The organism is Mesorhizobium sp. Root554 (assembly GCF_001427025.1).
In the GTDB taxonomy this organism is placed as follows: Bacteria; Pseudomonadota; Alphaproteobacteria; order Rhizobiales; family Rhizobiaceae; genus Mesorhizobium.
The window spans coordinates 661,715-706,660 of the sequence record NZ_LMGA01000001.1; the positions used below are offsets into that span (position 1 = coordinate 661,715).

At 63.0% G+C, this 44,946-nt stretch carries 48 protein-coding genes and 1 tRNA gene (1 of these 49 running past the window's edge); 31 read left to right on the plus strand and 18 right to left on the minus strand.

Annotation, left to right across the window (positions count from 1 at the left end):
- Both ASD44_RS03175 and ASD44_RS03180 read left to right on the plus strand, forming a co-directional pair.
- A protein-coding gene (locus ASD44_RS03175; protein ID WP_056108678.1) for a DUF192 domain-containing protein crosses the window boundary here: on the plus strand, nt 1-266 show its 3' portion. 319 nt of this gene lie to the left of the window's left edge; the window shows 266 of its 585 coding nt (coding positions 320-585); its start codon lies beyond the left edge, outside the window; the stop codon is at nt 264-266.
- Between the two features lie 31 nt (nt 267-297).
- Nucleotides 298-1,065, plus strand: a complete 768-nt coding sequence (locus tag ASD44_RS03180) for an alpha/beta hydrolase (protein ID WP_056108681.1) — start codon at nt 298-300, stop codon at nt 1,063-1,065.
- Here the strand turns inward: ASD44_RS03180 and ASD44_RS03185 are convergent, their stop codons facing one another.
- Complete coding sequence (locus ASD44_RS03185) at nt 1,066-1,689, minus strand: hypothetical protein (protein WP_156459756.1); 624 nt, start codon at nt 1,687-1,689, stop codon at nt 1,066-1,068. It lies immediately after the preceding gene.
- 227 nt (nt 1,690-1,916) lie between these two features.
- On the opposite strand from ASD44_RS03185, the gene cysE reads away from it, so the two are divergent.
- Together cysE and ASD44_RS03195 are read left to right on the plus strand one after the other, a co-directional pair.
- A complete protein-coding gene (gene cysE, locus ASD44_RS03190; protein ID WP_056108687.1) occupies nt 1,917-2,765 on the plus strand; it encodes a serine O-acetyltransferase in 849 nt (282 codons plus the stop codon).
- A 225-nt stretch (nt 2,766-2,990) separates the two neighbouring features.
- A complete protein-coding gene (locus tag ASD44_RS03195) occupies nt 2,991-3,194 on the plus strand; it encodes a DUF3126 family protein (protein ID WP_056108691.1) in 204 nt (67 codons plus the stop codon).
- 36 nt (nt 3,195-3,230) lie between these two features.
- On the opposite strand, the gene ASD44_RS03200 is transcribed toward ASD44_RS03195, so the two are convergent.
- The gene (locus ASD44_RS03200) at nt 3,231-3,974 is read right to left on the minus strand and encodes a hypothetical protein (RefSeq protein ID WP_056108706.1); all 744 of its coding nucleotides are present in this window, start codon (nt 3,972-3,974) and stop codon (nt 3,231-3,233) included.
- Here ASD44_RS03200 and ASD44_RS03205 point away from each other — a divergent pair.
- Both ASD44_RS03205 and ASD44_RS03210 read left to right on the plus strand, forming a co-directional pair.
- Nucleotides 3,958-4,425, plus strand: coding sequence for a hypothetical protein (locus ASD44_RS03205; RefSeq protein WP_310180934.1), 468 nt, complete (start codon nt 3,958-3,960; stop codon nt 4,423-4,425). The genes ASD44_RS03200 and ASD44_RS03205 overlap by 17 nt on opposite strands.
- 18 nt (nt 4,426-4,443) lie before the next feature.
- A complete protein-coding gene (locus tag ASD44_RS03210; protein ID WP_056108713.1) occupies nt 4,444-4,971 on the plus strand; it encodes a gamma carbonic anhydrase family protein in 528 nt (175 codons plus the stop codon).
- Between the two features lie 125 nt (nt 4,972-5,096).
- Here ASD44_RS03210 and ASD44_RS03215 read toward each other — a convergent pair whose 3' ends face one another.
- From ASD44_RS03215 to ASD44_RS03225, 3 genes are all read right to left on the minus strand, one after another.
- Nucleotides 5,097-5,702, minus strand: a complete 606-nt coding sequence (locus ASD44_RS03215; protein WP_056108716.1) for a transglutaminase-like cysteine peptidase — start codon at nt 5,700-5,702, stop codon at nt 5,097-5,099.
- 559 nt (nt 5,703-6,261) lie between these two features.
- Nucleotides 6,262-6,879, minus strand: coding sequence for a PilZ domain-containing protein (locus tag ASD44_RS03220; RefSeq protein ID WP_056108718.1), 618 nt, complete (start codon nt 6,877-6,879; stop codon nt 6,262-6,264).
- 105 nt (nt 6,880-6,984) lie between these two features.
- Entirely contained in the window at nt 6,985-7,626 is a 642-nt protein-coding gene (locus ASD44_RS03225; protein WP_056108720.1) for a PAS domain-containing protein, read from the minus strand.
- A gap of 400 nt (nt 7,627-8,026) precedes the next feature.
- Between ASD44_RS03225 and ASD44_RS03230 the strand changes: the two genes are divergently transcribed.
- Both ASD44_RS03230 and ASD44_RS03235 read left to right on the plus strand, forming a co-directional pair.
- Complete coding sequence (locus tag ASD44_RS03230; protein WP_056115349.1) at nt 8,027-8,776, plus strand: rhomboid family intramembrane serine protease; 750 nt, start codon at nt 8,027-8,029, stop codon at nt 8,774-8,776.
- 103 nt (nt 8,777-8,879) lie between these two features.
- On the plus strand, nt 8,880-9,311 hold the full coding sequence (locus ASD44_RS03235) for a CBS domain-containing protein (RefSeq protein ID WP_056108723.1): 432 nt from the start codon (nt 8,880-8,882) through the stop codon (nt 9,309-9,311).
- Between the two features lie 41 nt (nt 9,312-9,352).
- Here the strand turns inward: ASD44_RS03235 and ASD44_RS03240 are convergent, their stop codons facing one another.
- A complete protein-coding gene (locus tag ASD44_RS03240; RefSeq protein ID WP_056108725.1) occupies nt 9,353-9,607 on the minus strand; it encodes a YjhX family toxin in 255 nt (84 codons plus the stop codon).
- Between the two features lie 296 nt (nt 9,608-9,903).
- On the opposite strand from ASD44_RS03240, the gene gatB reads away from it, so the two are divergent.
- Nucleotides 9,904-11,403, plus strand: coding sequence for an Asp-tRNA(Asn)/Glu-tRNA(Gln) amidotransferase subunit GatB (gatB, locus tag ASD44_RS03245; RefSeq protein ID WP_056115351.1), 1,500 nt, complete (start codon nt 9,904-9,906; stop codon nt 11,401-11,403).
- Nucleotides 11,404-11,430: 27 nt separating this feature from the next.
- Nucleotides 11,431-11,919 (plus strand): GNAT family N-acetyltransferase, encoded by a 489-nt coding sequence (locus tag ASD44_RS03250; protein ID WP_056115354.1) that lies wholly within the window; start codon nt 11,431-11,433, stop codon nt 11,917-11,919.
- 20 nt (nt 11,920-11,939) lie between these two features.
- Here the strand turns inward: ASD44_RS03250 and panC are convergent, their stop codons facing one another.
- A complete protein-coding gene (gene panC / locus ASD44_RS03255; RefSeq protein ID WP_056108727.1) occupies nt 11,940-12,791 on the minus strand; it encodes a pantoate--beta-alanine ligase in 852 nt (283 codons plus the stop codon).
- The gene (panB, locus tag ASD44_RS03260; RefSeq protein ID WP_056108730.1) at nt 12,788-13,624 is read right to left on the minus strand and encodes a 3-methyl-2-oxobutanoate hydroxymethyltransferase; all 837 of its coding nucleotides are present in this window, start codon (nt 13,622-13,624) and stop codon (nt 12,788-12,790) included. Before panB ends, panC begins: the two co-directional genes overlap by 4 nt.
- Before the next feature lie 187 nt (nt 13,625-13,811).
- Here panB and ASD44_RS03265 point away from each other — a divergent pair, with 187 nt between their 5' ends.
- The 3 genes from ASD44_RS03265 to ASD44_RS03275 all read left to right on the plus strand — a co-directional run bounded on the left by ASD44_RS03265 (nt 13,812) and on the right by ASD44_RS03275 (nt 15,350).
- Nucleotides 13,812-14,210, plus strand: a complete 399-nt coding sequence (locus tag ASD44_RS03265) for an NADH:ubiquinone oxidoreductase subunit NDUFA12 (protein ID WP_056108733.1) — start codon at nt 13,812-13,814, stop codon at nt 14,208-14,210.
- 199 nt (nt 14,211-14,409) lie between these two features.
- Complete coding sequence (locus ASD44_RS03270; protein ID WP_244478810.1) at nt 14,410-14,868, plus strand: DUF2155 domain-containing protein; 459 nt, start codon at nt 14,410-14,412, stop codon at nt 14,866-14,868.
- Nucleotides 14,869-14,942: 74 nt separating this feature from the next.
- Nucleotides 14,943-15,350, plus strand: a complete 408-nt coding sequence (locus tag ASD44_RS03275) for a hypothetical protein (RefSeq protein WP_056115357.1) — start codon at nt 14,943-14,945, stop codon at nt 15,348-15,350.
- A 27-nt stretch (nt 15,351-15,377) separates the two neighbouring features.
- Here the strand turns inward: ASD44_RS03275 and aat are convergent, their stop codons facing one another.
- The 6 genes from aat to ASD44_RS03305 all read right to left on the minus strand — a co-directional run bounded on the left by aat (nt 15,378) and on the right by ASD44_RS03305 (nt 20,716).
- Nucleotides 15,378-15,989, minus strand: coding sequence for a leucyl/phenylalanyl-tRNA--protein transferase (aat, locus tag ASD44_RS03280; RefSeq protein ID WP_056108738.1), 612 nt, complete (start codon nt 15,987-15,989; stop codon nt 15,378-15,380).
- A 12-nt stretch (nt 15,990-16,001) separates the two neighbouring features.
- Nucleotides 16,002-17,354 carry an acetyl-CoA carboxylase biotin carboxylase subunit gene (gene accC, locus ASD44_RS03285; protein WP_056108741.1) on the minus strand — a complete coding sequence of 451 codons (1,353 nt, stop codon included), beginning with the start codon at nt 17,352-17,354 and terminating at the stop codon, nt 16,002-16,004.
- Nucleotides 17,355-17,370: 16 nt separating this feature from the next.
- Nucleotides 17,371-17,838 carry an acetyl-CoA carboxylase biotin carboxyl carrier protein gene (gene accB, locus ASD44_RS03290; RefSeq protein ID WP_056108744.1) on the minus strand — a complete coding sequence of 156 codons (468 nt, stop codon included), beginning with the start codon at nt 17,836-17,838 and terminating at the stop codon, nt 17,371-17,373.
- Between the two features lie 25 nt (nt 17,839-17,863).
- Nucleotides 17,864-18,298 (minus strand): type II 3-dehydroquinate dehydratase, encoded by a 435-nt coding sequence (aroQ, locus tag ASD44_RS03295; protein ID WP_056115359.1) that lies wholly within the window; start codon nt 18,296-18,298, stop codon nt 17,864-17,866.
- A gap of 140 nt (nt 18,299-18,438) precedes the next feature.
- Complete coding sequence (locus ASD44_RS03300) at nt 18,439-19,266, minus strand: DsbA family protein (protein WP_056108747.1); 828 nt, start codon at nt 19,264-19,266, stop codon at nt 18,439-18,441.
- A 52-nt stretch (nt 19,267-19,318) separates the two neighbouring features.
- On the minus strand, nt 19,319-20,716 hold the full coding sequence (locus ASD44_RS03305; protein WP_156459760.1) for a M48 family metalloprotease: 1,398 nt from the start codon (nt 20,714-20,716) through the stop codon (nt 19,319-19,321).
- Between the two features lie 142 nt (nt 20,717-20,858).
- On the opposite strand from ASD44_RS03305, the gene ASD44_RS03310 reads away from it, so the two are divergent.
- Both ASD44_RS03310 and ASD44_RS03315 read left to right on the plus strand, forming a co-directional pair.
- Nucleotides 20,859-22,007 (plus strand): aminotransferase class I/II-fold pyridoxal phosphate-dependent enzyme, encoded by a 1,149-nt coding sequence (locus ASD44_RS03310; protein WP_056108750.1) that lies wholly within the window; start codon nt 20,859-20,861, stop codon nt 22,005-22,007.
- A 5-nt stretch (nt 22,008-22,012) separates the two neighbouring features.
- On the plus strand, nt 22,013-22,942 hold the full coding sequence (locus ASD44_RS03315) for a glutaminase (protein WP_056108752.1): 930 nt from the start codon (nt 22,013-22,015) through the stop codon (nt 22,940-22,942).
- A 147-nt stretch (nt 22,943-23,089) separates the two neighbouring features.
- Here ASD44_RS03315 and ASD44_RS03320 read toward each other — a convergent pair whose 3' ends face one another.
- A complete protein-coding gene (locus tag ASD44_RS03320) occupies nt 23,090-25,873 on the minus strand; it encodes a ribonuclease E/G (protein ID WP_056108755.1) in 2,784 nt (927 codons plus the stop codon).
- Nucleotides 25,874-25,965: 92 nt separating this feature from the next.
- On the opposite strand from ASD44_RS03320, the gene ASD44_RS18300 reads away from it, so the two are divergent.
- From ASD44_RS18300 to ASD44_RS03345, 6 genes are all read left to right on the plus strand, one after another.
- On the plus strand, nt 25,966-26,106 hold the full coding sequence (locus tag ASD44_RS18300; protein WP_156459761.1) for a hypothetical protein: 141 nt from the start codon (nt 25,966-25,968) through the stop codon (nt 26,104-26,106).
- 450 nt (nt 26,107-26,556) lie between these two features.
- Nucleotides 26,557-27,813 (plus strand): N-acetylmuramoyl-L-alanine amidase, encoded by a 1,257-nt coding sequence (locus tag ASD44_RS03325; RefSeq protein WP_082542371.1) that lies wholly within the window; start codon nt 26,557-26,559, stop codon nt 27,811-27,813.
- Between the two features lie 214 nt (nt 27,814-28,027).
- A complete protein-coding gene (locus ASD44_RS03330; RefSeq protein WP_056108758.1) occupies nt 28,028-30,481 on the plus strand; it encodes a penicillin-binding protein 1A in 2,454 nt (817 codons plus the stop codon).
- Nucleotides 30,482-30,603: 122 nt separating this feature from the next.
- Nucleotides 30,604-31,735, plus strand: a protein-coding gene (prfB, locus tag ASD44_RS03335) for a peptide chain release factor 2 (protein ID WP_156459762.1) whose coding sequence is annotated in 2 segments (ribosomal slippage) — nt 30,604-30,669 and nt 30,671-31,735 — 1,131 coding nt in all. Because the reading frame shifts where the segments join, the coding sequence is not laid out codon by codon here.
- Nucleotides 31,736-31,815: 80 nt separating this feature from the next.
- Nucleotides 31,816-32,181 (plus strand): GFA family protein, encoded by a 366-nt coding sequence (locus ASD44_RS03340; protein WP_056108761.1) that lies wholly within the window; start codon nt 31,816-31,818, stop codon nt 32,179-32,181.
- Nucleotides 32,182-32,335: 154 nt separating this feature from the next.
- Nucleotides 32,336-32,983: an OmpA family protein gene (locus ASD44_RS03345; RefSeq protein WP_056108764.1), complete on the plus strand. Its 648-nt coding sequence runs from the start codon at nt 32,336-32,338 to the stop codon at nt 32,981-32,983.
- 89 nt (nt 32,984-33,072) lie between these two features.
- Here ASD44_RS03345 and ASD44_RS03350 read toward each other — a convergent pair whose 3' ends face one another.
- The 3 genes from ASD44_RS03350 to ASD44_RS03360 all read right to left on the minus strand — a co-directional run bounded on the left by ASD44_RS03350 (nt 33,073) and on the right by ASD44_RS03360 (nt 36,145).
- Nucleotides 33,073-34,623, minus strand: a complete 1,551-nt coding sequence (locus tag ASD44_RS03350; RefSeq protein ID WP_056108767.1) for a DEAD/DEAH box helicase — start codon at nt 34,621-34,623, stop codon at nt 33,073-33,075.
- Between the two features lie 179 nt (nt 34,624-34,802).
- The gene (locus ASD44_RS03355; protein WP_056108772.1) at nt 34,803-35,576 is read right to left on the minus strand and encodes an NAD kinase; all 774 of its coding nucleotides are present in this window, start codon (nt 35,574-35,576) and stop codon (nt 34,803-34,805) included.
- 493 nt (nt 35,577-36,069) lie between these two features.
- Nucleotides 36,070-36,145: transfer RNA gene (locus tag ASD44_RS03360), tRNA-Thr, on the minus strand.
- A gap of 146 nt (nt 36,146-36,291) precedes the next feature.
- On the opposite strand from ASD44_RS03360, the gene ASD44_RS18560 reads away from it, so the two are divergent.
- The 10 genes from ASD44_RS18560 to ASD44_RS18670 all read left to right on the plus strand — a co-directional run.
- A complete protein-coding gene (locus ASD44_RS18560; protein WP_200946398.1) occupies nt 36,292-36,459 on the plus strand; it encodes a hypothetical protein in 168 nt (55 codons plus the stop codon).
- Nucleotides 36,460-36,648: 189 nt separating this feature from the next.
- Nucleotides 36,649-36,963, plus strand: coding sequence for a BA14K family protein (locus tag ASD44_RS03365; RefSeq protein ID WP_056108776.1), 315 nt, complete (start codon nt 36,649-36,651; stop codon nt 36,961-36,963).
- Nucleotides 36,964-37,178: 215 nt separating this feature from the next.
- The gene (locus tag ASD44_RS03370) at nt 37,179-37,421 is read left to right on the plus strand and encodes a hypothetical protein (RefSeq protein WP_056108778.1); all 243 of its coding nucleotides are present in this window, start codon (nt 37,179-37,181) and stop codon (nt 37,419-37,421) included.
- Between the two features lie 224 nt (nt 37,422-37,645).
- Nucleotides 37,646-38,374: an SDR family oxidoreductase gene (locus ASD44_RS03375; RefSeq protein WP_056108781.1), complete on the plus strand. Its 729-nt coding sequence runs from the start codon at nt 37,646-37,648 to the stop codon at nt 38,372-38,374.
- Nucleotides 38,375-38,454: 80 nt separating this feature from the next.
- Entirely contained in the window at nt 38,455-39,552 is a 1,098-nt protein-coding gene (locus ASD44_RS03380; RefSeq protein WP_056108783.1) for a LacI family DNA-binding transcriptional regulator, read from the plus strand.
- A gap of 34 nt (nt 39,553-39,586) precedes the next feature.
- The gene (locus ASD44_RS03385) at nt 39,587-40,462 is read left to right on the plus strand and encodes a sugar ABC transporter permease (protein WP_082542373.1); all 876 of its coding nucleotides are present in this window, start codon (nt 39,587-39,589) and stop codon (nt 40,460-40,462) included.
- Entirely contained in the window at nt 40,452-41,285 is an 834-nt protein-coding gene (locus ASD44_RS03390; RefSeq protein ID WP_056108788.1) for a carbohydrate ABC transporter permease, read from the plus strand. Before ASD44_RS03385 ends, ASD44_RS03390 begins: the two co-directional genes overlap by 11 nt.
- Before the next feature lie 25 nt (nt 41,286-41,310).
- The gene (locus tag ASD44_RS03395; protein WP_056108791.1) at nt 41,311-42,597 is read left to right on the plus strand and encodes an extracellular solute-binding protein; all 1,287 of its coding nucleotides are present in this window, start codon (nt 41,311-41,313) and stop codon (nt 42,595-42,597) included.
- Between the two features lie 101 nt (nt 42,598-42,698).
- Nucleotides 42,699-44,147, plus strand: coding sequence for an FAD-dependent oxidoreductase (locus tag ASD44_RS03400; RefSeq protein ID WP_056108793.1), 1,449 nt, complete (start codon nt 42,699-42,701; stop codon nt 44,145-44,147).
- Between the two features lie 49 nt (nt 44,148-44,196).
- Nucleotides 44,197-44,946 (plus strand): FGGY family carbohydrate kinase (locus tag ASD44_RS18670; protein WP_244480479.1); only part of this gene is annotated, 750 nt, incomplete at its 3' end.

Here is a 44,946-nt window from a genome sequence, read left to right on the forward strand (position 1 = left end):
CGCTCGATCTGGTCTTCATTGCCGAGGACGGCAGGATACGCGCCATCAAAAAAGGCGAGCCGCAATCCGAAGCGGTCATCGCACCGGACGAGCCGGTGCGCTTCGTGCTTGAACTCAAGGCGGGCACCGCCGCCCGCCAGGGCATAGAGGATGGCGATCTCGTCCGGCATCCGGCCATTGGCGCCGCGGCGGGTTCCATGCCGAGGCCGTCGGAAAAGCCGGCCCTGGACGGCCTTTCCTCCGGGAAGTCTGGCAAGGGTGGTTGAACGCTGGAAAAAGCGGGTTTAGAGACCGGCCATGCAGTTCTTCTCCCATGACGGTTTCGACCTGGCGTTTCTCGACCGCGAACCGGCCTCGGGCAGCGGCGATCCGGTTCTGCTGATTCACGGTTTTGCCTCCAGCCACTACGTCAACTGGGTGTCGCCCGGCTGGTTCAAGACACTGAACGATGCAGGCTGCCGCGTCATTGCGATCGACAATCGCGGCCACGGTTCCTCGTCAAAGAGCTATGAGGCCAACGATTATACGCCGGCGAAAATGGCCTCCGACGCCGCCGCGCTGCTCGATCATCTGGGCATCGGCAGGGCGCATGTCATGGGTTATTCGATGGGCGCGCGCATCTCGGCCTTCCTGGCGCTGGCGAACCCCGACAAGGTGGCGACGCTGGTGTTTGGCGGCCTGGGCATCGGCATGGTCGACGGCGTCGGCGACTGGGACCCGATCGCCGACGCCCTGCTGGCGCCGGACGCTGCCCAGATCACGCATGAGCGGGGGCGCACCTTCCGCGCCTTCGCCGACCAGACCAGGAGCGACCGGCGCGCTCTCGCCGCCTGCATCATCGGCTCGCGCGACCTGCTCAGCGAAGACGAGATGTCCCGCATCGCGCAGCCGACGCTGATTGCCGTCGGCACAAAGGACGACATCGCCGGCTCGCCGGCTGAACTGGCGGCGCTGATGCCGAAGGGCGTCGCCTTCGACATTGAGGGCCGCGACCATATGCTGTCCGTCGGCGACAAGACGTTCAAGCAGCGCGTGCTGCAGTTTTACGCCGATAATCCCCTCTAGCTATGTTTGCCGCCCCTCAAAGGGAGGGTCAGGCATGAGCCGCGCGAGCGACCGGGCCATATTCTCCCGCGCCTGCGCTTCAAACCTGTCGCGGAATTCCTGCGTGTGGAAAATGGCTGGCCGCGCCAGGAAGTTTTGCAGCACGGCCCCGCGGCCTGCGATCCATGCCGGTTCCGGAACCCAGGCATATTCCTTCCGGACGCCTTGTTCGTAGGTTTCGAATGCTTCCGGTGAGGCCCCAAGGATCGACAGGTCCATGTCGAGAAAAAGCGCCGCGTCGCGCTGCGCCGTTTCATCTGTCAGGTCGGGCAGGGCGTGCGTGGCGGTCGCCTCGATCATCGCCACGATGCGCTCGAGCCGCCAGCCTTCGACCTTGCCGGCCAGCTTTTCCCTGGCAAGCGCAGCACTTTGGGCCTCGTTGTCCTTCGCCTTGCTGTCATAAACTGCGTCATGGAACCAGATAGCGGTTTCCACAGCTTCCGGGTCGGCGAGCAGCGCCCGGTATTCCTGCGCCAGATCGAGCAGCGCTTCGACATGTCGGAGACCGTGATAGTGCCTGTCCCCGCCGCTGTAGCGAGCGGCGAGCTCCCGACGCATTCCCTCGTCGACAAGCGGCATCTCAATTCCCCAATCGCGATTCCGGTTCAGCCATGAGGCGTCCCGGCAGGCCGAGCATCATGGTCGTCACAGCGTCGCCTTATGTCACGTTCAAGATTTCGTTTTCCATGCCGGATTGAAACATCGGGTGCTGGGTCCATTTGAGGGGACGCTAAGGAAAATTGAATTCCCCCATGCGACAATCTGGCTTATATGAACACTCACCCAAGGCAAGCCGTCCGGCGGAGCAGGCGATGAACAGCATAAGTATTGCTCGCAACAGTGTTTTGAAACCGGTAGACCCGATCTGGCGGTCGATCCGCGATGAGGCAATGGAGGCAGTCGATCGCGATCCGTTGCTGGCGGCGTTTCTTTATTCGACCATCCTCAATCAGGAAAATCTTGAAGAAGCCGTCATCCACCGGTTGGCCGAGCGGCTTGCGCATCAGGATGTTGGCGCCGACCTCATTCGCCAGACGTTCAAGGCCATGCTGGCCGACTGGCCAGAATGGTCGAGCGTGCTGCGCGTCGATATCCAGGCCTATTATGACCGTGATCCTGCTTGCGACCGTTTCATCATGCCGGTCCTCTATTTCAAGGGGTTCCATGCCATCCAGACGCATCGTCTGGCGCATTGGCTGTGGAACCATGGCCGGCAGGATTTCGCGCTTTATCTGCAGAGCCGTTCCTCCTCGATCTTCCAGACGGACATCAACCCGGCGGCGCGCGTTGGCAAGGGCATCTTCCTCGATCACGCCACCGGCCTTGTCGTTGGCCAGACGGCGGTCATCGAGGACAATGTCTCCATCCTGCACGGGGTGACCCTGGGCGGCACCGGCAAGGCCGGCGGCGACCGACATCCGAAGATTCGCTACGGTGTACTGATCGGCGCCGGCGCCAAGATCCTCGGCAATATCGAGATCGGGCATTGCTCGAAAATCGCCGCCGGTTCGGTGGTGCTGTCGGCAGTCCCCAGCAACAAGACCGTGGCGGGCGTGCCGGCAAGGGTTGTGGGGGAGAGCGGCTGCGAGCAGCCGGCGCGGCAGATGGACCAGCTTCTGCCGTCGCAGACGATGGATCACGTCGTCTCGTTCGATATCTGAGTGCTTGCCCGCGCGGGTTTCGGGCTTCGCTGGGACGGGGCGTCGCGCCGGGCAAGACGCGTAGCGTAAAGTGTTCTGTTTCGAGCACGTCACGTCACGGTGACGACTGGCATTCCGGCGGGAACCGCGTGGCTTGCCTTTACATGGCCATCCTTCGCGTGCCAGAAGCGCCTCCACGCAAGCAGGCGCCTCAGCGCTGGCAAGCCAAACGACCGGAGAGAACTGTTGAAGCCTGAAGAAATCCGCAAGCTCGACGCCTATTTCAAGCGCGCCTTCCAGAATCCCAGCCTGCAGGTCAAGGCGCGCCCGCGCAAGGACGATTCGGCCGAGGTTTACCTGGGCGACGAATTTCTAGGCCTCGTCTTCAAGGACGAGGACGACGGCGACTACAACTTCTCGATGGCGATTCTCGACATCGATCTGGATTGAGACGATCCGTGCGGCCGGTTCCGTACCGCTGCCGCGCTACTTTTTCGCGCCGTTTCCGGTTTTGAGTATGCGCGCCGCCTCGGCGCTCATCGCGGTTTCAAGTGCCTGCCAGTCGCCGAGGAATTCGGCCGGAAAGCGATAGCTGAGGCTGAGATTGTCGCCGACCTGAATGTCACGCTCGCATGGCGCCAGCGATTCTTCGGCGCTCGGCCCCGTGAAGCACCGCGCCACGAACGGATCCTTACCTGCGCGCTCCGCGACCGCCAGCATTTCATTCATATAGCCTGACTTGTCGTTGAAACTGTAGAGCGTCGTCCGGCCAGGGCCGGGCTTGCCCGGCTTCACAATCAGCGAACTGTAGATCGGCGCGAACCGGCCGCTCATGTCGCGTGACATGGCCCGTTCCTCGAACGACAGGAAGACGATACGCTTCTTTGCCCCTGCATTGTTGAAATCGTTGCGCGCGGCGGCGCTGTAACCGTCCATCTGCGGATAGCGCAGATAGAGGTCGAGGCGCTGGGCGACACCGTCGCGGCGCGCCTGTTCGAACCGGATGTAGTTGGACGGGACGGCGATAACATTGTTACCGATGACGATTTCGCGCACCGTGGTGTCGTCCGTATAACCCGCCATGGCGATGGCATGGCCGAACCATTTGCCCGCCATGCTGATCGCAATCGACAGTGCCGCCAACGCCGCGAAGCAGTAGAAGACCTTCATCATCAGCGACGAGTTGACGACCTTGAGGTCCGGGGTTTCTGCCGTGACCGTGCTGCCCATGGCCTTCGTTCCCAAATGTCCCGCTCTGGCACAAAATGCCGGCATGTTGCTTGCACGTTTGCTGAAACGGACAGTGCGGTTTCATGGTAAACAGTTGGTAAAAATGGATGGATTTGTGCCTGGGCTTTTCGCATTTCTGGTCGGTTTGACCGCGAGCGGCCTGCTCTGCTCAGCCTTGGAACTCGTATTCGGCCGGCGCCTGGCTTTCGCGGAGCCGTTCATGTCCGGTTCGCATGTCGTCCGCTCGCTTGCCCTGGCGGCGTTTGCCGGGCCGTTCATGCTCTTCAACGAGGCCCTGGCGGCCTACCGGCAGCGGCATATAACTGGTATGGCCTTGGCTTCCTGTGCCGGCTCGGCTTGCTTGTGGGCGCTTGCGCTCGGAGTGACGCTGATTGGCGCCGTGTCCGGTTTGGCCGAGCATACGGCCGCCATGCCGATCCTCGATTTCTAGACGTTTTTGGGAGAAAAAATGCCGATTTATGCGCTTGACGGGAAGACTCCCCGTTTTTCGGACCGCGACACCAACTGGATAGCGCCGGACGCCACCGTGATCGGCAGCGTTGAGATCGGCCGCAATGTCGGCCTCTGGTTTGGCGTGGTGCTTCGCGGCGACAACGAGCCGATCGTCATCGGCGATGACAGCAATGTCCAGGAGCACACCATCATGCACACCGACATGGGTTTCCCGCTGACGATCGGCAAAGGCTGCACCATTGGCCACCGGGCGATGCTGCACGGCTGCACGATAGGCGACAACACGCTGATCGGCATGGGCGCCATCGTGCTCAACGGCGCGAAGATCGGCAAAAACTGCCTGGTCGGCGCCGGCGCGCTCATCACCGAAGGCAAGGAATTCCCGGACAATTCGCTGATCGTCGGTTCGCCGGCCCGCGTCACCCGCGCGCTCGATGATGCCGCGGCGGAGCGGATGCGCAGATCCGCGGCGAACTATGTCGAGAACGGTCGGCGCTTCAAGGCCGGCATGACCGCAGCCTGAACGCTGCCGCGAGACGCTGGCTTCCGCCAGAAAAGGCGGAGCCGGCCCGGGGACAGGGGCCGGCTCCTTGACCCGGTCGTTGGGGACGGGGAGGGTGGGGACTCGACCGGGTTTTCCGTTGCGTCCTAGCGGACGCTGGCGACCGCGTCGGCGCGGCCGTCATTGATGCTGATCCAGGCGCCGGAATTCCGTTCCGACTGGCGCTTGAGATAGGTGTAATCGGTATCGGTCCAGGCGAGGACGCGGGGTTCCAGATTGTCGAGGATGAACTCGCCGAGGCTGGTGCGGACCGTCAGTACGGCATGGCCGTCGCCATTCGGCTGGCGCGCCACCGTCATCAGCAGGTCGCCGGCCGGAATGCCCGCCTGCATCAGCTCGCGCCGCTTTTCCAAGGCGTAGTCTTCACAGTCGCCGACGCCGCCGTCAGGATAGGACCAGACTTCTTCCTTGCCCCACATCTCCATGTCGGTGCGCGGCTGGACCTTGGCGTTCACGGCGTTGTTGACGTTGATGATGGTGGCCCAGAGCGTGCGGGTCAGCTCGATCGGCTGCCGCCGCGCCGTGATCTGCCGGCATTCCTGCGGCTGCATCTGGCAGAATTCGTAATGACCGACCGGCTGCGTGGTGCGGCCGGCGGTGTGCATGAAGTTTGCCCCGGCATTCGCGGATCCCCACCCGCAAAACTGTAGTGCCATTGCAAGCAGCAACAGCGCGCCCCTCGACTTCCGCATTTTCTTGTCTCCCCGTTTGAGAGAGACAATGACACGGCTGAATTTATTTGAAGCAAAAGCGCGCAGTAGATATTGAGTAAAAACACAAGAGATTTAATATAAATATCAAAACAAACAATAATAAAATAAGAATAGAATTTTCCTAAAATTTTATCGATCCGCCCATAACCGTTGCAATGCCTGCCTGCCTGGTCAAAAGTGACCTGGGGAAATGCATGGCATCGGGCCATGCCGGGGTTTGTTCGGTACGCTGTCGGCAGACGGCCGCACCGGGAACGGGGCGATATGGGGGAAATACGCAAGAGCGAATGTCCGCATTGCAACGGCGTCGGCATCGTCTTCAAGTGCCGCGAATGGGAGGCGACGGAGGGCAAATGCTGCCCTTCCGGAACGACCCAGCAGAAGTGTCCGGGTCAAAGCCTGCGCTGCGTTCCTTGCGCGGGCACCGGTTTCTATAGGGTTGAAACGGCCTGAGCGTGATCTCGCGCCCGCAACATCGACAGGTAAGGGTAGGGAGGCATCTGAGGTGGCGGGGCCGGTTGACGCCGGCCCGTCCGCGTCAGTCTGCCGAGCCGCTGAATTCGGTGTCGAGCGTTTCGGCGTGCTGGATGACGGCGAATTCGATGGCGATGCCGTCTTCGAAGTGGCGCACCACCTGGCCGCGCATCGTGCCGAGCACGACCTGCACGCCGATCGCCGGCTTGACGTCGATCTCTATGGCCGCGCCCGAAAGGGACAGGTCGATGATGCGGCACTGATACTGGCGACCATCGGTGAGGTGCAGGACGCTCATCGGGTTGCGCGGCGCGACGCGCTCGTGGCGGCGGTCTTCCGGCAGGTCGAGTTCGTGCTTGTTGGCAAGCCAGGTCAGCTGCGCGGCGAGCTTGTCCTTCTTGCGCTCGGAGGCGATGACCGTCATGGCGAAGCCGTCTTCGAGCGTGCGCGTGACGACGCCCTCGATGCGGCCGATGTGATCGATATAGGCGATGACCCGTTCGCCGGGCTGGCCGATGCGGTCGGTGCGGAAAGCGACGTTGCCGGGCGACATGTCGATCACCTGGCACGGGTGCTCGCTACGGTCCTCCAGCATGAAGCGTCCATAAATCTTGACGCGAACACGCTGAAAGCTACGCCTTTCAGCCCCGGACGGCGAATATTCGACCGCCGCTGACCTCATGATTGCTTCACACCCCGTTTGCCATCCTGCGCCGCTGCGAGGATTCCGATCAAACTATCGCCAAACAGGTTAACAAACAGAGAAAACGGAGCGTCGGATTGCGCGTCAATCCTGCGTGTCGCGGCCACCGTCGAAGACGACGAGATGGCGGATCCGGCGAGCTTGCCCGTACTCGGGCGCCATGTGATTTTCACCGAGTTCGTTCGGCGCCAGCGAGGGCACCGGAATGGCTGGCCGGTTCTTGAGGTAGAGAGGCTCCTTGTCCGGGTCGATGATGCGCACGGATTCGATCAGCGCGTCGGTGATTGGGTCCGAACCCAGCCAGAAAGGCTTGTCTTCCGGGGTTATCACGCCAAGGCCGCGTGGATGCTGGGCTCCACCGTCCAGCGGCAGAGCGAGCAGCTCGAACCTGTTGGAGCGGCCCGAACGGCTGAAGCCTTCATAAGTGATGAGCACAACCGAGGACTGGAAGACGCCGTCCATCAGCCGCGACACCAGCCGCTGGTCCTTTTCCCGCCACAGGGAAGGGAAGGAGAAGCCCTTCAACTCGCGCCCGTAGATCGCGCAAAGGCGCGTGCCGGCAAGCCGGAACACGGCTTCTCCGCGCGTGTCCTTTTCCAGGATGAAGGTGTCGGCCAGCAGATTCTTGATGTCTGCCGGCTCGATCTCGGTCCGTTTCGGGGCTCGCCGCCCGTCACGCAGCTGATTCCAATAATGGAACAGTGCGGTCGATCCGTTCAGGTTCATTCTGTGTCCGCTCCGCGCGATCCTGCTGTCTGATGTCCCATCGGTGAACAGAAGGACGCCCTCCGTGGAACTACATGCGATGCGGAGCAGGATGCATGCCAGCACCGTTAACTCTTGTTCACGGCTCGGGGCGGTTAAGGTTAACAGATGGTTTACGTTGCATTGGACCCACGCTTATGGGACGTTGAAATCACTCCAGTTTTTCGCCGTTCCGCCCGGTACGGTGACTTCAGTCAAGAGCTTGCAGGGGAGCAAGGGGCTCGACCAGCCGTTCAAGGGAAACCTTGGACGGCTTCTTTTTTGGCCGCGATTCGGCCATCCGATTCGCGGTTTGTGATTGGTTTGTGATTCCGGCCCGGCTGGCCTACATGCTCGCCATCGAATGCTGGCAAGGATCGACATGAGCGACACGGAAACTCCGGCGGAAAACGGGCCGATCGAGCCGGAAGCGGAGCCCCGCCGTGAACCGGTCTTCAACCTGCCGAGGATCGTGCTGGCTATCATTGCCCTGTGCGCGGGGGTGCATGTGCTGCGGACCTATGTCCTGACGGACGAGCAGGACTTCGAACTGCTGGTTCGCGCCGCCTTCATCCCGGTCCGCTACTCGGGCCAGTACGATACCGAGTTCTATGCATTTTCGAGCCCGTTTACCTATACCTTCCTGCATGGCGGCTTCATGCATCTGGCCATCAACATGGTGTGGCTGGCGGCGTTCGGTTCACCGCTGGCGAACCGGATCGGGGCCTTGCGCTTTGCCCTGTTCTTCGCCGCTACCGGCCTGGCGGCGGCTTTCTTTTTCTGGGCCATCCATCCGCTGACGCAGGCGCCGCTGGTCGGCGCTTCCGGGGCGATATCCGGCATGATGGGGGCCGCCGCCCGGTTTGCCTTCCGCATCGACCGGTCTTCAGGAAAGTCGGCCTTTGGCGGCCCGCCGCTGCCGTTTTCCGCGGTGTTCCGCTCACGTGGCGTGCTGACCTTCCTGGCCGTCTGGATGGTCATCAATCTGGTGACCGGACTGATCGGGGTGGTGCCGGGCGCCGACGACCAGATTGCCTGGGAGGCGCATATCGGCGGCTTTCTCGCGGGCTTTCTCGGGCTCCGGTTCTTCGACCGGATGCCACCTCGCCAAGATGGCGGTAATCTCAGTTAGGGTCGCCGGCCCGCTCCAACTCTTGAAATGCAACCAATCGGAGCGCACCATGTTCACCTGAATGTGAACGCGGCGAACCCACTGTAGGCTGAGGAGGACCCCGATGACTGTTAAGGCGATTCTGGAAGCAAAAGGCCATGACGTGTTTACGCTCGGGCCGAATGACGGCCTTGCCGAAGCGATCAACATCCTGGCTGAAAAGCGCATAGGCGCCCTGGTGGTCACCAATGGCGACCGCAAGATCGTGGGCATCCTGTCGGAACGCGACATCGTGCGTGTCCTGGCGCGGGAAGGGGCCGCCGCGCTGAACATGCCGGTGCGCTCGGCGATGACGCCGAAGGTCAAGATCTGCAACGAGAACCATACGGTCAACGAGGTCATGGAGATCATGACGGCAGCCCGTTTCCGCCATTTGCCGGTGGAAAAGAACGGACTGCTCGACGGCATCGTCTCCATTGGCGACGTGGTCAAGCGCCGCATCGAGGATGTCGAACGCGAAGCCGAGGAGATCAAGGCCTATATCGCCACCGCCTAGATAGGTGGGTTGGGGTCGCGGCCGAAACCGCGACCCATGTCCTATCTGTTGTCTAGTTCGGAACGGACGAGTTCCAGCCCGCGGCGGGTGATGCGATACGGCCCGCCTGCGGAAGAGGCCACGGCCTTCTTCCGCTTGAGCTTTCTGAACAGACCGAGGTCCAGGCCTGCATAGTGCCAGCCGTCGCGCGTCAGGCATCTGACCGCCTCGATCTTCTTGTCGTTCTTTTCGATTTCGATGCGGCCGCCCTGGGCCAGCATATGCAGGATGCGCTGTTCTGTGCGCGAGATGTCCATGTGAATTCCCGGAAAACCTGGCGAGACGCCAAAACGAAAAGCCGCAGCCGCGAGACGTCGCGGCACGGCGGTTCAGGTTTTCTGCCCTGCCTCCTGCGAGGTCAGGGCTTCACCGGGACTGAGCGTAAGTGGACATCCACTCTCCATTGGGATGGCGTCTTATAAATCGACATGAAGAAGAATTCCAGTCTCGGCTCACGGGGCGCCCGATAGCCGGATGCTTGCTTCGGCAGCCAGTTTGCACTAGCGAGATGGCACACGAATTGACCGCGACTTTCCGTTTTCCGCAGGCTTCCATGACCCTCATCGACACCCGCACACCCGACGCGAAACGCTTGATCCCCGGCGCCACCGGCGACTGGGAGATCGTCATCGGCATGGAAGTCCATGCCCAGGTGACCTCGGAGGCGAAGCTGTTCTCCGGCGCATCGACTGCGTTCGGCGCGGCGCCCAACGCCAATGTCAGCCTGGTCGACGCGGCGATGCCCGGCATGCTGCCCGTCATCAACGAGGAATGCGTGCGGCAGGCGATCCGCACCGGGCTCGGGCTGAAGGCGCAGATCAACCACAAATCAGTGTTCGACCGGAAAAACTACTTCTACCCCGATCTGCCCCAGGGCTACCAGATTTCGCAGTTCAAGCAGCCCATCGTCGGCGAGGGCACGGTCACGGTTTCGGTCGGTCCCGACAACAAGGGCCAGTTCGAGGACATCGAGGTCGGCGTCGAGCGCCTGCATCTGGAGCAGGACGCCGGCAAGTCGATGCACGACCAGCATCCGACCATGTCCTATGTCGACCTGAACCGTTCGGGCGTGGCGCTGATGGAGATCGTCTCCAAGCCCGATATCCGCTCGTCGGAAGAGGCGAAGGCGTACGTTACCAAGCTGCGCTCGATCCTGCGCTATCTCGGCACCTGCGACGGCAACATGGACGAGGGATCGCTTCGCGCCGACGTCAACGTTTCGGTCCGGCGTCCCGGCGAGCCGTTTGGCACGCGCTGCGAGATCAAGAACATGAACTCGATCCGCTTCATCGGCCAGGCGATCGAATACGAGGCGCGCCGCCAGATCGCCATTCTGGAGGACGGCGGATCGATCGACCAGGAAACCCGCCTCTACGATGCGGTGAAGGGCGAGACCCGTTCGATGCGTTCGAAGGAAGAGGCGCATGACTACCGCTATTTCCCCGACCCTGACCTTTTGCCGCTGGAATTCGACCAGGCCTATGTCGATGCGTTGGCTGTCGGCCTGCCGGAACTGCCGGACGAAAAGAAGGCGCGGCTGGTCGAGAAGCTCGGCCTTTCGCCTTACGATGCGTCGATCCTCGTGTCGGAAAAAGCCATTGCCGATTATTTCGAGAAAGTGGCGGTGGATCGCGACGGCAAGCTGGCCGCCAACTGGGTCATCAACGACCTGCTGGGGCAGCTGAACAAATCCGGCAAAACCATTGAAGAGACTCCGGTTTCCCCCGATCAGCTCGGCGGCGTCATCGACCTGATCAAGGAAGGCACGATTTCCGGCAAGATCGCCAAGGATCTGTTCGAGATCGTCTGGAACGAGGGCGGCGACCCGCGCGAACTGGTCGAAAGCCGCGGCATGAAGCAGGTCACCGACACCGGCGCCATCGAAAAGGCGGTGGACGAGGTGATCGCCGCCAACCCCGACAAGGTCGAGCAGGCGAAGGCCAAGCCGACCATGGCAGGCTGGTTCGTCGGCCAGGTGATGAAGGCGACGGGCGGCAAGGCCAACCCGCAGGCCGTCAACGACCTGGTCAAGGCCAAGCTCGGCATTGAATAGCGCGCGTCGAGGGCGGGGACCTTGACCGTGTTCATCCGCACCGCGGGCGAGAACGATCTTGCCGCCGTCAGCCGGCTTCTCGCCGCAACCTGGCACGCCACCTACGACCCGATTTATGGCGAGGCCGGCGTTTCCCAATTATCGGACCGATGGCATTCGGTGGATTGGCTGCGCCAGATGCTGAGGCGCCCGAAATCGGAGTTCATTGTTGCCGATACCGGCTCCGGCCTTGCCGGCATGGCTTACGCGGTCGTCAATGACAAGCGGCCCGAAATCGTCGAACTGCATGAGCTTGATGTGTTGCCTGCGATGCAGGGCAGGGGTGTCGGTGGACTGCTGCTGGAGGAAATACAGGGTTCGTTCTTCGATTGCCGGATGATGCGGCTTGAGGTCGAGGAGAAGAACAATGGCGCCATCGCTTTCTACGAAGCGGGCGGCTTCGTCCGCACAGGCAGCAGGAAAGCGACACAATGGGTCGACGCTACGATCCTGACGCTGGAAAAGCAGCTCGCCTGATCGTCGCCATCGCAGGGTGACTATCCTGCTGGAATTGCGAGATTGTCGATGAGCCGTGTCTTGCCCAGCCATGCGGCGGCCAACAGGCGGCCGTCTTTGCCGCGTTGCCATGGGTGCAAAGTCAGCGCCTCGCGCGCCGCCACATAGTCGACGCTGCGGAAACCCGCCTGCAGGATCGCGTTGTAGGCCGCTTCGACCGTCGCGCGCTCGTCCGCGCCTGCGGCCAGCGCTTCGGCGGTTTCGCGCAGGATGCGGTTAAGCTGCCGTGCGACGGCGCGTTCATCGTCGCTGAGATAGGCGTTGCGCGACGACAGGGCGAGGCCGTGCTTGTCCCTTACCGTTTCCGCGCCGACGATCTCGACCGGCAGGTCGAGGTCGCGGCACAGCTTTCGGACAACGCAAAGCTGCTGATAGTCCTTCTCGCCGAAGATGGCGAAATCCGGCTCCGCCTGGATGAACAGCTTGCCGACCACGGTGGCTACACCCTCGAAGAAGGCGGGTCGGAAATCGGTTTCCAGACCGGCGGAAGGCCCGCCCACGGAAATCTTCGTCGCGAAGCCGGAAGGATACATTTCGCTGACCGGCGGCGTGAAGGCGAGATGCGCCCGGATTTCGGCCAGGCGCTCGAGGTCGCGCGCGAGCTGGCGCGGATATTTATCGAGGTCTTCCGTCGGTGCGAACTGGGCCGGGTTGACGAAGATTGACACCACGCAGCGGTCGGCCTTCTCCAGAGCCATCCGCACCAGCGAGATATGGCCGTCATGCAGCGCGCCCATCGTCGGCACCATGGCGACTTTCAGCCCGTCGCGCCGCCAGCCGCGCACCCGCGCGCGCAATGCCGCGACGGTCTCGACGATTTCCGGCAGGCTCATGCACGACCCTTCCTGGCTTCCGGTGAGGCGGAAAAAATATGCTCGGCGGCTGGAAAAGCGCGGCTGCGTACATCCCGCGCAAAGGCTTCGGCCGCGCCGGCGACGACATGGCGCAGATGCGCGTATTCCTTGACGAATTTGGGCACCCGGCCCACCGTCAGGCCGACCATGTCGTCGATCACCAGAATCTGGCCGTCGCAGTCGGCGCTGGCGCCAATGCCGATGGTCGGGATGGAGACGGCGCGGGTCAGGTCCGCCGCCACGCGCTCCACAGTGCCTTCGATGACGACGGAAAACGCGCCGGCCTTTTCGACCGCCTCGGCGTCTTTGAACAGCGCCGCGACCGCATCATGGGTCTTGCCCTTGATCTTGTAGCCGCCGTCCTTCTCGACCGATTGCGGCTGCAGGCCGATATGACCCATCACCGGAATGCCATCGGCGACGAGGGCGGCGATCTGGGGAGCCATGTCCACCCCGCCTTCGAGCTTGACCGCATGGCAACCGGTCTCCCTGACGATGCGGCGGGCGGAGGCGACGGCCAGTTCAGTCGATTCCTCATAGCTCCCCGCCGGCATGTCGACGACGACGCAGGCCTTTTGCGCGCCGCGCATCACCGCCTGGCCATGGGCGATCATCATGTCCATCGTTGCGCCCAGCGTCGTTTCGTGGCCGTGCAGGACCATGGCGACGCTGTCGCCGACCAGCAGCAGGTCGACATGGGGATCGAGCAGTCTTGCGATGGGAAAGGTATAGGCGGTGAGGCAGACGATCGGGACGCCACCCTTGGCTCGGCGAATCGCCTCGGTGGTTTTGCGGATCTCGGCTTCGGCCAAGTCTGTCCCCCGGTAAGGTGCCCAGCTGCTGCGCCTTACTTGACGCGGCGGCAGTCATAGGAACATCAGCCATGCTTGGCAAGTTGGCAGGGGTTGCCGAACAGACCGCTTGGTGCAACGCAAAATCCTTGCCTTCGCGTCCGCCTGACGCCATAAGCAACGCAGGCAAGCGGCCCGGAAAGTGACGATGAAGAATTTCCTCCTGCAGTTTTTCACATGGTGGAACGGCCAGACGATCGGCACGCGGCTCCATACGTGGCGCTACGGCACAAAGGTCGGGCAGGACGAATTCGGCAACGTCTATTACGAGGGCGGCGTCAATTCCGATGGTCAGACGCGTCGCTGGGTCATCTACAACGGCCGGTCGGAAGCTTCGGCGATCCCGCCGGGCTGGCATGGCTGGATGCATCACCGCGTCGATGTCGCTCCGCCCAGCGAGGACTACAAGCCGCGCGACTGGCAAAAGCCCTACCAGCCGAATCTCACGGGCACCCCAAGCGCCTATCGTCCGAAAGGCTCCGTGCTCGGCACCGGCCATCGGCCGCAGGTGACGGGCGACTATGATGCCTGGACGCCGGGCAACTGAGCCGGACGCACGCCGTTTGTCGTCTGCTTCTGGTCTTTTCTCGCCACAATTGGCGTTTAGCAGCTTGATGATCCGAGAGCGGCTATTAGCCTGTCGGTCGAGAATCACCGGCCATAACCACTGGTAGTCCTGTATGCGCATATTGAGCCGAAATACGATGGGCGGCCGGGTCTGGACGGGCGCAGCGGTCGCCGCCACCATGTTGGCGGGTAGCCTCGCCTTCGCAGCTCCGCCTGCGGCCGGTGATGCAGGTCGTGTCGCCAATCCGGTTGCCGAATTCGCCGGCATCGACAAGATTACCGGACGTATCATCACCTTCGACGTCTATATCGACGAAACGGTGCAGTTCGGCGCCCTGCAGGTGACGCCGCGCGTCTGCTATTCGCGGCCCGAGGCCGAGGCTCCGAAGACCGATTCCTTCGTCGAAGTCGACGAGATCACCCTGGACCGCAAGATAAGGCGCATCTTCACCGGCTGGATGTTTGCCGAGAGTCCCGGCCTCAACGCCGTCGAGCACGCCGTCTATGATGTCTGGCTCAAGGCCTGCAAGCAGAAGTCGGATGTTCCCGCACCTGGCGCGGCCAAGGCGCCCGATGGTGGCAGCGGCAAGGGCGGCGCGGCTCCGGCCGACCCCGGCACCACCTCCGGAACCAACTGATCCAACGACACTCCTTCCGGGAACCGCGTGCCTGCTGAAACGTTGGCTCGCGGGGCGCGTGAAGGATGGTGACCATGCTCGCTAGCAAGGACGAATTGATCGCGCTCGAAAAGGGCTTCTGGACGGGCGACGAAGCCTTTTACAAGGCCAATGCGGACAAGGAATGTCTCGTGGCCTTTCCTGAAATGGCGCAGACCATGAGCAACGCGGATCTTGCCGCCACCGCGAAGAAACCGCACCGCTGGAAGAACCTCCAGATCGAGCCCAAGGGTTTCGTGGAGCCCGGCAGCGATATCGTCATGCTGACTTATGAGGCGCGGGCTACGCGGTCCACCGGCGAACCCTATGCCGCGCTCGTCAGCACCGGCTACGTGCGGCGCGCCGACGGCTGGAAGATGATGTTCCATTCGCAGGCGCCGCTGCCCACCGGCAAGGCTAGGAAAAGTGGGCAGGGCGAAGGCAGCTCCAAAAAAGCGGACTAGAAGGTCACTCTTGTGGGATTTTGATCGTTAGAACCTGGCTTCGCCCTTCAGCGCCGCGGCAAGCATCTTTTCGTATCTGCCGCGCGGCACATCGACCGCGCCGAAGCGCTTCAGATGCTCGGTGGTGAATTGGGTGTCGAGAAGCACGAAGCCGCGTTCGTTCAGCCTTTCGACAAGGCGGACGAGACAAACCTTCGAGGCGTCGGTTTCCTTGGAAAACATGCTTTCGCCGAAGAACACCCGCCCCAGCGAAACGCCGTAAAGCCCGCCCACCAGCCGCCCCTCGCGCCAGGCCTCGACGGAATGGCAGTTGCCGATCTCGTGAAGCCGCACATAGGCTTCGCGGATCGGTGCATTGATCCAGGTGGACTGGCGCTCCTCGCGCTGCTCGGCGCAGGCATCGATGGTCGATTCGAAGTCATGGTCGAAGCGGACCTCGAACAGGCCCTTGCGGACCGTCTTGGCCAGGCTTTTGGGGATGTGGAATCCGTCCAGCGGAATGATGCCGCGTGATTCCGGCCGCACCCAGAACACTTCGGCGTCGGCAGCGCTTTCGGCCATCGGAAACACGCCCGACGCATAGGCCTTCAGCAACAGGTCCGTCGGGATGCGGTAGCCGGGCGCGTAGGGCCTGGTCATGACGCCTTATCTTCAGGCTTCGGGGGCTTCCTTGGCCAGATATTTCTCCAGCCAGTGGATATCGTAGTCGCCATTGGCGATGTCGGAATTGCCGACGAGGTCGCGGAACAGCGGCAGCGTCGTCTTGATGCCATCGACCACGAACTCGTCCAGCGCGCGGCGCAACCGCATCATGCATTCGACCCGGTTGCGGCCGTGGACGATCAGCTTGCCGATCAAACTGTCGTAATAGGGCGGAATGCGGTAGCCCGAATAAACACCGGAATCGACGCGGATGCCGAGACCCCCGGGCGTGTGGAAATGCGTGATCGTGCCAGGCGAGGGCGTGAAGGTGCGCGGGTCTTCCGCGTTGATGCGGCATTCAATGGCGTGACCGTTGAATTTGATCTCGTCTTGCGTCACCGACAGGCCGCCGCCCGATGCAACCCGGATCTGCTCGTGGACGAGGTCGATGCCAGTAATCATTTCCGTCACCGGATGCTCGACCTGGAGACGGGTGTTCATTTCGATGAAATAGAATTCGCCGTTCTCGTAGAGAAATTCGATGGTTCCGGCGCCGGAATAGCCGAGATCGGCGATCGCCTTGGCGCAAACGCCACCAATCTTGGCGCGCTCCTCGGCGTTGAGGGCAGGGGAGTTGGCCTCCTCCCACACCTTCTGGTGGCGTCGCTGCAATGAACAGTCGCGCTCGCCGAAGTGGACGCCCCTGCCAGCGCCGTCGCCGAACACCTGCAGTTCGATATGGCGCGGCTTTTCGAGGTATTTCTCGATATAGACCGAGCTGTTGCCGAAGGCGGCGCCCGCTTCGGTGCTCGCCGTCTGCAAGGCCTCGATCAGATCCTCTTCGGTGCGCGCCACCTTCATGCCGCGCCCGCCACCGCCGGCGGTTGCTTTGATGATGACCGGATAACCGATCTCGTTGGCGATGCGCTTGGCGTCGGCCTCTTCGGTAACCGCGCCGTCCGAGCCAGGCACCACGGGGATGCCCAGCCGCTTGGCGGTGCGCTTGGCCTCGATCTTGTCGCCCATGATGCGGATATGGTCGCCGGACGGGCCGATGAAGGTGATGTTGTGGGCGGCGAGGATGTCGGCGAACTTGGCGTTCTCGGACAGGAAGCCGTAGCCCGGATGCACGGCATCCGCCCCGGTGATCTCGCAGGCGGCGACGATCTGATGGATGTTGAGGTAGCTGTCGCGCGAAGGCGGCGGCCCGATGCAGACGCTTTCGTCGGCAAGACGCACATGCATGGCGTCGGCATCGGCGGTCGAGTGAACCACGACGGTCTGGATGCCAAGCTCCTTGCAGGCGCGCAGCACCCGAAGCGCGATTTCGCCGCGATTGGCGATGAGGATTTTCTGGAACATCGCCGTTTTCCCGGCCTTACTCGATCACGACGAGCGGCATGCCGTATTCCACCGGCTGGGTATCCTCGATCAGGATCGCAGTCACGGTTCCGGCGCGGGGCGCGGGGATCTGGTTCATGGTCTTCATCGCCTCGATGATCAGCAGCGTCTGGCCTTCTTTCACCTTCTGACCGATTTCGACGAACGGACGGGCGTCCGGCGAAGGCGAGAGATAGGCCGTGCCGACCATGGGCGAGGGCACCGCGTTCTTCGAGCTGTCGGACGCCGCAGGCGCCGCCGCGGGGGCTGCAATGGCTGCCGGGGCTGCTGCTGCCGCGTAGGCAGGCTGCGGCGCCGCCACAGCGTGAACCGCCGGCGCGTGGCGCGAAACGCGAACCTTCAGGTCGCCAAGCTCCACCTCGATCTCAGTCAGATTGGTGTCGTTCAGGATGCCCGCGAGATCGCGGATAAGCTGCTGGTCAACACCGGTCTTTTTCGTCGTCATGATCGACCCTTCTTGTGTCGGCACGCTAAATTCTTGCCGCCAGCGCCTGCAGCGCCAGCGTGTAGCCCAGCGGGCCGAACCCGCAGATCATGCCAACGGCATGCGGCGCGACTTTGGAAACATGGCGGAACGGTTCCCGCGCGTGGATATTGGAAAGATGAACTTCGATGACAGGCACGTCCGAAGCGGCCCGGATGGCGTCATGGATGGCGATGGAGGTATGGGTGTAGGCGCCGGCGTTCAGCACGACGCCCGCGGCCGACTGGCTTGCTTCCTGAATCCAGGTGACGAGATCGCCTTCATGGTTGGACTGGCGAAAGTCGACTGTGATCCCAAGAGGCTCGGCAGCTTTGCGACAGTCCGCCTCGATATCGCCCAGCGTCTGCGACCCGTAGATAGACGGTTCCCGCTTGCCGAGCATATTCAGATTTGGACCGTTCAAAACGAATACCGTTTTCAAAAGCACCGACCTTTCCTGCGTGCGGCTCGAGCCGCCGCGCCGGACCCTCTATAATGGGCATATTCCACTGGGAAAAGAGCGCAAGTGCGTTCTTTCCCCGTCAACAATGTATGGCTGCGGGGTTGTTGACCCGATTTCGTTCAGAGAGCTGACTTTGCCGCCTCGATCTTTTCCGCCAGAACCTCCTTGCCGAGGGCGCCGAAGATGACCTCGTTGCCGACGACATAGGAGGGCGTGCCGGTTATGGCGAGCTTGTTGGCGAGTTCGTAGGTCTTGGCGAAGGCTGCCGGAATGTCCGGGTCCTGCATGTGCTCGCGCAGCTTTGCCTCGTCGGCGCCCAGCGAGAGCGCGATCTTGACGGCCGCTTCCTCCGTGGCGCGGCCCTGTCCGCCAAGCAGCGCATTGTGGAACTCGCCATATTTCTCCGGCATGAGCTTGTGGAAGGCCATGGAAACGACGCTCGCCTTTTGCGAATCCGGGCCGAGGATCGGAAATTCCTTGAGCACGAAGCGCAATTCCGGGTCGGCCTTCGTCAATGCCTGCATGTCGTCGATGGCGCGTTTGCAGAAGCCGCAATTGTAATCGTAGAACTCGACGATCGTCACCTTGCCGTCACGGTTGCCGACGATGCCGTCGAAGGCGGAATTGAAGATTTCGTCCTTGTTGTCGTCGATGACGCCGAGATGGGCGAGCCGCTGCTCTTCCTGCTGCTTGGCTTCGAGCGCGCCCTGCACTTCGAGCATGATTTCAGGATTCTTGAGCAGGTAGTCGCGGACGATGCCTTCGACCTCCTTGCGGTCGACCGTCGTCGGGGTTTCAGCGGCCGCCATCTGCACGACGGCGGGCGTCTCTTCGGCGCCGGCGGCCTGCGCCTGAGCGACGGGTGCGTTCCCGGCGGCGAAACCGGCCCCCAGCATGACCAGCGCAACCGCCAGTCCGGTGGTGCCCAACAATATTGCCCTGATCATGGTGTCTCGTCCTTCTGCCTGAACCGGGAACATGGATTTGCGATCCGCATGTTCATTTCTTCTTGGCCGGTCCGGAATTGATGATGTCCTGCGCCCGAAGCCATGCCGGCTCGCCGCGCTTGAAATTCTTCTGCGCCCGCATGGCGAATATTTTCGCGTCCTTCAACGAACCGCTGTAATAGTAGCCTTCAGCTGTTGCCAGCTCGGCATTGGCGACGTCCCCCAATTCGCCATAGGCCTGCGCCAGATAGCGGTAGGCGCTGCTGTTCTCACGATCGCGCTGCAGGCTGTTGTTGATCTGCGCGACGGCTTTTTTCAGCGTCTCGGGCGACCCGGTGGCGATCAGCGCCTGTGCGTAGGACACCGAAAGCAGGCCGGATTTGGCGGGATCAAGGGAAATCGCCTTGGCATAGGCCGTCGCCGCGTCCTTCGACCGGTTCGATTTCATCAGGATATCGCCACGCAGCTCCTGGAAATAGGGATTTTTCGGCTGCGCCTTGATTAGACCGTCCGTCTTGCTGAGCGCCGAAGCGGGATTGCCGAACAGGAAGGCGACCTGCGCATCGCCATATTTCACCGCCAGGCCGTCCGACAGCTTGCGGTTCAGCCGGGATACTTCCGCCTGGCCCTGCGTGTAGGCGGCGATCTTGACCCGCATCATGTCGTGGCGCTGCTGCAGCGCCGCCGAATCGGTTTTGTCTTTGTATTGGCTTTTCTCGACAAGCTCCTGGAGATTGGAAATACGCTCCCGCGGCATCGGGTGGCTGATCCGGTACTGGTCGATCTGCGCGCCGGACAGCGAAAGCGCGCTCTGGAAACGCTGGAAGGTCTTCAGCATTCCCCTGCCGGATTGCCCGGTGGCGTCGAGATAGGTGATGGCGGAGCGGTCGGCAGTGATCTCTTCGCCGCGCTGATAGCTGAGCAGGGAACGCGTCGCCACCTCGCCGCCCCCGGTGGCGAGGCCGATGCCGGCGCCCGCGAGTGCCCTGTTGTTGGTTGCACCGCCAGCGACCAGCGCGCCGGCGCCCAGCAGCCCTGCGACAATCGCCATCGTCTTTGCCCGCTCAAGCTGCTCCCGCAGTTTTTCCTGGTGCCCGCCGGCCAGATGCCCGCATTCATGGGCGATGACGCCGATGATCTCGTTCGGCGTCTCGGCCTGCACCAGCGCGCCCGTGTTGATGAACAAACGCCTGCCGGCGACGAAGGCGTTGAAGCTGTTGTCGTTGACGAGGATGATCTGGATGCCGGCATTGGAAAGGCCTGCCGCCTTGAAGATCGGCCGCGCATAGTCGCGAACCAGCGCCTCGATCTCGGCGTCGCGCACCACCGGAACGCCCTGCGCGAAGGCGCTTATCGAACTGGCGGCGGCCATCAGCGCGCCGAGCGACAGCGCCGTCAATGACCGTGCGGTGCGGGCAAGCAGCGTTTTGGGGCGGAACAGGCTCAGCATGGTGCATCCACTGGTAGACGAGGCGGCCAATGATGGAAAGTCGATGCTGAAAACTTCATGAACTTGTGATCCCCACACCAATCGGGCATTTGTGCGGCGCTGGACCGCTGTCCGGCCACGGATTGTCAGGATACGAGCACATATGAGCATTTCGCTTTCGCGGCGCGGCGAGGTCGAGCCGTTCCACGCCATGGACATTCTGGCCGAAGCCAACCGGTTGGCCGCGAATGGCGTTTCCGTCGTGTCGATGGCGGTCGGGCAGCCGTCTGATCCGGCGCCGGAAGCGGTTCGGCAGGCCGCCGCCGCCGCCCTGAAAGCGGGACGCATCGGCTACACGGACGCGCTGGGACTTGCCGCCCTGCGCCGCGCCATCGCGGCGCATTATGGCGAGCACTACGGCATAGATGTCGCGCCTGAAAGGATCGCTGTGACCACCGGTTCCTCGGCGGCCTTCAACCTCGCCTTTCTCGCCATGTTCGACGCCGGGGACCGCGTCGCCATCGCCGCCCCGGGCTATCCCGCCTACCGCAACATCATGGCGGCGCTCGGCATCGATGTCGTCGAGATCGAGCTCGACGGCGAACCCTATCTCCGCGCCGCGCATCTGGAGAAGGCGCATCGCCAGAAGCCGCTGAAAGGCGCGCTGTTCGCCAGTCCGGCCAATCCGACGGGCGCGGTTATTCCCGCTGCCGAGATGAAGCTGCTGGTCGAAACCGCGGAAAACCTCGGCATTTCCTTGATTTCCGACGAGATTTACCATCGCCTTTCCTATGCCGGACCGGACACGACGGCGCTCGCCTTCGGCTCGTCAGTCACGGTCATCAATTCATTCTCAAAATATTACTGCATGACCGGCTGGCGCATCGGCTGGATGGTGCTGCCGCCCGAACTGGTGCGGCCGATCGAACGCATCGCCCAGAGCCTCTACATTTCCGCGCCGGAGCTTTCCCAGGTCGCGGCCATCGAAGCGTTCAAGGCGACGGCAGAGCTGGAGGACATCAAGGCGCGCTATGCCTGGAACCGCGAACTTCTGGCCAAGCGCCTGCCGGAGCTTGGCTTTCGGCTGGCGGCGCCGATGGACGGCGCCTTCTACGCCTTCTGCGACGTCTCGCGGCTGACCAACGACTCAATGGCTTTCGCCCGCCGTATGCTGGCCGAGGCGTATGTCGCGGCGACGCCTGGCCGAGACTTCGACCCGCTGCAGGGCCATAGCACCATGCGGTTCTCCTACGCCGGCAGCCATGACGAGATGGTCGAGGCGCTCGCCCGCATCGAACGCTGGTTGAGGTAGGGGCAATGGCCGATCTGGAACAGGCGCTTGCCGAAGTCGCGGCGGAGATGGCGGCGCGCAGCGACCGTGGTGAGGTCGCCAGCTACATCCCGCAGCTTGGCCGTGTCGATGCCGGCAAGTTCGGCATCGCGGCGGCCACAAATGACGGCCGGGTGCTGGTCGCGGGCGATGCCGGCGAAGCCTTCTCGATCCAGAGCATTTCCAAGGTGTTCACGCTCACCCTTGCGCTGGGCGAAAAGGGCGATGCGCTGTGGAAGCGGGTCGGGCGCGAGCCGTCCGGCAATCCGTTCAACTCCATCGTCCAGCTCGAACATGAGAACGGCATCCCCCGCAATCCGTTCATCAATGCGGGCGCCATTGTCATTTCCGACGTGCTGCTGGCCGGCCACCAGCCGCGCGAAACGATCGGCGAGATCCTGCGCTTCGTGCAGTTTCTCGCCGACGACGAGACGATCACCATTGACAGCGCCGTGGCGGCTTCGGAACGGGCAACCGGCTACCGCAACTTCGCGCTGGCCAATTACATGAAGTCGTTCGGCAATCTGCATCATGCGCCGGAGATGGCGCTGGGCGTCTATTTCCACCATTGCGCCATTGCGATGAGTTGCCGGCAACTGGCGCTGGCAGGGCGCTTCCTGGCCAATGGCGGCAGGCAGCCCTCGACCGGGCATTCGGTGATCTCGGCGGAGCGAGCAAGGCGCATTAGCGCGCTGATGCTCACCTGCGGCCACTATGACGGCTCGGGCGATTTCGCCTTCCGCGTCGGCATTCCGGGCAAAAGCGGCGTTGGCGGCGGCATACTGGCGATCGTGCCGGGCGTCGCCTCGCTCGCCGTCTGGTCGCCCGGCCTGAACGCCAACGGCAATTCGAAGCTGGGTTCCATCGCGCTGGAGAAGCTGGCGAAGATGATGAACTGGTCGGTGTTCGCGCCGTAACGTTCTGTCGTAACTCTGCCGCGGGTTTTCACCAGCCGCGTGCGATCGCAACGAACGCGGAAGCAGAACACCCAACAAAAATCCCGCGCCGGAAGGCCAGCGCGGGATTCACTTTGTCAGAAAATCAGGTCAAGGGACTGAAACGGCTCAGAAAAAGCCTTTCCGCTGCCACCATCCGCCTTTTTTCGGCTTCTGCTCGGCGGGTTCGCCGGGCTCGTTGGCGACGGTCGACGAGACGACCGGAGCCACGGTCTCGGCGGTTGCCGCCTTGCGCCGCGAAGCCCGCTTCTTGACCGGCTCCTCTGCCGCGGGGGGCTCCGCCTTCGGTTCCGCAGCTTTGGCCGGTTCGGCTGCAACTGTCTTTTCTTCGGTCGCCTCGGCTACAGCTTTCTTCGAGCGCGAGGCCCGCTTCGGCTTCTTCGGCTTTTCATCGTCGTTGGCCGCTGCCGGGGCATCGGCCGTCGCCGCTTCCGGCTGCGTTTCGGATTTTGGCTCCTCGGCCGCGGGCTTTTCGGCGGCGGCTTCAGCCTTCTCCGAATCCTCGATGCTTTCGCCAGCATCGCCGATCCCATCCTCGCCTTCGGGGCGGTTGCGCTTGCCGCCACGCTTGCCACGCCGACGCTTCTTTGGCTGGCCGTCCTGGGCGACCGCTACAACGGACGCCCCGGCTTCATCGCCCGAATCGCCATCGTCGGTTTCGTCATCGGACATCGATGCGGATGGCGCGGCCGTGACGGACTCTCCGCCCTGGTGTTCGACGCCCTGTTCGCGGTCCTTGCCGCCACGACGCCTGCGCCTGCGCCTGCGCTTCTTGTCGCCGCGCTGGCCGTCGTCGTTCTCGCCGGAACGCTCCTGCCGGCCCTGCTGGCCCTGCTGGCGGGGCTGCTCTTCCGCCTCCGTCTCGTCTTCCTCGATGACGATATCGTCTTCGGGTTCTTCCTCGATGGCGGGAAACTGTGTCCGGGCTTCGACGAAGCCTTCCGGCTTTTCCGCCAACGCACCGCGGAAGATCGCATAGTGCTGCGCTCCAACCGTGTCGTCGGCTTCGACGGTGATCGTCAGGCCGAAGCGTGTTTCCAGTTCGACCAGCGTGCTGCGCTTGTGATTGAGCACGTAGAGGGCGGTCGCAGCCGGCGTGCGGACGGTGATGTGGCTGCGCGAATCCTTGAGCAGGAATTCCTCGATCGCCCGCACCACCAGCAGCGCCACGGAAGAATCAGAACGCACATGGCCGGTGCCGCCGCAATGCGGGCAGGGCTTCATGGTCGATTCGAGCACCGAGGCGCGGATGCGCTGGCGGCTCATCTCCATCAGGCCGAAATGCGAGATGCGGCCGAGCTGGATACGCGCCCTGTCGTTCTTGAGGTGATCCTTCAACCGCTTCTCGACGGAGCGGTTGTTGCGGTTCTCCTCCATGTCGATGAAGTCGATGACGATCAGACCGGCAAGGTCGCGCAACCTGAGCTGGCGCGCCACTTCCTCGGCTGCTTCCAGATTGGTGTGAAGCGCCGTGTCCTCGATCGAGTGCTCCTTGGTGGAACGGCCCGAATTGACGTCGATGGCGACCAGCGCTTCCGTCTGGTTGATGATGATGTAGCCGCCGGATTTCAGCGTCACCTGCGGCTGCAGCATCTTGTCGAGCTGCGCCTCGATACCGGAGCGCACGAAGATGGGCGTCGTGTCGCGATAAGGCTGCACAACCTTCGCATGGCTGGGCATCAGCATGCGCATGAAGTCCTTGGCCTCGCGGTAGCCGTCGTCGCCCGCAACCAGGATTTCGTCGATATCCTTGTTGTAGAGGTCGCGCACCGAGCGCTTGATCAGCGAGCCTTCCTCGTAGACGAGGGCAGGGGCGCTGGACTGCAAGGTCAGGCCGCGGACGTTCTCCCACAGCCGCATCAGATATTCGTAGTCGCGCTTGATCTCGGCCTTGGTGCGGCTTTCGCCCGCGGTGCGCAGGATGACGCCCATGCCCTGCGGCACCTCGAGGTCGGAGACGACCTCCTTCAGCCGCTTGCGATCCTGTGCGTTGGTGATCTTGCGGGAAATGCCGCCGCCGCGCGCCGTGTTCGGCATCAGCACCGAATAACGGCCGGCGAGCGACAGATAGGTGGTCAGCGCCGCGCCCTTGTTGCCGCGCTCTTCCTTGACGACCTGCACCAGCAGGATCTGCCGGCGCTTGATGACTTCCTGGATCTTGTATTGCCGGCGCGGCGGCTTGCGGCGGTTGCGAACCTCTTCAAGCGCGTCTTCCGCGCCGACCGACTCCACATCGTGGTCGTCGTGGTGCGCGTGCTGCACCTCTTCGAGCATGCCGCGGTCTTCGGGCTGCTCGCCGCCGCCTTCAGGAATCTCTTCCGAAATGACGTCGGCATCGGCCTCCGCCTTCATGGTGATATTGGTTTCGTCGTCGGGCGCCGCTTCCGGCGCCGACTCCACGGCTGACGAAACTGCATCGTCACTCGCCGTCTCGTCGCCATCGCCGTTGTCGTCGGCGTTCGCGGCCGCATCTGCGCCGTCTTCGGAGGCGTCGGCGCGGCTTTCGTGGCTGGAGCGGCCGCGATGCTTGCCGCCGCGTCTGCGATTGCGCCGCCCGCGATGCCGGTCTTCGCCATCGCCGTCCTCGTCGTCCTCGTCGTCGGCTTCCTGCGCTTCAGCGTGCAGCAGGGCCTGACGGTCGGCGACCGGGATTTGATAGTAGTCGGGATGGATTTCGCTGAAGGCGAGGAACCCGTGACGGTTCCCGCCATATTCGACAAAGGCTGCCTGAAGGGAAGGTTCGACGCGGGTTACGCGGGCGAGATAGATATTTCCTTTGAGCTGCTTTTTGTCCTGGGATTCAAAATCGAATTCTTCGATACGGTTACCGCGTACGACGACGACGCGTGTTTCCTCCGGGTGGGAGGCGTCTATTAGCATTTTGTTGGGCATTATTTCGTTTCCCCCCGGCAGCCGCCAGCCTCAGCGGGAGGGACAATGCCCGTCGCTGTGGGTCTGTATCAGTCAGGGTGCCGGATGTTTGCATGTTCGCCGTGCGATGCTTCAACGCCACTGCGGTGCCGCCCGCTGCCAAAATGGCGCGGTTGAATGCGGACCTTTCCATCAGTGCGCTTGAAGACATCGTCGCCTGGCGAACCCTTTTTTTGAACCAAAGCCCGGAATGAACCGGACCAGCTTGTTTGCTCTGTCGAGCCGGCGCGGGACCTCGTCCCTAGCCGTTTTCTTCACGCAGACGATTCCCCCGCCACGGGAGCACGCCTGCGAAATTCGTCGCAACCACCTGAAACCTTCGCTCGATTGCTCGTCGCGACTGGAACTTGCCCCATGTTTGGCCTGCAACCGAAAGCTGCGGAACGGGGCGTCCCAGGATTGCGGTGATCCACCATCGCTTTTATGATTTGGCACAGTGGAAGGCAACCCCGATTCCGACGCCGGCAAAAGCACTTCCGCAGCGGAAGCCCGGGCGCGGGAATATGCTCGCTTCCACACCGCATGTCCGTCGTGAAAAGGCTTGGTTAACCTTCTCTGGATACGAAGCGTTAGGCGTTTTGGAGCCGGACGGTCGCGCCTGATTCGCGGCCGAGAGTGCGCCAAGGGGAGCCACTGGACTTGAGATGGGATTTGCAGCGCAAAACGGCAAGGTTTTGAAGTCTGGCGGTCTCTTCGGCCGGCTCGCCTCGTTGCTGTTGTTCCTGGTCTGCTGTCTCGCCGTCCCGGCTTTGGCCCAAGCCTCCGAAGCACCGATCAAGGCCTTCGACTACCGGATGGCCGGCGACGCCACCAAAATGCGCATCGTCGTCGATTTCGAACGCGAGCCTCAGCCGAAATGGTTCCTCCTGCGAGCCCCGAACCGGCTGGTCATCGATCTGCCGGGGACCGTGCTCGCGCTCGACCCCAAGGATGTGAAGGCTCGCGGCCTGGTCAAGAACGTCCGCTACGGCAATGTCGGCGAGACCACGGGCCGGCTGGTCCTGACGGGGAAGGGGCCTTTTCTGGTCGATAGCCTCGATGTCCTGAAGAATGACGATGGCAAGGGCTACCGCCTCGCGGTGGAGATTTCGGCCGCTTCGGCTCGGGAATTCGAGGCTGCGCTGGCCGACCAATCCCTCACCACCGGCTCGACTGCGGCCGTCGCGAAGGGTGAAAGGGTCGGCAACGGCCCAACATCCAACCCCGGGCATCGCTTTACCGTAGTGGTCGATGCCGGCCATGGCGGCATTGACGGCGGCGCCGAGGGATCGAGCGGCACCGTCGAGAAGGACGTGACGCTCGCCTTCGCGAAGGAGCTTCGCGACAAGCTCCTTTCGGTTGGCAAGTACGAGGTCTTCATGACCCGCGACAAAGACGAATTCCTGCGGCTGGACGACCGCGTCCGCATCGCGCGCCAGCATGAGGCGGATCTGTTCATTTCGATCCACGCCGATACCATCAATCTGAAAGGCATTCGCGGCGCCACCGTCTACACGGTCTCGGACAAGGCCTCCGATCCGGAGGCGCAGGCCCTGGCCGATCGCGAAAACCTGTCCGACCAGTTCGCCGGCATGGAAATCAAGGCGGACGATCCACAGGTCACCGACATATTGATAGACCTGATCCGGCGCGAGACGCATTCCTTTTCCATGAGCTTCGCGCACACGCTCGTCGGAAAGCTTTCGACCACGGTCGGCCTCATCAACAACCCGCATCGCTCGGCCGGCTTCCGCGTGCTGAAGGCGCCCGACGTGCCGTCCGTCCTGGTCGAACTCGGATATTTGTCCAACGCCAAGGACGAGGCTCAGCTCATCGACCCGGACTGGCGCGGCAAGGCGGCGGACAGCATCGCCGGCGCGGTCGCGGTTTTCGCGGCCGGCAGACAGGGCGCTGGCGGCTAGCGATGCCGGCGCGCACGCTGCCGCTTCACACGCGTTGCGCGGCAACAACACCGGGTGGTTTTATTTCGGCCGCTGGGGGGCTAAACTTCATCTCGCCGTATTTTGCCCACATCGCCGCGACATTGGGTTTCGAATACGGATCGGGAGCCACGCCTGTGCTTGCGCGCGGTGCTGCTTGGTTTAGGAGAATCCCGGACGTTGGACTGGAGCGGGCATGATTCGTCTTATCGGCTATTTCTTCGGCATCGGCACCATGCTCGCCCTTTTGGTGGCGGCAGGGGTTGCTGTCTATATCGGCCACCTGACCAAGGATTTGCCCGACTACGAGGTGCTGGCCAAGTATGAGCCGCCGGTAACGACGCGCATCCACGCGTCGGACGGTTCGCTGATGGCGGAATATGCGCGCGAGCGGCGGCTTTACCTGCCGATCCAGGCTGTACCGGATCGCGTCAAGGCAGCGTTCCTGTCGGCAGAAGACAAGAACTTCTACAACCATCCCGGCATCGACATCACCGGCCTCGGCCGCGCCGTCCTCACCAATTTCCAGAATTTCGGCTCGGGCCGCCGCCAGGTCGGCGCGTCGACGATCACCCAGCAGGTCGCCAAGAACTTCCTGCTGACCTCGGACCAGACCTATGAGCGCAAGATCAGGGAAATGGTCCTGGCCTTCCGCATCGAGCAGGCCTATCCGAAGGACCGCATCCTCGAACTCTACCTGAACGAGATATTCTTCGGCCTCGGCGCCTATGGCGTCGCTGGCGCCGCGCTCACCTACTACGACAAGTCGGTCAACGAGCTGACGGTTTCGGAAGCGGCCTATCTCGCATCGCTGCCGAAGGGCCCGTCGAACTACCATCCTTTCAAGCACACGGATCGCGCCATCGAGCGCCGCAACTGGGTCATCGACCAGATGGTCGACAATGGCTACGTCACCCATGAGGAGGGCGAGAAGGCCAAGGCCGAGCCGCTGGGCGTCACGCCGCGCCGTAACGGCACCTATCTGTTCGCCGGCGAATACTTCACCGAGGAAGTCCGTCGCGTCATCATCGCCCGCTATGGTGAGAACGCGCTCTACGAGGGCGGCCTGTCGGTGCGCACGACGCTCGATCCCAAGCTGCAGCTTTTCGCCCGCAAGGCGATGCAGACCGGCCTGATGAAGTTCGACACGTTGCGCGGCTATCGCGGTCCGGTCAAGACGATCGACATCTCCGGCGACTGGGGCAAGGCGCTGGCCGAGGTCAAGGGCCTGGAAGACGTGCCGGAATGGTCGCTGGCCGTCGTTCTCGACAGCTCGGCCTCCGGTCTCTCCATCGGCCTCCAGCCGGAGCGCGAGATTTCCGGTGCGCTGGTCAAGGAGCGCGTCGAGTCCACCGTGTCCAAGGAGGACATGAGCTGGGCCATGCGTTACAAGAAGGACGGCAAGACGCTGAAGGCCAAGTCGCCGGCTGACGTGCTCAGCCCCGGCGACGTCATCTTCGTCCAGAAGAAGGACGACGCCGACGCTTACCAGTTGCGGCAGGTGCCGGAGGTCGAGGGTGGTCTGGTGGCGATGGACCCACACACCGGCCGCGTGCTGGCCATGGTCGGCGGCTTCTCCTACGCGCAGTCCGAGTTCAACCGCGCCACGCAGGCGATGCGCCAGCCGGGCTCGTCCTTCAAGCCGATCGTCTATGCGGCCGCGCTCGACAATGGCTATACGCCGGCTTCCGTCATCATGGACGGACCGATCACCATCCAGTCCGGCAACACGACCTGGACGCCGAAGAACTATGACGGCCGCACAGCCGGCCCCGCCACGCTTCGCTCGGGCATCGAGCGCTCGCGCAATTTGATGACGGTGCGCCTCGCCAACGACATGGGCATGAAGCTGGTCGCCGAATATGCCGAGCGCTTCGGCGTCTACGACCACCTCGCGCCCTATCTGCCGATGGCGCTGGGCTCGGGTGAGACCACCGTCATGCGCATGGTCTCGGCCTATTCGATCATGGCCAATGGCGGCAAGTCGATCAAACCGTCGGTGATCGACCGCATCCAGGACCGCTACGGCAAGACCGTGTTCAAGCAGGACGAGCGCGGCTGCGAGAACTGCAACGCGCAGGAATGGCAGAACCAGCCAGAGCCCGAACTCGTCGACAATTCCGAGCAGGTCCTCGACCCGATGACGGCCTACCAGATCACCTCGATGATGCAGGGTGTCGTCCAGCGCGGCACCGCCGTCACCATCTCCGAACTCGGCTATCCGATCGCCGGCAAGACCGGCACCACCAACGACGAGAAGGACGCCTGGTTCATCGGCTATACGCCCAATCTCGTGGTCGGCCTCTATATGGGGTACGACCAGCCGCGCCAGCTTGGCTCGGGCGTGACCGGCGGCGGCCTCTCGGCGCCTGTCTTCAAGGCGTTCATGAAGGATGCGCTGGTCGGCCAGCCGAAGATCGACTTCAAGGTGCCGGATGGCATGAAGCTCATCGCCATCAACCACAAGACCGGCATGCGAGCCCAGGAAGGCGAGGCGGGCACGATCATCGAAGCCTTCAAGCCCGGCACCGGGCCTGCCGACAGCTATTGGGTCATCGGCATGGGCGATGACGGCTCCAATGGCAGCGGCACGGCGCTGTCGCCGAAGGCGGCGGGCGATATACAGTCCGGCGGCGGCGGGCTCTACTGATTAGGACATGAACGTGAATGGGCCGGGCGAAAGTCCGGCCCATCTGGCTTTACAGGCATCGGCCGCCTGCCTATGTATCCGGCTCAGCGATCCAATTTCCATAACGGACAGAATTATCAGCCATGCGCGCGGAAACGCAGAACATTGTCGACGAGATCAGGCAGGCCATAACCCTGCTGAGGAGGCATCTTTGACTGGGATCAGGCTATCAAGCGGCTTGAATACCTGAACGTCCGCGCCGAGGACGCCAGCCTCTGGAACGATCCGATCGAGGCGCAGAAGATGATGCGCGAACGCCAGAGCCTCGAGGAAGGCATCGCCGCGGTCAAAGGGCTCACTCAGGCGCTGGACGACAATATCGGCCTGATCGAGCTTGGCGAGGAAGAGGGCGACGAGAGCGTCATCTCCGAGGCCGAGAGCGCGCTGCGCTCCATGCGCGGCGAGGTGAAGGCGCGTCAGGTCGAGACGCTTCTGTCTGGCGAAGCCGATTCCAACGACACCTATCTGGAAATCCACGCCGGCGCCGGCGGCACCGAAAGCCAGGACTGGGCCTCGATGCTGCTGCGCATGTACACGCGCTGGGCCGAGCGCCGCCGCTTCAAGGTCGAGGTTCTGGAAGTCCATGACGGCGAAGAGGCCGGCATCAAGTCCGCCACGCTGCTGATCAAAGGCCACAACGCCTATGGTTGGCTGAAGACCGAATCCGGTGTGCATCGCCTGGTGCGCATCTCACCCTACGACAGCAATGCGCGCCGCCATACATCGTTTTCGAGCGCCTGGGTCTATCCGGTCATCGACGACTCGATCCAGATCGACGTTTCGGAGTCCGACGTCCGCATCGACACCTACCGCTCGTCCGGTTCTGGCGGCCAGCACGTCAACACCACTGATTCCGCCGTGCGCATCACCCATCTGGCGACCGGCATAGCGGTGGCCTGCCAGGCCGAACGCTCGCAGCACAAGAACAAGGCCAAGGCCTGGGAAATGCTGCGTTCGCGCCTCTACGAGGAAGAGCTGAAGAAACGCGAGGCGGTGGCCAACGCCACGGAAGCCTCGAAGAGCGACATCGGCTGGGGCCATCAGATCCGCTCTTACGTTCTCCAGCCATACCAGATGGTCAAGGACCTGCGCACCGGCGTCGAAAGTTCCAATCCCTCGGCAGTGCTCGACGGCGACCTCGACGACTTCATGGAAGCGTCGCTGTCGCAGCGCATCGAAGGCGGCGCGGGCGAAGCGGTTGCCGATATCGACTGACAGGAGTGCTCGCCGCACCAGCTTGCCAGCGCGGGCCGTTTGTGCTGCCTTCGATCCCTGACCAGGAACGAGGGATCGCCATGGCCGTCAAGGGAAGCTGTCACTGCAAATCGACCACTTTCGAAGTCTCGGAAGCGCCGCAAACTGTAACGCGCTGCACATGCTCCTTCTGCTCCAAGCGCGGCGCGCTCTGGGCTTATTACGAGCCATCGCAGGTGAAGATCGAGCCGCAGCGTTCGACCGCCGCCTATCGCTGGCAGACCATGATCGTGAAGCATGGCTTCTGCCCGGCATGCGGCTGCACCACCTTCACCGAAACGCCCGACTGGAGCACCGGCGAAGCGGATTTCGACAAGATGCGCATCGCCGTCAACGCGCGCCTGTTGGACGACTTCGACCTCGACAAGGTCGAGGTGACCGTGATCGACGGCAAGAACCTCTGGTAGGTCGGGTCCGCCAATGCAGCACGCCTGATTTCATACCGGAAAAGCAGGATATGTCGGTTTTCCCGTTCCGCTTTTTGCCGTATTTGATGCTACAACGTGCTCATGACGGGTCACACGGCGCGCCATCGCGCAGCCGATTTTGGAGGGACAATCGATGAAGAAAACCGTTCTCGCCATTGTGGCGACGGCAGTGCTTGTTAGTGCGTGCACCACCGATCCTTATACCGGCGAGCAGAAGGTTTCGAACACCGCGGGCGGCGCCGTTCTGGGCGGCCTGGCGGGCGCGGCCCTCGGCACGCTGGCCGGCGGCAACGACCGCCGCAACGCGTTGATCGGCGCGGGCATCGGCGCGCTGGCGGGTGGCGCCATCGGTTCGGTCATGGACCAGAACGAAAACGAATTGCGGGCACAGCTTCAGGGCACCGGCGTCAGCGTCACCCGCGCCGGCGACCAGATCATCCTCAACATGCCTTCCGACATCACCTTCGCCGTCGATCAGGACGCCGTGAAGCCGAGCTTCTATTCGGTCCTGAATTCGGTCGGCCTGGTGCTGAAGAAGTACAAGCAGACGATCGTCGACGTGTACGGCCACACCGATTCCACCGGCAGCGACCAGCACAATTTCGACCTGTCGCAGCGCCGCGCGCTGGCCGTCGCCAACTATCTCTCGGCCCAGGGCGTCGATTCCCGCCGCTTCGCCGTCACCGGCTTCGGCGAGTCCCGGCCGGTTGCGTCGAACAACACCGCGGAAGGACGGGCGCAGAACCGCCGCGTCGAAATCCAGCTTTCGCCGCTGACCTGATCGGAACGGTATTCCGGAAAAAAGAAACGGCCCCGTTCGGGGCCGTTTCTTTTCCAACGTCAGGATGAGCCTTTCGGTCGGGTGCGCGATCAGACCTTGGCGACGATGTTCATGAAGGCCGGCATGTCGTCCCCGAAACCCACCGTGCCGTCATTGTCGTCGTCCTTGTTGCGCGAACGGGACGGGCGCTGGTCACGGCGCAGTGGCTGATCCCGGCGCTCGGTATTCTCGTTGCGGATGGCGTCCTTGCGCACGCGCCGCTCGCCGGAATCCGATGCCTCGACGCGTTCAGCCGGCGCAGCGGTTTCAGGGGCAGGGGAAGCCGCGACGGCTTCCTGCTCGTCGCCCTTGTCCCGGCCTTTGCCGGACCGCTCGCGGCGCGGCCTGCGCTCGTCACTGTCCTTGCGGCCGGCCCGCTTCGGCGCGCCGCGGCCGCGCCGTGGCGCGTCGTCTTCGCTCTCGCTGGCAACCACGGTCGATAGATCGCCGTCATGCCACTCGATCTTGGTGCCGATCAGTTTCTCGATGGCGTCGATGTACTTCCCGTCTGACCTGGTCGCGATGGTGAACGACTTGCCCGAACGTCCGGCGCGGCCGGTGCGGCCGATGCGGTGGACATAATCCTCGGAATGGATGGGCACATCATAGTTGAAGACGTGGCTGACATCGGGGATGTCAAGGCCGCGCGCTGCCACGTCGGAGGCGACGAGAAGCTTCAGCTTGCCGTCGCGGAAATTGGCCAGCATCGCCATGCGCGCACGCTGGTCCATGTCGCCATGCAGCGCGCCGACATTGAAGTCGTGTTTCAGCAGCGAGCGGAAAAGCTCGGATACGTCGACCTTGCGATTGCAGAAGATGATGGCGTTCTTCAGCCCGTCTTCTTCTTCCTTGATCAGGTTGCGCAGCACTTCGCGCTTGTCCCACGATTTGGAACCGGACTTGACCAGCCGCTGGGTGATGTTGGTCGCGGCCGATGCAGCCTTCGAAACCTCGATGCGCACCGGCGCATGCAAAAACTTTTCCGTCAGCTTGGTGATTTCCGGCGGCATGGTCGCCGAGAAGAACAGGGTCTGGCGGGTGAAGGGGATCATCTCGCAGATGCGCTCGATGTCAGGGATGAAACCCATGTCCAGCATGCGGTCGGCTTCGTCGATGACGAGGATTTCCACGCCGTTGAGCAGCAGCTTGCCGCGCTCGCGATGGTCCAGCAGACGGCCGGGCGTGGCGATGAGCACATCGGCCCCGCGCTCGAGCTTCCTGTCCTGTTCGTCGAAGGAAACGCCGCCGATCAGAAGCGCGATGTTGAGCTTGTTGTTCTTGCCGTATTTGACGAAGTTCTCCTCGACCTGGGCGGCGAGTTCGCGCGTCGGCTCGAGAATGAGGGTGCGCGGCATGCGTGCCCGCGCGCGGCCTTTTTCAAGGCGGGTAATCATCGGCAGGACGAAGGCGGCGGTCTTGCCGGTGCCGGTCTGGGCGATGCCAAGAACATCCTTGCCCTGAAGTGCGTGCGGAATGGCGCCGGCCTGGATCGGCGTCGGCACCGTGTAGCCTGCGTCGGTGACCGCGGAGAGGACCTTCGGCGAAAGACCGAGGCTGGAAAATGTCAGCGCTTCTTGAGCGGTTTCAGTGTCTGATGACAAGATTTGATGTCTTTGGCTGGTTTGAGGCGCGGCGGACTGCGTCGCGGCAAGCGCCCGGCGCTTGCGATATGTTGCATCGCGATAGGCGCAAGTCCGCGATTTGTCAACAGAAACGGGCCTGTTTCCCGCGATTGTGAGAGGCTAACCTTAATCGTAAGGCTTAATGTCCGGGGTCAATCTCAATACCTGAACTGCTCGGACAATATCCGCTCGTTCCAGGAGTGGCTGGGATCGAACAGCAGCGTTGCGGTAGCGTCGCGCGACTCGCGCACCGTCACCGACGTGACGGCCTTGACCTCGGTATGATCGGCGGCGGCGTTCACCGGTCTTTTTTCGGCCTCCAAGATGTCGAAGCGAACGGCCGATTTGTTGGACAGCAGTGCTCCGCGCCAGGCGCGCGGCCTGAACGGGCTTACCGGCGTCAGCGCCAGCAGCGGCGCGTCGAGCGGCAGGATGGGGCCGTGCGCCGACAAATTGTAGGCGGTCGAGCCGGCTGGCGTCGCCACCATGACCCCGTCGCAGCTCAATTCCTCAAGTCGCACCTGATCGTCGACGGAAATCCGGATCTTGGCCGTCTGGTAGGATTGCCGCCATAGCGCCACCTCGTTGATGGCGAGAGCCGAGACGATTTCCCCCTCCGGTGTCGTCGCCTGCATCTCCAGTGGCCGGATGGTTTCGGGAACCGCGGCCGCAATGCGGTCGAGCAGGCCCTCGACGCGATACTCGTTCATCAGGAAGCCAATGGTGCCCCGGTTCATGCCGTAGATGCGCTTGCCGGTGGCCATGGTCTCGCGCAGCGTCTGCAACAGGAAGCCGTCGCCGCCGAGCGCGACGACGATATCGGCTTCGTCGAGCGAAGCCTGCCCATAGCGCTTCGAAAGCTTTTCAAGCGCGGCCTTGGCGTCGGCGGTGCCGGACGAGACGAAGGCAAGGCGACTGCTCGTTTTGCTCATGGGCTCCAACCGTGGCGCCGTTTCACCGGCTGCATCGGCGAGGGCGTAGCATGGGCGCGAACGTCTGCAAAGACGCGGCGTCGGCGCGTGGCGTCGAGCGACGTTTCCCGCGAATGGCAAATTTGATGGTTAATCTGCTGCTTAAGGTCCCGTAAATCTGCTAGTGTCATTTTTATCGACAGGAACGGGTGGCGGGGGCCAAGCCAACCGGGATGGCACATTGCCTTTTCTTCGTATGTTTATAGTCTTCCTGATGATGGGTAGCTTCGCGCTCGCCTTTGCCGAACTCGTGCGCAAATCCGATGCGCTGAGTTCCAGGGACGAGGGAACAGCCATCGCCTGTGGGGAAGCCACTTCGGTCCCATGCCAGCCGCCACGGGGAAGGGTGGAGTAGCGGGCACTTTTTGCCCGCTCCGATCCCCACACCTCCATGGGTGAGCGTCTCCTGGCTGCTCAGCCGTGCCGTCGGATCAAGCGATGCGGTGTAGGGAGATGGTGCCCCCGGCAGGAATCGAACCCGCGACCTTCGGTTTACAAAACCGCTGCTCTACCGGCTGAGCTACAAGGGCATGGCGCTTCGGTTAGCATATTTGCCGCGCCAGTAAAGCCAAATGTCCCGCCCACTCCAGGTCGATCCGCGCAAAATCGTGCGCGCAGCCGTTAAAACCGCCGATTTCCTCACCATATTCGAAGGGAATTCGGTTGGAGGCGGTTCATGATCCGCATTGTCATCGTTGTTCTGGCCGCGGTCGTGGTCTGGGCGCTGCTCGTCTGGATAATCCGCCAGATGAAGCGCGGCGATATCGATTGGAAAGGCATTGGCGTCATTGCGGCATTCATCGCGCTGGCGTTCTGGCTGCGGCACGTTACCGGCATGGGCTGACGCCGTGAGCGTTCACGGCTTTCTCATCGGGCAACGTCGGCCTTCGGCACCCGCGGCTGCGAGGTCCTCGATATTCCGAAAAATCATCGGCTGAAAAAATGAAGAGCCGCATGAACCTTTCTCCTTGCTCGCGCAACTGACGATCAAGAGGCGGGTGGTCGCCTCGGTCAACAGATCAAGGAGAATGACATGTCCAAGCGCTCTTTCGTTTCCGTTCTCGTAGCCGCCGGTCTCAGCGCCGTCACGCTCGCCTCGACCGTGCAGCCCTCGGCGGCCGGGTCCTGGCATCATCATCACCGCCGCGACGCCGCCATAGCCGGCATCGCAGGGCTGGGCGGGTTTATCCTGGGCAGCACGCTGGCGCAGCCGCGCACGGTCTATGTCGAGCCGGACGACGGCGGTTCCTGGCATGTGCGCCGCTGCCTCTCCCGCTACCGCAGCTACGATCCGGGCTCCGACACCTATGTCGGCTATGACGGCCTTCGTCGCTACTGCAATCTCTGAGGCGATAAAATCTCATCCGGAAAGGGCGGCTTCGGCCGCCCTTTTGCTGTTGCGTGGCGGAAGGCGGGGCCGGTCGGACCATACAGGGCAGGGCCGGGGCATCGCGCAATTAATTCGACCAAGAATCTCCTTGCCGGATGAACCTTTCGCCGGCGTGCGGCGACACATGATCATGGGGCGAATGGTTCGCCTCGCTCACAGATCAGGAGATCGTCATGTTCAAGCGCACATTCGTTTCCGGCCTCGCAGCCGTCATCCTCGCCACCGGCGCGCTGGCCGGAACGGCGCAGACCGCCTCGGCGCATCCGATGCACAAGCATCATCATCACTACAAGCACAAGCACCACAAATTTCCGAAATATTACAAGCACTACAAGCACTACAAGCACTACAAACATCACAAGTACTACGGATCCTACTACGGCCATGGCGGCGGGCTCGTCATCGTCCTGCGGTAAACAGCACTTGCACGCTCCATGCGATGACTCCCGCCCGGCGCCGGAGTCATCGCAACCGGCCCAAGCCGAGATTCATCTTTCCCGCCGCCACCTCAAGAAAGTCGTTGCCCTTCACGAGCCCACCAGTTAAACGTTTCATTGTAAATCGTTTAACTGCCGCTTGAGCTTGCTCGGACGCGGATGACTGCGGATCCCGCTTTCGGCGAGAATCCGAAGGGGAAGTGATGGGACAGAATCTTTCGGAAAAGGTGGCCGCGGTGACGGGGGCGGCTTCCGGCATCGGCCTGGAATGCAGCCGCGCCTTGCTTGCCGCCGGGGCCACGGTCGTTCTCGTCGACAGGGCTGAAGGCCCGCTGCGCGACGCATGCAGACAACTCGGCCCGAAAGCCATCCCGCTCGTCATCGACGTGACGGATCCGCAAAACGTGGCCCGCATGATGCCGCAGATCATCGAGCGGGCAGGGCATCTCGACATCTTCCACGCCAATGCCGGCTCCTATATCGGCGGCGAGGTCCTTGACGGCGATCCGGATGCCTGGGATCGCATGTTGAACCTGAACATCAATGCGGTCTTCCGCAGCGTTCACGCTGTCCTGCCGCATATGGTGGAGCGCAAGACCGGCGACATCATCGTCACCGGCTCCATCGCCGGCCTGGTGCCGGTGGTGTGGGAGCCGATCTACACAGCCTCCAAGCATGCGGTTCAGGCCTTCGTCCATACGGTCCGGCGGCAGGTCGCCAAACATGGCCTGCGCGTTGGCGCCATTCAGCCGGGGCCTGTCGTCACCGCGCTGGTCAGCGACTGGCCGAAGGAGAAGCTGGAGGCCGAACTGGCGGCCGGCGGGCTGATCGAGCCGGTCGAGGTCGCGGAGGCGATCATCTTCATGCTGACCCGTCCGAGGAACGTCACCATCCGCGACCTCGTCATCCTGCCGCAGAGCAACGACCTCTGAACACTTTAAAAATAGCTGTTGAACTGAGAAAAGGAAGGCGTTAAACGTTTTACAGATAAACGTTTAACAAGATCGCGCAAATGAACCGGAAACGAGCGACCATCAAGGATGTAGCGGCGGAAGCGGCGGTTTCGATCGCCACCGTCTCGAACGTCTTCAGCGGCCGCAAGCCGGTGAACGCCGATCTGCGGGAACGCGTCGAGCGTGCCGCCCGCAAGCTGTCCTTCCAGATGGATCGCGCGGCGTCACAGCTGCGTTCCGGCCAGGCCCGTGTCGTCGGCGTGCTGGTGCCGGACCTCGACGACGTCTTCTTCACCTCGCTGGTGTCGCGGCTCGAGGTCATGGCGCGGAAGGATGGCTACGACGTCATCGTCGCCAGTTCGCGCGATGACGTCGATCTCGAACAGTCGCGGCTGCGCGCGCTGCTCGGCTGGCGGCCGTCGGGTCTCGTGGCAGTGCCGTGCTCGGACGTCATCCCGTCGCTGCTGCGCGACGAGGTCGGGCACCTGCCGATGGTCTTCGCCGACCGCGTCATGCTCAACGGTTGCTTTGCCGACACCGTCACGATCGACAATGTGAAGGCCGGCGAATCCGTCGCCCGCCATCTGCTCGAGATGGGCCATGGCGACATTCTCGTCGCCGCGTCCAATCTCGGCATCGCGCCGATCCGCGAGCGTGTGCAGGGCGTGCGCAACATGGCCCGGGCCGCCGGCGTCGAGCCAAGGGTGCTGGAGCTCGGCTCGAACGCCGAACGCGGCGCCGAAGTGCTCGCCAACTGGCTGGAAACCAATGCGCATCCGACCGCTGTCTTCGGGCTGACCAATGTGACGACGTTGAGCGCGCTTTCGGCTCTGGCGCGGCATCGGCTCGATGTGCCCGAGCAGATCTCGCTGGTCGGTTTCGATGACTACACATGGATGAGCGCGCGCAGGACGCCGCTGACGGCCATCCGCCAGCCCATCGACGAGATGGCCGGCGTGATCTGGGAGCGGCTGCGGCAGCGCATGGCGGGCGAGGCGGCGCAGCCGCACCCGACGATCCTGGAGACCAGCCTGCAGATTCGCGGCTCGGTCGCCTCGCGCGGGCCGAACCTGCTGGCAGGCCGCGAAGCCGCCGCGAAGCCGTCCGTTTCCGTCCTCGCCGCGCCCGATGGCGCGCAGGCGAATCGCGGCGACTGAACAAGATCGAACGGGTCGGGAGGAGACCGGAGTTTTGCGTACCAGAAGTCTATCGCAGCTGATGCCGCTCATCGCGCCGGTTCATATCCTGATCCTGAGCGTGATCGTCATTCCGTCGCTGTATGTCATCTGGCTCAGCCTCGGCCAGTCGAGCTTCGGACAGGCTCAGACGTTTGTCGGCCTGCAGAACTACTACAACGTGCTCACCGATCCCGCTTTCCGCAGCGCGCTGTGGAACACGGTTATCCTCGTCGTCGTCGCCGTCCATGTGGAACTGGCCATCGGCCTCGGCATGGCGCTCCTCTTTGCGAGCGGCCTGCCGTTCCGTCGCTTCCTGCTGGTGGCCGTGCTGGCGCCCTATGCGGTCAGCGAGGTGATCGCGGTCGTCATGTGGCGCTTCCTGTTCGATCCGGACGCCGGCCCGGTGACGCTGGTTCTCAAGGCGCTGGGCCTGCCGATCCTCGACTGGTCGTTCGAACCGACGCACGCCATGATCCTGATCGCGCTGCTGACGATCTGGCTGCACCTGCCGTTCACCTTCATCATCCTCTACGCGGCGCGGCTTGCCATTCCCGCCGATCTCTATGAGGCGGCGCGCATCGACGGCGCGACGCCGTTCCAGTCGTTCCGCCGCGTGACCATGCCGCTGCTCGGGCCGGCGATCATCGTGGCGCTGCTGTTCCGCTACATCTTCGCCTTCCGCATCTTTTCCGAAGTCTGGCTGCTGACCCAGGGCGGCCCGGCGCGCTCGACCGAGGTCGTGGCCGTCTATCTCTACCAGGAGGCATTCTCCTTCAACGCCTTCGGCACGGCGGCGGCGACCGCCTGGATCATGGTCATCGTCTCGCTGCTGCTGGCTGCCGGCTACGTGTTCATCCTCCGCAAGCAGGGGGCAGCCAATGCGCACTAGGAGCCTGCCCATCAGCATCGGCAAGGCGTTCGCGGTCGCCGCGATCCTGCTGTGGTCGCTGTTCCCCATCGCCTTCATCGTCATGTCGTCGCTGAAGCCGGGGCGGGACATCTTCGCGGTGCCGCCGAAATACATCTTCACACCGACGTTCCAGCACTATGCATCGCTGTGGAGCGAGTGGGGCGTGTTCTTCAACGGGCTGTTCAACAGCACCGTCATTACCGCTGGCGCGACAGTCCTCGCAGTCACCGTCAGCACCTGCGCCGGCTATGTCTATTCGCGCAACTCGAGCCGGTTCCTCAACGCCAGCGTGATGTTCCTGATCATCGTGCGGCTGATCCCGCCGATCGTGGTGACGCTGCCGCTTTTCCCGATCATCAATGCGATGAATTTGAACGACACGCACATCGTGCTGATGGTGCTTTACGCCACCTTCTTCGTGTCGCTCGGCACCGTGCTGATGCGCACCTTCATCGACCAGATCCCGCGCGAACTGGATGAAGCCGCGCAGATCGACGGCGCCGGCCGGCTGACCATCCTGCGTCGGGTCATCGTGCCGCTGGCGGCTCCTGGCATTCTCGCCGTCGCGGTGTTCGTCGTCGTCTTCGCCTGGAATGAATATCTGTTCGCCTTCATCTTCACCGCCACCCGCGCCAAGACCGCGCCGCTCGTCATCTCCGAGATGATCGGCTCCATCGACGGCGTCGACTGGGGCATCCTTTTCGCAGCCTCGACGGTCCAGCTGGCGCCGGTGCTGCTCTTCGTCATTTTCATGAACCGCTATCTCGTCGCCGGCCTCACCGCCGGTGCAACGAAGGGATAGTCCAACATCTGTCAGGGAGGTAACAATGTCAGATAACTTCGCAAAGATTACACGTCGTGGACTTCTCGGCACCGCTCTCGGCGGCGCCGCGCTGCTGGCGACACGCCCGTCCTTCGCCGCGGGCAAGACGCTCAACATTCTCAGCCACAAGGTCCACCAGACCGTGCTCGGTACCGGCGATGGCGATCTGCTCGCGGACTGGAAGAAGGCCAACGACGCCGAACTCGCCTTCACAACCTTCGATTCCAACCCGCTGCAGGACCGGCTTTTCCGCGAGGCCAGCCTGCCTTCCACCGACTACGGTGTCGGCTACATCATCGACAACCGTCCGACGCCCGACGTCGCCAAGCTGTTCGCGCCGCTCGACGATTTTCTGAAAAGCGCGCCGATCGAGAACTACGAAGACATCGCTCCCGGCCTGCGCGAGGCGATGACGGTCGGCGGCAAGACCATCGGCATTCCGGTCCGCCATGCGACCGGCGGCCTGTTCTACAACGAGGCCCTGCTGGAAGAGGCCGGCATTTCTGCGCCGCCCACCACGCTGGAAGAACTGATCGAGCAGGCCGGCAAGCTCACCTTCACCGCGAAGGACGGCACGCCCGTGACCGGCATGATCATGGCCAGCGACCTGGCGGTCTTCCCGGTCAGTTTCGCCCGCGCCTATGGCGGCGATTACATCACCAAGGACTTCAAGCTGCTGCCGAAGCCCGAAGCGATGGAAAAGGCGCTGACGGTCATGGCCGACATGTTCAAGGCAGGCGCATTGCCGCGCAGCTACGCCACCACCAAGAACGACGACCAGGTGACATGGATGCAGCAGGGCCGCGCCGCCTTCACCATGATCACCTTTGCGCGCTACAAGCAGTTCAACGATCCGGCCCAGAGCAAGTTTCCGGGCAAGATCAAGGCCGTCCAGTTCCCGAAGTCGCAGAGCTATGATGGCGAAATGTCGGCCGTCACCGAATCCTGGGGCATGTCGATCCCGGCCAATTTTGCCGACAAGGAGCTGGCGTGGTCTTATATCCGCGAGGTCTCTTCGCCGCGCGTGACCCTGGGCATGGCGAAGAACGGCAACGGGCCGGTGCGCGTCTCGACCTACGCGGATGCCGACTTCGCCGCGGCAAGCCCCGTGGCGGCGGCCGAAGCCAAGGCGCTGGCGACCGCGCGCGGCGCGTTCCCGCCCTTCGCGGAGGCGGCGCGCGCGCAGCAACTCTTCCTCGAGGACGTGCAGCTCGCCGTGCTGGGGCGCAAGACGCCCGCCGAAGCGGTCGAAAGCATGGCCAAGCGCATTACGCCGCTGCTGCCGGCCTGATGAAAATACCGCCGCCCGCGGGCTTCGGTTCGCGGGCGGCGGACATATCTAAGAAACAATGCAGTGCCGCACCGGCGGCCGTCACAACCAGGACAAGACCCATGTCGAAAAGCCCCGTCCGCTCCATTGAAGAGCCCGCCCGTTCCATCCCCGTCTCGGCCGAGTACGACGTGCTCGTCGTCGGCGGCGGCCCGTCCGGCCTGACCGCAGCGCTCGCGGCTTCGGAAGACGGCTTGCGGGTCGGGCTGATTGAAAGCCGCAGCTTCGTCGGCGGCAACATGACCATCGGTCTGCCGGTCCTCGGCTTCCTCGGCCAGAAGGGCAACCAGATCATCGACGGGCTGCCGGAGAAGTTCATCCAGCGCCTGCGCAAGGAGCGCGACGGCGCCAGCGAACACCGGCCGTGTCCGCTGCATATGGGCATCACCCTGGTCGAGCCGGAGGCGGTCAAGACCGTGGCGCTGGAGATGCTTACGGAAGCCGGCGTCGACGTGGTCTTCTACACCTTCTTCGCCGGCGTCGTCATGGATGGCGACACCATTCGCGGCGTCATCACCGAGAGCAAGAGCGGTCGTACGGCGACCCTTGCCAAGGTCGTGATCGACTGCACCGGCGACGCCGATGTCGCTTACCAGGCAGGGGTGCCGACAGAAAAGGGCAACGCCAATGGCGGCATGCAGCCGCCGACGCTGATGTTCTGCATGGCCGGCGTCGACACCGACAAGCTGCGCCTCAGCATCGCCAATTCACCGCCTGCGGCCCGCACCTACCTGACGGATTTCATCCCCGCCGAATATTTCGGCCAGAACCACCAGTTCATCGTCGTCGGCCTGCGCGAACTCGTCATCAAGGCCCAGGAAGAACGCGGCCTCAAGATCCCCAACGAGCGCACGATCATCATCACCGGGCTGAAAAAGGGCGAGGTCTGGATCAACATGACGCGCGTCAAGGGCACCGATGGCACCGATGCGCGCAGCCTGACCAATGGCGAGATCGAGGGCCGGCAGCAGATCGACGACATTGTCACCTACCTCATCAACTACGTTCCTGGTTTCGAAGCCTCCTATTTCACCAAGACGGCGCCGTTCATCGGCATCCGCGAAACCCGGCGTATCGTCGGCCAGTATGTGATGACGCAGGAAGACGTGCTCGCCTGCACGCATTTCGACGACGCCATTGCCGTGGCGAGCTATCCGATCGACATCCATCGTCCCGCCGACGACGGCTGCACGCTGATCTGGTGCGGCGACTGCTACGATATCCCTTACCGCTCGCTGGTGCCGCAGAAGGTCAGCAATCTTCTGGTTGCGGGCCGCAGCATCTCGGCCACGCACGAGGCGATGGGCGCCATCCGCGTCATGGCCACCTGCATGGCGATGGGCGAGGCGGCCGGGCGTGCAGCCAAGATATCGATTCGCGGCAATCGCGCGCCGGCCGACATCGACGTCGAGGAATTGCGCCGCCAGCAGCTCGAACGCGGCGTGTACCTTCGCAATCCTGACGGCACCCGCGCCACGCCAAACGGCCGGCCCGCAAAGCAGGCCGCCTGAACTTTTGCCCGGCCGCACGGCGGCCGGGCGCTTATCGGACTGAAAGAAGATGGCCAGTTATTTTCTCGGCATGGATGTCGGGACGGGCAGCGCCCGTGCCGGCATATTCGACGGCGCAGGCACGATGGTGTCGAGCGCCAAGCGTGACATCCTGCTTTTCCAGGATGCTCCGGACATCGCCGAGCAGTCCAGCCATGACATCTGGCAGGCGGTCTGCGCCAGCGTGAAGGAGGCGGTCAAAAGCGCCGGGCTTGCCGCGGCGGACATCGCCGGCATCGGCTTCGATGCGACATGCTCGCTGGTGGCGCTGGGGCAGGGCGGCACGCCGTTGCCCGTCGGGCCGCACGGCGACGGCAACCGTGACATCATCGTCTGGATGGACCACCGTGCACTCGACCAGACGCGCCGCATAAACGCCACCGGCCATCCTGTGCTGAAGTATGTCGGCGGCACCATCTCGCCGGAAATGGAGACGCCGAAGCTTCTGTGGCTGAAGGAGAATTTGCCGGCGACCTATGACGCCGCCTGGCAGTTCTTCGACCTCGCGGATTTCCTCACCTGGCGCGCAACCGGCAGCCTTGCCCGTTCGGTCTGCACCGTCACCTGCAAATGGACCTATCTGGCGCACGAGCAGCGCTGGGACGAAAGCTATTTCCGCCAGATGGGCCTCGGCGATTTGGCGGATCAGCAGTTTGCCCGCATCGGCACGGACATCGTTCCCGCTGGCGAACCGCTGGGCAGCGGGTTGACCGAGCAGGCCGCATCCGAGCTCGGCCTGCGCCCCGGAACGCCGGTTGGC

Bases quoted from the DNA above. Each gene is read 5' to 3' on its own strand.
- ASD44_RS03180 (WP_056108681.1), top strand. From the start codon at position 298: ATGCAGTTCTTCTCCCATGACGGTTTCGACCTGGCGTTTCTCGACCGC.
- cysE (WP_056108687.1), top strand. From the start codon at position 1,917: ATGAACAGCATAAGTATTGCTCGCAACAGTGTTTTGAAACCGGTAGAC.
- ASD44_RS03200 (WP_056108706.1), bottom strand. From the start codon at position 3,974: ATGGGCAGCACGGTCACGGCAGAAACCCCGGACCTCAAGGTCGTCAAC.
- ASD44_RS03210 (WP_056108713.1), top strand. From the start codon at position 4,444: ATGCCGATTTATGCGCTTGACGGGAAGACTCCCCGTTTTTCGGACCGC.
- ASD44_RS03215 (WP_056108716.1), bottom strand. From the start codon at position 5,702: ATGCGGAAGTCGAGGGGCGCGCTGTTGCTGCTTGCAATGGCACTACAG.
- ASD44_RS03220 (WP_056108718.1), bottom strand. From the start codon at position 6,879: ATGAGGTCAGCGGCGGTCGAATATTCGCCGTCCGGGGCTGAAAGGCGT.
- ASD44_RS03225 (WP_056108720.1), bottom strand. From the start codon at position 7,626: ATGAACCTGAACGGATCGACCGCACTGTTCCATTATTGGAATCAGCTG.
- ASD44_RS03230 (WP_056115349.1), top strand. From the start codon at position 8,027: ATGAGCGACACGGAAACTCCGGCGGAAAACGGGCCGATCGAGCCGGAA.
- ASD44_RS03235 (WP_056108723.1), top strand. From the start codon at position 8,880: ATGACTGTTAAGGCGATTCTGGAAGCAAAAGGCCATGACGTGTTTACG.
- ASD44_RS03240 (WP_056108725.1), bottom strand. From the start codon at position 9,607: ATGGACATCTCGCGCACAGAACAGCGCATCCTGCATATGCTGGCCCAG.
- gatB (WP_056115351.1), top strand. From the start codon at position 9,904: ATGACCCTCATCGACACCCGCACACCCGACGCGAAACGCTTGATCCCC.
- panC (WP_056108727.1), bottom strand. From the start codon at position 12,791: ATGAGCCTGCCGGAAATCGTCGAGACCGTCGCGGCATTGCGCGCGCGG.
- ASD44_RS03265 (WP_056108733.1), top strand. From the start codon at position 13,812: ATGAAGAATTTCCTCCTGCAGTTTTTCACATGGTGGAACGGCCAGACG.
- ASD44_RS03270 (WP_244478810.1), top strand. From the start codon at position 14,410: ATGTTGGCGGGTAGCCTCGCCTTCGCAGCTCCGCCTGCGGCCGGTGAT.
- ASD44_RS03275 (WP_056115357.1), top strand. From the start codon at position 14,943: ATGCTCGCTAGCAAGGACGAATTGATCGCGCTCGAAAAGGGCTTCTGG.
- aat (WP_056108738.1), bottom strand. From the start codon at position 15,989: ATGACCAGGCCCTACGCGCCCGGCTACCGCATCCCGACGGACCTGTTG.
- accC (WP_056108741.1), bottom strand. From the start codon at position 17,354: ATGTTCCAGAAAATCCTCATCGCCAATCGCGGCGAAATCGCGCTTCGG.
- accB (WP_056108744.1), bottom strand. From the start codon at position 17,838: ATGACGACGAAAAAGACCGGTGTTGACCAGCAGCTTATCCGCGATCTC.
- ASD44_RS03300 (WP_056108747.1), bottom strand. From the start codon at position 19,266: ATGATCAGGGCAATATTGTTGGGCACCACCGGACTGGCGGTTGCGCTG.
- ASD44_RS03305 (WP_156459760.1), bottom strand. From the start codon at position 20,716: ATGCTGAGCCTGTTCCGCCCCAAAACGCTGCTTGCCCGCACCGCACGG.
- ASD44_RS03310 (WP_056108750.1), top strand. From the start codon at position 20,859: ATGAGCATTTCGCTTTCGCGGCGCGGCGAGGTCGAGCCGTTCCACGCC.
- ASD44_RS03315 (WP_056108752.1), top strand. From the start codon at position 22,013: ATGGCCGATCTGGAACAGGCGCTTGCCGAAGTCGCGGCGGAGATGGCG.
- ASD44_RS03320 (WP_056108755.1), bottom strand. From the start codon at position 25,873: ATGCCCAACAAAATGCTAATAGACGCCTCCCACCCGGAGGAAACACGC.
- ASD44_RS18300 (WP_156459761.1), top strand. From the start codon at position 25,966: ATGTTCGCCGTGCGATGCTTCAACGCCACTGCGGTGCCGCCCGCTGCC.
- ASD44_RS03325 (WP_082542371.1), top strand. From the start codon at position 26,557: ATGGGATTTGCAGCGCAAAACGGCAAGGTTTTGAAGTCTGGCGGTCTC.
- ASD44_RS03330 (WP_056108758.1), top strand. From the start codon at position 28,028: ATGATTCGTCTTATCGGCTATTTCTTCGGCATCGGCACCATGCTCGCC.
- ASD44_RS03340 (WP_056108761.1), top strand. From the start codon at position 31,816: ATGGCCGTCAAGGGAAGCTGTCACTGCAAATCGACCACTTTCGAAGTC.
- ASD44_RS03345 (WP_056108764.1), top strand. From the start codon at position 32,336: ATGAAGAAAACCGTTCTCGCCATTGTGGCGACGGCAGTGCTTGTTAGT.
- ASD44_RS03355 (WP_056108772.1), bottom strand. From the start codon at position 35,576: ATGAGCAAAACGAGCAGTCGCCTTGCCTTCGTCTCGTCCGGCACCGCC.
- ASD44_RS18560 (WP_200946398.1), top strand. From the start codon at position 36,292: ATGATCCGCATTGTCATCGTTGTTCTGGCCGCGGTCGTGGTCTGGGCG.
- ASD44_RS03365 (WP_056108776.1), top strand. From the start codon at position 36,649: ATGTCCAAGCGCTCTTTCGTTTCCGTTCTCGTAGCCGCCGGTCTCAGC.
- ASD44_RS03370 (WP_056108778.1), top strand. From the start codon at position 37,179: ATGTTCAAGCGCACATTCGTTTCCGGCCTCGCAGCCGTCATCCTCGCC.
- ASD44_RS03375 (WP_056108781.1), top strand. From the start codon at position 37,646: ATGGGACAGAATCTTTCGGAAAAGGTGGCCGCGGTGACGGGGGCGGCT.
- ASD44_RS03380 (WP_056108783.1), top strand. From the start codon at position 38,455: ATGAACCGGAAACGAGCGACCATCAAGGATGTAGCGGCGGAAGCGGCG.
- ASD44_RS03390 (WP_056108788.1), top strand. From the start codon at position 40,452: ATGCGCACTAGGAGCCTGCCCATCAGCATCGGCAAGGCGTTCGCGGTC.
- ASD44_RS03395 (WP_056108791.1), top strand. From the start codon at position 41,311: ATGTCAGATAACTTCGCAAAGATTACACGTCGTGGACTTCTCGGCACC.
- ASD44_RS03400 (WP_056108793.1), top strand. From the start codon at position 42,699: ATGTCGAAAAGCCCCGTCCGCTCCATTGAAGAGCCCGCCCGTTCCATC.